We start from the raw sequence: 57671 nt of genomic DNA on the forward strand, positions 1-57671 counted from the left end.
GGGCCAGGGGCGGGGGGGTAAGGCCGGTGAAGGCAGCCTTGAGGACGCGGTGCCCGAGAGCATGTCCATCGCCAGTTCCAGGTCGAAGTCGGCGGCGATCTGGCCCTGTTCCCGGGCGGCGCCCTTGAGGCGGTTCAGGAAGTCGTCGGTCTGCTGCTGGATGAAGCGCTTCTTGTGTCCTGCCGCGACCTCCGGATCGTGCTGGGCCTCGCCGAGGAGGGCGGGCTGGTCTGGGCGTCCTCCGTTGGGTCTTCGCGCGGGGTGATGGTTTTCAGTTGTTCAGGAGGTGTTGGACCGTTAGGGCGAGTCTGGCTCTTGTTAGGCCGGTGGGGTCGGTCAGGTCGGTGCCCAGGGCTTTTCCGATGTGGTCCAGGCAGCGGGCGATGCTGCTGTGGTGCAGGTGGAGGAGGTCGGCGGCGCGGCGTAGGGAGCCGGTGGCGCAGTAGGCGTCCAGAGTGTCCAGGTCTTCGGCGGGCAGGAGGGCGATCGCGGCCACGTCGGCGTTTGCGCGCATGGCGTCCGGAGGGAGCTGGGCGAGCAGCGCCAGCGCGCCCAGGTCGTCGTAGTGGATGACGGGGTGCCGTGGGGTGGTGAAGCGGAGGGCGGTGCGGGCCTGAAGCCAGGACAGGTCGGGGCCTTCGGCGGTGCCGATGCCCGCTTGCACGTCGGGTGGGAAGCGGGTCGGGTCGATGGTGGCGGTCAGGATGACGCCCACGTCGCCGAGAGCGGCCGACTTCACCGGACGGGACGCGCAGGCCACAGCGGCGATCTTATCCAGGGGAAGCGGTGATCGTACTGCGGCGACGCGAACCGGCGACGCGGGGAAGCCCAGGAGGCGCAGTGCGCGGGCTCTGGACGCCTGGTCGCCGTCCGCGCTGATCGCCAGTTCGACGAGGGCGGGGTCGGCCATGGTGGTCCGGGCCGGTCCGTACCTTTCGAGGACGGCCGCGGCGGCGAGGGCGAGCCGGTCCAGCAGCACTTCGTCGAGTGGGACGGGCGGGCTGGGCCGTTCCAGCCATACTGTGCCGATCTCCTCCTCATCCAGGACGATCGGTGCGGTGCTGGACGCGCACGATTCGGCGGCCGGTTCGCCGTCGGGCGCGGCGCGCAGTACCCGTCCCGTCCCGTGGATCCGGATTCCGGCGACGCATTCGGCGAGGCCAGCCGAGGCCCGCGCGAGTGCCGGGAGGTCCACTCGCCGGCGCATCAGCGTGTCGTAGAACGCGACGACGCGGATCGCGCCCTCGGCGTACGAGTCCAGTCCCGACAGGCGTACGGCCAGTGCCTCCATGTCCGAAGGATAAAGCGCCGGTCGTCGCGCGATCGGGGCGGAATGTGCAACGGATGGCGGATGATCCCGGCGCCGCCCTTGATGAGGATGGACGCCATGGATCCCGAACTCGACGCGTTCATCCCGTTCCTCCCGAAGACCGACCTGTCCGATCCGGTCGCCGCGCGCAAGAGGGTCGCCGAGCTGGCCGCCGCGGCGCCGAGCGAGGTCGCGGCGGCGCCGAGCCCGGGCACCGAGGGCATGGAGATCGAAGACCGGACGGTGGCCGCGGGCGTCCCGGTGCGGATCTACCGTCCCCGCCGGGCCCACGGCGCGATCATCTGGCTGCGCGGCGGCGGCTGGATCCTCGGCGACCTGGACACCGAGCATCCGACCGCCGCCCGGATCGCGGGGGCGTCCGGCGCCGTGGTGATCTCGGTGGACTATCGCCGGGCCCCCGAGCACCGCTTCCCGGCCGCGCTGGACGACGTCTACGCCGTGCTGACCTGGGCGGCCGCCCACACCGAAGACCCCGGCCGGATCGCAGTGGGCGGGCACAGCGCCGGCGCCGGGCTCGCGGCCGCCGTGGCGTTGCGGGCGCGGGACGAGCAGGGCCCGCCGATCCGGTTCCAGTTGCTCAACCAGCCCGTGCTGGACGACCGGCAGGAGACGTGGTCGCAGCGCAACTTCACCGACACGCCCTGGCAGGACCGCGACACGATCACCGCGGTGTGGCGGCACTACCTGGGCGGCGCACCCGCCACGCCGTACGCCGCTCCGGCCCGCGCCGCCGACCTGTCCGGCCTGCCCCCGGCCTATGTCTCCGCCGCGGAGTTCGACCCGCTGCGCGACGAGGACATCGGCTACGCGCTGCGCCTCCTACAGGCGGGGGTCTCGGTCGAGCTGCACCAGTGGCCCGGGACGTTCCACGGCTCGCAGGCGATCCTGTCCGCCGACGTGTCGCAGCGGCAGATCGCCGAACTCGGCGCCGTCCTCCGCCGCGCCCTGGCCGCGTGAGGTGGCCGGGCCGTGGGCAAGGGCGCCTAAGCGTGGTGGTCCAGTGCGGCGAGGACGGCCCCGAGCCTTCCGTCGAGTGGGCCGTCGAGTTCCAGGACCGGGACGTCCTCCCAGGCGTCCAGCGGGTCGGCGTGGACGAGTTCCAGCAGGGCGTCGTTCATGTCCGAGCGGAGTGCGGGCATCTCCGCCGGCGGCAGAACCTGTTCCGTTTCCGCCGTGATCGGCGTGATGACCAGCAGGTCCAGGCTCGCGACAGCCGGCCCGAGCGCCACGGAATCGGGCTCGTCCGCCCCGAGGACGGTCATATAGGCGAGGTAGTCCAGCGGCGTCCGGTCGAAGACGACCTGAGGCGGCGACGGCGATGTCAGGCTCCGCACCGAGAACGCCAGCAGCGCCCGGTAGTCCTCCAGCGATGGCGGGGACGCGAACTCGTACCCCTCTTCCTCCAGCAGGTAATACGGCTCGTCCGCCATGACGTGGCCGGACAGGTGCGCGCACAGCGCCTCCGCCAGCGTCGTCTTCCCGGTCCCGTGCGTCCCGGAGATTCCGACTCTCATCCCCACCCCGCTAGTGCGGGCCCATGCCGGTGAAGAGGGCCTGGAGGACGCGGTCGACGTCGGCGTGCGTCAGCGGTTGCTGTGTGATCAGGAGCCTGTAGTACAGCGGGCCGGACAGGATGTCCATCGCCAGGTCCAGGTCGAAGTCGGGCGCGATCTCCCCCCGCTCTCTGGCGGTCTTGAGCCGGGCCAGGGTGTCGGCGGTCTGCGGCTGGATGAAGCGCTGGTCGAGCGCGGCGGCGACCTCGGGGTCGTGCTGGGCCTCGCCGATCAGGTCCTGGTACAGCGGGCCCCAGGGCGGCCGTCCCAGCAGGTCCACGGCCTTGACCATCACCTCGCGCAGGTCGGCCACGATGTCGCCGGTGTCCCGGTGCTCCAGGCCGGCGGTGTTGAGGCTGAGGACGGCGTCGAGGAACAGCAGGCCGCGGGAGGGCCAGCGGCGGTAGATGGTGTGCTTGCCGACCCCGGCCCTGGCCGCGACCGCCTCGATGCTGAGCTTGGCGTAGCCGGTCTCCCGGGCCAGGTCGAGCGTGGCCTGCATGATCGTTTCGGTGCGGTCGGCGGCGCGGGCGGTGCGGGACGACCGGGCGGCGGCGCGGTGCGGTTCGGTCACGCGGCCCACCCTAGCGGAACGGCACGTGCCGTGTTGACACGGGACGGCCGGTACGCCACGCTTGCCACGAACGGCACGGCCCGTGCCGTTCCACCACCGCCAAGAGGAGATCCGATGGACCCGAGTCGAGGACGTCACCAGTGCCCCGCCGGCGGACGTCCGGCGAAAGGGCCGCGCAGGTGAACGAGTCGGCTCCCACGCGAGCCCCGCACGCACGCGGCGACCATCTGGCCGCGCGACGAGAACGTGCCCGCATCGCCCGCGAGCTGCACGACACCGTCGCGCACCACATGTCCCTGACCGTCATCCAGGCCGAGGCGGCACTGCGGAACGTCCCCGACCTCCAGGACGCGGCGAAACAGGCCCTGGAGGCGGTGCGGGACGCGGCGCGCGCGGCGCTCACCGACACCCGCCGCGTCGTCGGACTCCTGCGTGCCGACGACCCGGCCACCGGGCGGCCCGGCCTCGACCGCCTCGGTGAACTGGTCGGCACGGCTCGCGCCGCCGGGCTCCTGGTGTCGAGCACCGTCGTCGGGACGCCGCGTCCCCTGGACTCCGACGTGGACCTGTCGGCGTTCCGGATCGTCCAGGAATCGCTCAGCAACGCCTCCCGGTACGCGCCGGGCGCGCATGCGACCGTCGAGATCCACTACGGGCCCGGCGCACTCACCCTCTCGATCACCGACAGCGGTGCCCGGACCGCGCCCGAGGCCCCGCCCGGCGGCGGCCACGGCCTGGTCGGCATGCGCGAACGCGTCCAGCTCCTCGGCGGGACCGTCCAGGCGGGACCGCGGGCCGGCTCCGGCTGGTCCGTCGTCGCCGAGCTGCCGTATGAGAACCGTCCTCCCGGGCCGCCCGCCGTGCGCGTGGTCCTCGCCGAGGGACTCGTCCTCTTCCGGGACGGCCTGTCCCGCCTGCTGGAGGCGTCCGGCATCGAGGTCGTGGACGCCGTCGGCAACGGCCCCGCACTGCTGCGCGCGCTGACCGCGCACCGTCCCGACGTCGCGGTCGTGGACGTCGGGTTGCCGCCGACGTGCAAGGACGAGGGGCTGAGGGCCGCGCTGGACGCCCGCGAGCAGAATCCCGGCCTGCCCGTCCTGGTGCTGTCGCAGCGGGTGGAGCAGCGCTACGCCCGGGAGCTGCTGTCCGACGGCAGCGGCGGCGTCGGCTACCTGCTCAAGGACCGGGTCTCGGACGCGAGCCAGCTCGTGGACGCGATACGGTGGGTGGCCGCCGGGGGCACCGTCCTCGACCCGGACGTCGTCGCCCGGCTGCTGAGCCGCCACGCCCGCGAGGAGCCGCTGCGGGCGCTGACGCCGCGCGAGCGCGAGGTGCTCGGACTAATGGCCGAGGGCCGCTCCAACGCCGCGATCGCCGCGGCGCTGTTCGTGACCGAGAAGGCCATCGGCAAGCACACCAACAGCATTTTCGGGAAGCTCGGCCTCCCCCAGTCCGAGGACGCCAACCGCCGCGTCCTGGCGGTCCTGGCCTACCTCAATCCGGACCGGCCGGCGCTCCCCGACGGCGCGGCCCCACCGTGCCCGGTGGTGCGGCCGGCGGCACGGACGGCCGGGACCACGGTGACGGCGGACCGGCCCCCGGGCGGCCTGCGCACGGCATGTGACACTCCCGGACGAGCCTGACCAGCGAAACCCTTCACAAAAACGGCCCGCCGGTGTCCGGCGCGGGAAGTGGTGTTCGAGCCGGGCATGCGGCATGACGCCCCGCCACGGTGACGGGCAGTGCCCGCGCATGGTCTTCGAGGGGGTCAGCGGCGTTGTTCCCGGTGGCGGGCGGCGGACGTGGACAGTTGGGGCGCGCTCGACGACAGGAGCCACAGGGTGACCGGGCCGAGCAGTATCCCCAGCCCCAGGCTGGTCACGTCCTGCACCCTGCGCGCCAGGGCACCGATCACCATGTTGATCAGCATCGCGAGGATCACGCAGCGGTAGACCCAGGTGCCGATGGGCAGGGATCGCGCGGCCCGGGAGAAGCAGTGCGCCGGCACTGCCGCCAGGGGCCGCCGCGCCCGCCGCACCCTGCGCCCGGCACGCTGGAGGAGCCGGCTCAGTATCGCTCCGGCGTACCACAGGGCGGTGCCAAATTTGAACAGGTTGCCCGGCCGCGCATTGATCATCGCCTGCCATTCCTCGGCCCGTTCCAGGGCGAGGTCGGTGTCCCGGCCGTACATGGCGTGGGCGGCCCGGCGGACGATCCACCTGGCGGCGCACGCGGACAGCGCGGTGATCTCCGCGACCAGGAGCCCTGCCGCCACCCCGCAGCAGACGCTCAGCACTACGACATCCCTCACCGCGGCTCCAGCCCTCTTAAAACGCCCGGCTCCGGCGCGGGCGAGGTGGTTCCCGGACGTCGTTCGCGCAGCGCCGCGGTCGCGGCCTCGATGCCGGCCGAGGTGAGGCTGTAGAAGCGGCGGCGCGGTTTGCCCGGTACGGGGTTCGCGTGCTCCCATTCGCTGTCGAGCCAGCCCGCCTCGGTGAAGCGGTCCAGCGCCCGGTAGACCGTCGGCCCGTGCCGCCCGGTCGCCTTCATGATCTCCCAACCGTGCAGCTGGACGCGTTGCCGATGCGCTTGGAGCAGCACCTCCAGCACGTCCAGCTGCCCACCGGTCACCCTCTTCATACGTACTAATGTACCTATAGACTTCCCGGCCGTCGCCGTGGCCGGACGTCCCGCCGGTGGCGGTTCACTCGACGCCGGGCAGATCATCGGCCCGCGCGGGGACGGCACGGGCGGTCTCGCTCTCGGTGGCGGACGGTGCGGAGGGCCCAGGGGACGGTCAGCAGGGTCGCCGCCGCCATGCCGAGGACGGCCCGGCGCCACCGGCGGCGGGGGCGCGGACGTTCGGGCGGGGGTTCGGGTGCCCGCCGGTATTCCTCGTCCAGGATCTGGTGGAAGCGGCGCATCCGCCTGTTCTGGGGCGTGGCGAGACGGAGTTCCCGGGCGGCCGCCCAGTAGGCGCGGCCCGGAGATGATCATGTTGAGGTAGAGGAGTTGCCGGCGGCTCCTGCGGTCCTCGCCTTCCGGGACAGGCCCCCATGCCTCGTCCAGGTCCGGATCGTCCATGGCCATTTTCAGCAGTTCGGCGACGGCGGCGCGGCGGGCCTCCTCACGGGCGATCCTCGTGTCATGGTCGAGCATTTCTCCTGGAATGTCGCGGACGCCGTCAAGCATTGCGAATGTCCGGCTTGGCGGCGGAGTGCATGCGGCCGGAGATGACGGCAAGGCGCTCGTCCGACCCGATGGTGGCGCCGGACGGCAGGCGGTCAGCGTAGGCGCCGGTGGCGTCGTGGCCGGTGACGGCGGTGACGGCGTCGCTCAGTTCCCGGGTCTTGGGGCGATCGCCCGTGGTGCGACAGTCCTCCGCCTCGGCGGCCCGCTTGGCCCGCCTGCTCCGAAATCTCACTCCTCCACCTCCCATTGAGGGCGCTGGAGAGCATATTTGCATCGGAATCCGAGGGCGGCCACCGCTATTTCGAACTAGAGGTCACTCACGGACGCGGGAATAGTGGGACATTCTGGCGCGAAAGAGGCGGGCCGTCATCGCGGCGGGCCGTGAAGGTGGGTGTCCTGGGGCGGCGGACAGGTGCCGAGCCGGGCCGGACGCTCGGGCGGCGGGCGCGAGGCGGAGGGAAGCGGCACGAGGCAGTGCCGTCGAGGGACCGTGGACGATCGACCGGTGCGGGACGTCCTGCACGGCGGGTGACGCAGCGGCGGCCGGGACGCCGATGAAGCGGCGTCCCGGCCGAACGGGACGGTCAGCGGGCCGGGCGCTGCTTGACCTGCTCGATCAGGCCGGCGAACTGGGCAACGGACAACGTGAGGTGTCCCCCACCCGGGTCCTTGCTGTCCCGCACCCCGATCCCGGCCCCCGGCGCAAGTCGTCCCAGCTCAACGCACTGCTGATCACTAATGCCACCGCTGTAACTGCTCTTTCGCCAATGAACGATCATGAGTACTGCTCCAAGTACCGCTCGATGAGAGCGCGCGAGGCTTCCTCGGGAAGGGCCTTCGCGCCGATACGTTCGAACTTAGTCGAAAAGTCCCTTGCCTCGATGGGGCTCTCGATCAAGCGGCCCCCGTTCTGGGCACCGGCGTAGGCTACGTCTCGGTCGGGCAGGCAGATGACCTGGAACGGCCCGTCGAAGCCGTGGTGAGCGCCAGCCGCAGTCGGAACGATCCGCATGATGACGTCGGCCCGGCTCGCCATCTTGAGCAGGTGCTCCAGTTGGTCCTTCATGACCTCCGAGCCCCCGATGGGGCACGCCAGCACGCTCTCGTCGACAAGCATCCAGAGCGTAGGAGCGTCCGGCCGTTCCAAGATCAAACGCTGCCTCTCCACGCGCGTGGCGATCTCATCCTCAAGGTCCTTGGCCGTCTCCGTTTCGAGCATCGCGCGGATGTACGCCTCGGTCTGGAACGGACGGGGGATGGCCTTCCCGTGGTAGGTCTTGATCGCGTTGGACGTCTTCTCGTACTCCATGCACTGACGCGCCCAGTCCGGGTCGTGCGCCATTCGGGCAAACCAGAGGATTAGCTGAAAAAGCAGACCCGTCCCGTAGTGCTTGTCGAGCAACCGCATCTGGTCGTCCTGGGGACGCCGTCTGCCCGCCTCCATGTTGGAAACAGTCGAGCGCGCGAGGCCCATGATCTCGCCACACTGGGCGAGCGACAGTCCAGCCTTCTCACGCATGAAACGCATGAAGAAGGCCAGGAACTGCCACATGGAGATGCGAGGGTCCAGGGGTTCGCGCACGGAGGGCATTGCTTCTCCCTAGTTTCCAACTTACGTGGGTACAGGAAAATACTAGGCATCTGCGGTGATCCTTGTCACAGGAATTCGGAATCTCGGGCAAGGACAGGACGATGGCGATGACGGCGACCGCAGAGCCGATCATGCCCCTTATGGGCACACCCTCCGCAGTGGGGCTAGCGCGCACTTTCGCGGACACACAAATCCGCAAATGGGACTATTCCCACATTCTCGACAGTGCGCTTCTCATCGTCTCGGAGCTCGTCACCAACGCGGCCCGCCAGACGCCGGACGAGGAGATCCGTCTCCAGCTCAGCCGGGACGCCTTCGGGATCATCATCGCCGTCTGGGACGCCGACCACGAGCTGCCCAAGGCCAAGCCGCTGACCGAACTCACCCTCGAAGACCTCGACCTGTCCGAGGAGGCGTTCGACGACAACGGCGGCTGGGGCCTGCACATCGTCCAGGCCATGTCCGCCAAGTGCGGCGTCACCGCCGACCCGGCCGGCGGCAAGTGGATCTGGTCGCGCATGCACCCGTAGCGGCTCTTCAGCTCCACACGCAAGCCGCAGTCCAGGCATGACTCTCGACGGGAGGTAGCACGAAGATGGCCACTGACCACCTGACGGCCATGAGCGGACGGCGTCCGTTCCTGACCGCTCTCGATGAGGCCGTCCGCAAGCGCGGCGGGATGTCGTGCGGCATCGTCGCACGCAGCGGCACGCCCGTCCTGTACGTGATCAACGCCGAGTCGCCCAGCCGGTTCACCGAGATCGGCGCCGACTTCATCGGCGGAACCTGGATGTTCACCTGGGCTCCCACCGGCGAAGCGATCGGCGCGGCCACCTCCGCCATGGAGACCGTCGAGACGATCGCCCGCGCGCTCGGGGCTCACGTCGGGATCCGTCCGTGATGGGCAGCGAGTTCGCGGAGATAGCGCGACTGCTCCTGTTCTTCGGGGCGGTGTGCCTCCTGTTCGGAGCCATGGCGGGTCACGTCCTGGGACCGGGCCTGGTGCACCGGACCCGACGACTGCTCCGCAGGCTGCGCCGATGAGCCGGATCACGGCCGCCGATCTGGCCGCCGCCCTGGAGATCACCAGGGCCGCTTACCAAGAAGCCATGACCCGCGCGGGGATGCTCGCGGGCAAGATCGCCGAGGTCCACGCCTACGCCGAGTCGCAACTGGCCGAGCTGGCGGCCCAAGTCGACGGCACCGACCCCGCCCCCTAGACCCCTCCGGACGGACGGCGTTCCGAGCGCGGCACATGTCCGTCCGTCCGGAGGTTCCAGTGCGGTTTACCTGCCGCAACGACACAACCAAGGAGAAGATGATGGGCGACCGCGACAAGGGCAACAGCGACGAGAAGACCACCACCGACGGGGACAAGCCGCAGGGCGGATCCCGTGGGACCGGTGACAGGACCAACGGCAACCCCAACGACGGGAAGCGTTCGTGACCAACTGGCACGAGACCATCGGCTCGGTGCCCCGGCGTTCGTTCACACCCGATGTGGTGTGGGCGGACCTGGGGCCCGGCCCTTGGGCACGGCTCGACCGCAACGCCGACCCGGACAAGTGGGAAGAGGTCGTAGCGCTCGACCAGCCCTTGGTGACCCAGTTCGAGGACGGCCGGACCGAAGGCGAAGGACTGGCCAGTTCGTCGCTGTCCATGCCGACGTTGGTGGTCGAGTTCCTGGAACAACTCGACCCGTTCGACCACAACCGCGTCCTGGAAATCGGTACCGGCTCCGGCTGGACGGCCGCCCTGCTGTCCGCCCACGTAGGCGCCCACAACGTGACCACAGTGGAAGTCGACGCGGATTTGGCAGCCAAGGCCGCCGAACGGCTCCAGTCCGCCGGCTACGAATGCCGCGTCATCGTGGGCGACGGCGCAGACGGATACCCCGAGAGCGCTCCCTACGACCGAATCCACGCAACATGCGCGGTCTCACGCGTGCCGTACGCATGGGTGGAGCAGACTCGGCCGGGCGGACGGATCGTTACCCCGTTCTCAGCCGGATTCGGGTGCGGCGCCATCCTGCGCCTGGACGTCCTCAACGACGGGACGGCCCTAGGTAAGTTCGCCGGATCGGCCGACTACATGGCGCTGCGCGCACAACGCCCCGCCTACGGCCCAGCCCGGTCATGGGCAAAGGCCGCCAAGCGGGACGTCCGAGTAAGCCGCACCCGCCTGGACCCGCGCTCACTCTCCTACGGACCAGTGAGCATCGACCTCACCGTGGCGGCCCTCGTGCCCGGCGTGGTCTCAAGGTTCTACTCCGACGCCACCGGAGCAACCGCGTGGGTCCTGGACCGCGAATCCCATGAAGGCGCGTGGGCCTCGGTCGACTACGAACCCGCCCAGCTCGACTACGAGGTCCAGCAGGCAGGCGACCGCTCCCTATGGGAAGAGACCGAAGCCGCCTACCTGCAATGGCTGAAGTGGGGCCGCCCAGACATAACCCGCTTCGGAATCACCATCACACCCGACGACCAAACAATCTGGCTGGACACCCCAACCAACCTCATCTGACCCGCAACACCCCGCGACCTGCCCCGGTCACCCCAGGCCGGGGCAGGTGCGAGAAGCGGTGCAGACAGAGCACAGACACTCACCCGCGCGGCTGCGAGTGTCGCGTCCGGGAGCTTGTCCTGCCTTCGGTTGATGGACGCTCCTCCACATGCCAGACCTCGATGTAGGCCCGTCAGGCGGGCTGCGCGGCGGGCGCTGGGGCGTCGGCCTGCCGGGCCTTGCGGGCCTTGCCGGTCTCGCGGAGGATCAGCAGGCCCGTGACCGCGATCAGCGCCGCGGTCAGGCCGTGAACACCGAACGCCGTGGCTGTGGAGCCGTGGTGGCCCAGGACGGTGATCATGTCGCCGAGCGGGGCGGCGGCCACCATCAGCAGGACGGCCATGGCCAGGCCCTTCACGACCAGGAAGCCGCCGCCGTCCCCGGCGGGCCAGCTCGGCAGGCCGAAGCCCGACACCTGCGCCTCGGGGGCCAGGACGAAGGACTGCCCGAGATAGAAGGTGAACAGGACGATGGCGGCGGCCATGTCCTCGCCGGGCCAAGACCGTTCGGGTTCAGCGGCAGGCGGCGGGCGCTCAAGGCGATCCCCCGTCGACGTCGCCGACGCTGAGTGCGCGCGTGGCCGGAGACCCGGCGTTGGGCGGTGTCGGCGAGGCGAGCGCACCGAGCTCGATCCTGTGTTCGCCCGTCCCAGGCATGACCGAACCGTGTAGTGACCATTGCGTGGACGAAGCCCCCCAGAAGCCCACTCATTGCAACCAGATTACTACTTTGGATTCTGCCGCTTTGGGTGGTTGGCCTCGGGTCAATGCCCTGCCCGATGAAAAAAGGGGGACATCTTAGTACTCCAGTTGTAGATCGCGATCTTGCTGGTCGGGGCTGGTCCGGGAATGGGTGCGGCCACCGGTGATCATCGGTGTGTGAAGACAGAAGATCAGTCGGTGGCCGCAGGTCACAGCATAGATCCTGGCCGCTGGCAGGAAGTGTTCGAGGTCTTGATGGGTCGCATCGCGGGACGGTTCGGTCGGGTTGAACCCCGGCGCCGGGCCCGGGCGTTGGTGCTCGGGCTGCTGTCGGACCTGCCGCGCAAGAACTGCTGGACGCTCGCCGAGCATGCCGGGGACGCCAACCCGTACGGTCTGCAGCACCTGCTGTCCAGGGCCAGGTGGGATGCAGACGCGGTACGCGATGACCTGCGCGGCTTCGTCGTCGAGCACCTGCACCACCAGGACGCGGTGCTGGTCGTGGACGAGACCGGCGACCTGAAGAAGGGCACGCACACGGTGGGCGTGCAGCGCCAGTACACCGGCACCGCCGGACGCATCGAGAACAGTCAGGTCGCCGTCTACCTCGCCTACTCCACCCCGCTCGGGCACGCGGCGATCGACCGGGAGTTGTATGTCCCGCGTTCCTGGACCCAGGATGCGGGCCGCTGCCGGGCCGCCGGGATCCCCGACACCGTCGCTTTCGCCACCAAACCCGCCCTCGCCGCCCGCATGATCGGCCGCGCACTGGACGCCGGCGTCATCGCATCCTGGGTGACCGGCGACGAGGTCTACGGAGGCAACCCGCACCTGCGAACCGACCTGGAAAGACGCGGGATCGGCTACGTACTCGCCGTCGCCTGCGACCACCGGCTTGCCACCCACGGAGGCAAATTCCGCGCCGACGCCCTGGTCAAGAAGCTGCCGAAGCGGGCCTGGCAGAAACTCTCCGCCGGCGCCGGAGCCAAGGGACAGCGTTTCTACGACTGGGCCCTGGCCGACATCGCCAACCAGGGGCCCGGCCACCACCAACTCCTCGTCCGCCGCAACCGGCGCACCCGTGAACTGGCCTTCTACCGCTGCTACTCAGCCACCCGGGTTCCACTGTCCACTCTGGTGCGGGTCGCCGGACGCAGATGGACGGTCGAGGAGATCTTCCAGTCCGGCAAGGGCCTGGCCGGACTGGACGAACACCAGGTCAGAGGCTGGACGTCCTGGCACCGCTGGGTCACCCTCGCCATGCTCGCCCACGCCTTCCTCACCGTCGTCCGCGCCGACGAACACGCACACCACCCCAGGTCGGACGAGCTGATACCGCTCACCTGCAACGAGATCCAACGCCTGTTCACCGCACTCGTCGTCGGGCCTGGCCACAGCCCGGCCCATCGGCTCGACTGGTCCCAATGGCGACGCCGTCACCAGGCCCGATCCCAGGCCAGCCACTACCGCCGACAAGCCACTCAAGCATGAAGATCGCGAACTACAACTGGAGTACTAAGCGACCCCGTTGACTTGCGGCGTGTTGTGGTTATGGGCGTCCCCATAACCACAACACGCCGCAAGTCAACGGGTCAGAAGAGGCCGTCCTGCTCACTGGCTTTTGGGCGCTTCTTTCCCTTCTTGTCATGCAGGCCGGCGGCCTTCTCAGCGTCATACCGCTCGTGGTTCAACTCAAGCAGCCGATCTATCAACTCCCGCTGGACGGCAGGACCCACGGTGTACCGCGTCTCGCGTCCCGCTGCGTGATGCCCATGGTCAAGCTCCGGGATCAGATCGTCCCACCCATACGCCCGGCACACAGCCTCATCGATCGCCCTATGGATCTCCCGCAGTTCAACGATGTCCGCATCGCTGCATCCGGGATCATGCACCATGTTGTACGTCTTCGTGAGCCCTGCCTGCCGCCCCAGCATGACATCCCGCCGGAAGCCATCCAATCGCTGCCCCACCCTCCGCATCTCGGAGGTCATCTCCGGAAACGGCAATGTTTGAAGAACATCTGTTGGAGAATAGCTCAAGTCGGTCTTCATCGTGCCGCTTCGAAAGACTGTCCACCAGTAGTGAATGCCACTACTGAGCAGCACAAGCAATGCCTTGTCAGACGATGCGAATACGACTACCTTCTGATCGAATACTTGCCTTGACGACACCACGACCGGCATTACAGTGCTGCTGACCTGCGCCATCGCTATCACCGAGTCCAGCGACCCAATGGCCTCCAACATCGCTGGGCGCGTGGCTTCAAACTGCCAGTATTTCTCACGCACCGGCTCAGTCAAGACCCAAGATCCGTCAGGCTTTTTCCTTTGACGAAAAGGCTTAACGTCACGTTCAACGATGTCAAATACTTCTTCATACTCCATCGCTCGCTCTTTATTCCACTCACGGAAATTTATCACATAGCGGCTCGCTGTAAGGTCGGCCCGAGAATTTAGATCCCTGCCGATCAGGTATCGATGAAGAACGTCAGCATTGCGCGAGTTCTTCTCTATCAACAACTCGGCGACATCGGGATCGACCGCGAAGCCATTGCCGATCAACTTTACACCAATAAAAGCGATACCCTGACTATTATCCAACCTGTGAGGGTTTCCGGTAACGCGCGATGCGGGAGTCAGCCCCGGCTCGATTGCCTTGACTACCAAATCATTGAGGACATACTCCGCTTCGCCAGTAGGCACCGTCCACGATGTCCAGATCACGCAGTATTCGAGCATTGCACTCTTAGAGGGCCAGGGTCGACTCTTAATCGCCCTGCGAATTACACTTCCTAGCTCTATAACCTGATCGAGACCAACTTCGCGGGTGTCCCCCTGAGGAAGAGTGTTTGTCGCTATCAAGCCAGTCTGACCGTGATTATTGATCAAGCTATGGGCCCGCAGCACAAAATAGGCCACGAGATCAGCCGTTCCCCGCTTGGAATACCCAACCGCACGAACAAGATGCTCCCGATATGCCGTCCCCATTGACCCAGTTATCTTCGATCCACCAAGGAAGGGGGGGTTACCGATGATGGCGTCAAAACCGTCGTTCTCGAAGACCTCCGGAAACACCAGGGGCCAGTGGATCGGCTGGCGGCTGAAGGCCCCGGCTGGAAGATCAATGCCGAGCCATTCACGAAGTTGATCACGGGCTTGCAGTTCGGCGCGCTCGTCACCGTTCAGGATGCGCATCGCCAGGTCAGCGACCCTGACAGAAGCATTGCGAAGGCCAGCGTCGCCCCGTCCGGCGTTGGCTAGGGCAGCGCCAACGGTCATGTCGCCGATGAAGGAGGCAAGTTTGGTCTGAACCAGAGTCTCCGCGAGAATGGCGCGCTTTGCGTCTAGCCCCTCAATGGTCGAGCCGTCCATCTCCACGAGACGTCGCCGCTCGTCGGCGACGCGGGAGACAAGCTCCCGGACTCCAGCGGTCAGGCGAACGTCCAAACGCTCGTGGATTTGGCGGCCACGCTTGGCGTCCATGTGCATGACTTCGAGCTGGTCGAGGGACGTGATGCCCAGCAGGGAGTCGCCGACGATGAGGCGGTCGTCCAGGAACGTGAAGGGCTTGTGCGGGTCCATGGAGACGAGCCACAGGGACAGCTTGGCCATTTCGACGGCCATCTCGTTGATATCCGCGCCATAGAGACAATGTTCAATGATCTGGCGGCTGGCGTCGATGGTGACCGGGTCCGCTTCGGCGTCGGCGGCCATGGTGGTCGACTTGCCCTTGTAGTCGCGGACGCGCTCATCGCCCTCGCGGACCCACGCCTCCACGAGCTTGTCACCCAGGTAACGGCAGGCGGCCACAAGGAACGCGGCCGAGCCCATGGCGATGTCGGCGACCTTCAGCGACAGGATCTCGTCCGAGGTCTTGAGCTTCCACTCATTCTTATCGGCCGTCTGCAAGGGGCCGGGCGAGTAGACGAGCGGCTCCAAAGCGCCTTCGACGACCTGCTTGGCGAGAAAACTCGGCGTGTAGTGGGTGCCGGTGTTCTTCCGCAGCGACGACTCCGTGACGTACAGGGCGTCCGTCAGAATGACGACGGGCAGGTCGCGAAGGTCCGTGCGGATGAGCTTGTAGAACGGCAGCAGGCGTTCGGTCAGCGGGTAGTCGCCTGCCGTGACCGCCAGGAGCTTGCGCTGGGCGTCCTGCTTCTCGGCGTCCGGGAGGGGCGCGAGATGCTTTTCCAGGGCCTTGGCGGAGCCGATCCGGGAGTCCTTGTATTCGGTGGCCATCTTCGCTGCCAGGGACGGGACGTCCGGGCAGGCGGCGGCGAATTCCTCCAGGGTGCGGAGGGGGACCTCTTCTTCGAATCCGGCCTTGCCGATCAGGCCGACGTAGGTCTCGTCCGCGTGGAAGCCCTCGAAGGAGAGCAGGCCCTCGTAGACGTATCCGATCTGCTCCACGTCCAGGGCGGCGAAGGACAGCCTGCGGCGTTCCCGGCTCTTCCCGGTGCCGATCTCGACGTATTGCACCGCCTGGAGCATGTGCAGGACGGTCCGGTCGTCGATGGTGTGCGGGAGCCACGCATACGTCTCCGGGTTGAAGATGGAGCCGTCGTGGGCGTGCATCTTCATCTCGGGGTGGTCGACGCCGAAATACACCGCGTTGAAGAGGGCGAGGAGGCGGTGCCAGCCGGTGTAGGTGTGTTCGAGGTCCTCTTCGGTGCCGTCCAGGGCACGTTGCTCAAGCTCTGCGCAGAGGAGGCCGGCGGAGTAGGCCGTCCGGTACAGCTCCTTGTCGGCGGGGAGGAGTCCTCTTTCTTCGGCGAAGAGGAGGAACACGACGCGCATCATGACGGCGACGGCGCCCCGGTAGACCTCGTGGGCGGACACGTCGGTGAGGCCGCGTCCGCCCTGGGCGACGTCGGCGGTGTGGGCGCGTCCGATGGCGGCGACCAGCAGTTCGACGGCCTGGCGGACCTGGACGCCGAGGGCCTCGGTGATGTCCTCCTGGTTGTCCTTGCTGACGTCGAGGAGGCGGACGAGGGTCTCGTCGTCCGGGACGGCGAAGAAGCGGGCGCGGCTGAGAATGGACACGAAGGCGCGGACGACGTCGCGTTCGGCGGCCTCGTGCCAGTTGACCGCGTCGAAGACGGCGGTGGTGGTGACGCCGCCGCGCGGGGCCCAGACGAGGGCCCACCAGCGTCCGTCGGTGGCGAGTCCGAGCTGGACGTCGTGGTGGCGGCAGAGCTGGGCGAGGCGGTCGACGGGGGTCGCGGCCCAGTCGGAGTCCTTGATCCGCTGGGTGGGACGGTCGTCGCTGACGAGGCCGAGGAGCCGGACGTTCTTCGCGTCCTCGCCGGGGGCCGTGCCCGGTTCGAGGAGGGCGAACGACGGGGTGACCGCGGTGTCGTGCTCGGGGACGTCCATGGACAGGGCGTCCAGGCCGGTGAAGTGCGCCGCGTCGCCCCAGCCGAGGAGTTCGGTCAGCACGTAGTCGATCCACGGGCGGCCGGGGAGGGCGGCGTGCTCCTGGCGGAGGCGTTCGCGGGCGCCCTTGTCGAGCGCGTCGAGGGTGGGCCAGACGCGGCGGAGGACGGGGACGCTGAGGAACGGCCCGGACACGTCGATCAGGCTCAGCCAGTCGGCGTGGTTGAAGTCGTCCCTGTGGCGGGGCCAGCGCTTATTAACCACGGGGGCCATGTCAGATCGCCTCTCGCTTCGGGACGACGAAAACGACCGCGACGGGGAACGAGTGCGGTTCGGGGCTCGCGTAACGGGACCTGATCTGCTGGAGTTCGAGGTCCTTCTCGTCCGACAGGCGTTGCAGGCGTTCCTCCCAGGAGCGGCGGTCGTTCTGGTACTGGCGGATCTCCTCGCGGCTGCCCGCCTGCGCCTCGGAGAACAGCGCGCCCTCCTCGTCGCCCTTCGCGAGCTGGTCGCGGAGGCTGGCGGAGAACTGCTCGATGTTGGCGGTGATGCGGCGGGACTCGGCGTCGCGGCGCTGGTCGAGGCGGCGGACGAGGGACTCGCGCCGGGTGTCCGCCCGCCACTTGATCGCGGCTTCGAGGCCGGGCCGCAGCGACTCGAACCGCTCGGCGAGGCGGGCCTGGATGCGCGGGGTCGCGGCGGTGCCCTCGGTGAGGGCGCGGTCGAGGAGCGCGCCGAGGCGTCCGAGGTTCTCCCAGCGGCGGAACCGTCCCCCGTCGGGGGCCCAGCCGCCGGCGTGCAGGACCTCCTCGTGGAGGCGGACGCCGTCCGCGCCGACGAGGACGAACCGGGAGAACGCGGCGACCAGCGTCGTCTCCAGCTCCGGGTCGTCGCCGACGACGGCGGTGACGCGGTTCAGGTCGATGCGGTCGTTGGACACGGCGGCGCGCAGCAGCCGCGTCGACATCGCGACGAGCGGATGCCCGAGGTGGGCGAGGACGACGTCGTCCCGGTCCTTCGCCGTCCGCTGGCTGAAGGTGACGGGGAGCTGGCGGGGCGGCTGCCCGTCCGGCGGCAGCTTTTCCAGGAGCCCGGCGGACGCACGCTCCCACGACCCGGTGAGGACGGGCACGTCGTAGACGCCGCCGCCCGGGTCGACGGCCTTCGTCAGCGGCTGCTGGCGGGCCAGCGCGAGCGCCGTGTCGACGACGCGCTTGACGCCGTTCGGGGTGATGCGAAGGGTGCTGACCGTCTCGTCCAGGTTGTCGCGGAGCTTGCGGACCTGGTCGCCGACGTTGGACTCGGACGGGACCCGCTCCTTCTTCGCGGCCCTGGCCGTCTCGGCGTCCACGTCGACGTGCTCGCCGAGGAGGCGGCGCTGTACGGCGTCGGCGAGGACGGGGTTGACCGACCCCAGGTCCTCCTTCTGCTGGACGACCTTGTGGGCGACGCGGGAAAGGAACTCCAGGTCGGCCTCATAGGAGTCGACGGCCTTGTCCCATCCGGTGCCGACGAAATGGCGGATCTCGGGTGTCTGCTTTTGGCCGTAGCGGTCGACGCGCCCGATCCGCTGCTCCAGCTTGTTCGGGTTGAACGGGATGTCGTAATTGACGAGCCGGTGGCAGTGGTTCTGCAGGTCGATGCCCTCGCTGGCGGCGTCGGTGGCGAGCAGGATCCGGACCGGATGCTCGTGCGGCGCCTTCTGGAACGCCAATCTCAGCTTCTCGCGGTCGTCGGTGGTCATGGCGCCGTCGAGTTCGGCGACACGGTCGCCGCCCATTCCCTGGGCGCGCAGGAGTTCGCGGAGCCAGTCCTTGGTGTCGCGGTACTCGGTGAAGACGATGACGCGTTCGTTCGTCCAGTCGCGGTCGGGACGGCAGACGGACCTGAGGTACTCGATCAGCTTGCGGGCCTTCGCGTCCGGCTGGGCCTCGTGCGCGGCCGCCCAGTCGTGCATGCGCTGCAGGAGGGCCAGCTCGTCCGCTCTCTCCTGGATGAGCGGGGTGGTGAGGGCGAGCGCGTCGGACTCGGCCTCGTCCAGGGACTCGTCGTCGAGGGTGGCGGTGTCGTCGAAGAACTCGTCCAGCCACTCGTCCTCGGGCGGGAGGACGTGGCGCGACTTCGACTTGAGCGTCTCCATGTAGGCGGCGACGGTGTGCGCGAACGCGGCCGGGCTGGAGAACAGGCGCTTCTTCAGCAGCAGCGTCACCAGGTCGGCGGCCTTGCGCCCGCGGGTCTGGTTGAGGCGCCTGCGGCGGGCCTGCGCGAACTCCTGGAGCAGCTGGTGGATCTCGCGCTCGTCATCGGGATAGACGACCGGGATCTCGCGGGCGTCCCGCTCCTTGAAACGGGGACTGCCATTCTCGATGATCTGGGACTTCAGGCGGCGGACGACCGTTTCCTTGACCGCTTGCTCCTCGGGTTTCATGCCACGGGCGAAACGCTGGTCGTCCAGGATTTCCAGGAGCGCGGTGAAACTCGCCTGGTAGCCGTTGTGGGGGGTGGCCGACAGGAAAAGGCGGTGCGTGAAATGCTGCGCGAGCCTTCTGATCAGCTTCGTCTGCTGGGAGTCGATCGCGTAGATCTGCTTGGGCGCGGCGGGGGCCACGTGGTGCGCCTCGTCCAGGATGAGGAGATCGAACGTGCGCGGATAGGTGGGGCCGTCCGGCGGAAGGACCTCGTCGAGAAGCCGCTGCGCCTTCGCGCCGCGCAGCCACGGAAGCGACACGATCGCGTGCGGGTAGACCTCGAACGGGTTCGCGGCACTGCCGTGCGTGCGGCGGACCTTGGCGCACTCCTCGGAGTCGATGACGGTGAAGTCGAGACCGAACTTCTCGGCCATCTCGTCCCGCCACTTCACGGTAAGGCCGGCGGGGCAGACGATGAGGATCTTGCGTCCGCGCTGGCGGAGGAGGAGTTCCTGCGCGACGAGCCCCGCCTCGATCGTCTTACCGAGGCCGACGTCGTCCGCGAGGAGAAGGTTGACGCGGGGCGCGTCGAGGGCGCGGGCGACGGGTTCGAGCTGGTAGTCCTCAATGGCGACGCCGGAGCGGAACGGCGCCTGGAGCGTCTTGACGTCGGCGGACGCCACGGCGCCCCAGCGGACGGCGTCCAGGAAGGCGGCCAGTCTCTCCGGGGAGTCGAACTTGCCTTGGGTGACCTCGGGGAGGGAGCCGGACGGGAGGGTGCGGCGGCCGGGCTCGACCTCCCAGATGACGGAGAGCGTGTCGCCGTACCGCCCGTCCTCGACGGACTGGAGCGTAACGAGGGTGCTCCTGTCGTTCCCCTCGTCCACGGTGCTCACAACCCAGCGCTGCCCCCGCACCTGGACGAGCGCCCCGGGCTTGGGCCCCTCATCGGTCACTGTCGCCACCGAGTCTCCTCCTGGGTCGTGAGCTGCTGCTATTTGTTAGCACAGGGGCGTGCGGCGTGTGGCGCATCGTCCCGATCCGGCCGCTGGGAGCTTTGCCACCATACGCGTTGTGAACACATGCGATCAACAGGTAGATATTACGTGTAGTCCGTACACATGGAATGTAATGCGCACGTGACGGCCGATGTCTATCTTTGTTGCCGTGGCGGGGACTTCTGAGCTGGTGGGCGGGCGGTACCGGCTGGTGGAGCTGGTCGGCCAGGGCGGAATGGGCCGGGTGTGGCGCGGCCATGATCTCGTGCTGGATCGTCCGGTAGCGGTCAAGCAGATCCTGCTGCACGGCGGGCTGACGGACCACGAGCTGACCCAGCGGCTGCTGCGAGAGGCGCGTGCCACGGCGCGGCTCAACCATCCGGGGATCGTCACCGTCCATGATGTGGTCGAGCACGAGAGCGCGCCGGCGATCGTGATGGAGTTCCTGGGCGGGCCGTCGCTGGCCGCCGTCCTTGCGAATGAGGAGCGGCTGCCGGCCGCGCGGGTGGCGGAGATCGGGGCGGCGATGCTGGACGCGCTGCGGGAGGCGCACGCGGCGGGCATCGTCCACCGGGACCTCAAACCCGACAACGTGCTGCTGGCCGGGCGACGGACCGTCATCACCGACTTCGGCATCGCCAACGTCGCCGACGCTACTACTTTGACCGCTTCGGGCGCTGTGATGGGCACGCCTGTCTATATGGCGCCGGAGCAGCTTGAGGGGCAGGGCGTCACCGAGTCGTGTGACCTGTGGTCGCTTGGTGTGACCTTGTACAAGGCGGTGGAGGGGGTGCCTCCGTTCAGCGGGCCGACCTTGACGTCTCTTTACGGGGCGATCCTGACGAAAGATCCTCGTCCGGTCTCGCATGCGGGGGCTCTGGGCGAGGTTCTCGCGGGGCTCCTGGTCAAGGACCCGGGTTTGAGGGCCACTGCCGAACAGACCGCTCTTGCCTTGGAGGCGGTCTTCCGTCCCGCGCCGGAAGAGCCGCGCGTCAACGCTGTCGGCCGCTCCGCTATCGCCGGCACGGCCGCGTCCACACATGACAGCGCCCCAGACGTCGCGGGCTTCGCGGTTAACGGCGCGACCCTGCACGCAGCCGGACACTACAGACCGACACCACGGCATGCGCCTGCAACTGATCGCGTCGCCCGGACTCTCAGCGGCCACACCGATACCGTCTGCGAGATCGCGTTCAGTCCGGACGGCACGACCCTGGCCACCGCCGGTCACGACCAGACAGTGCGGCTTTGGGACATCGCCACAGGCCGCGCGATCCGGGAGATCAACGCCAGCGGCGGCTACGTCTGCGCGGTCGCGTTCAGCCCAGACGGCTCGCTCTTCGCCACCGGCCACGGTGACCAGCAGACACGGTTGTGGACCGCATCCGACGGGCGTCTCATCGGTACGTGCGGCGACCACATATCCCGGATTCACTCGGTGGCATTCAGCCCGGACGGCACCACCCTGGCCACCGCCAGCCGCGAGAAGACGCGGTTGTGGGACGTGCGCACCGGCCGGCCCGCCACCATCGCTCTCAAGCGTCGCGCCGGTGGCGCCGCCTCAGTGGCGTTCAGCCCGGACGGCGCACTCCTCGCCACCGATGCGCGGTTGTGGGACCTCACCACAGGCAACGCTTGGAAAAGGCTCCAGAACGGTTTCCTCACGGTCAACTCGGTCGCGTTCAGCCCGGACGGCAGGATCCTGGCCGCGAATGTCGGCCGGATCGTCCGACTGTGGAACATCACCACGGGCGGCACCACCGTCCTGGACGGTCACAGCGACACCGTCAACTCGGTCGCGTTCAGCCCGGACGGCACGACGTTGGCCACCGGGAGCAGCGACCGGACGGTACGCCTGTGGAACATCGGAGGCCGCCCCATCCGAGAGATCTCGGTGCACACCCGCGACGTCCAAGCGGTTGCGTTCAGCCCGGACGGCAGTCTCCTGGCGAGCGCCGGTGATGACAGGACAGTGCGGTTGTCGCCGCTGCCATGAGCCGTCCGCGAGTGTCGCGAGTCGGCCACAGGAGTCTTACCCGGGGTTGAAGCCACCCGGCTGGGCGTCACCATCAACGAAACCCCTGACGGACGGCGGATCGTCCACTACGACGGGCAGTCCTACGAGTTGACGCCGTCGTCCGGTGAGGTGATCTGCCCGGCGAGCGGCGGGACGGCGCTCCACCACAGCCGGACCTGCACACACATGGTCGGATACGAGGACCGGGTCGAAGACCTATCCCGATCCTGACGGGAATCTGTGGCGGCAGTTACTGGAAGCCGGGTCTGTGGACGACGTACGGGGGCGCTAGGCGTTCGCGGAGGACGCCGGGCGGTGCAACGGGGTGGGCCGTCCGGTCTCGAAGGTCGGCCAGACGTGCACGCTCGGCTGCTCCCCGGCGTCGGCGGCATCACCACGCCGGCGAAGCCGCTGTCGAAGGCGCTCGCCGAGGTCGACCGCGCCGCCCGCGCGTGGTGGGCGACGGGGTCGATCGCGTCGGGACCTCGATGTAGGCCCGTCAGGCGGGCTGCGCGGCGGGCGCCGGGGCGGCGGCGTCCCGGGCCTTGCGGGCCTTGCCGGTCTCGCGGAGGATCAGCAGGCCCGTGACCGCGATCAGCGCCGCGGTCAGGCCGTGAATACCGAACGCGGCGGCCACGGAGCCGTGGTGGCCCAGGACGGTGATCATGTCGCCGAGCGGGGCGGCGGCCACCATCAGCAGGACCCAGCCCAGGACGCGGCGCTGGCCCGTCACCAGCAGGACGCCCATGGCCAGGCCCATCGCGTTCTCCCGGTTGCCCTTCACGACCAGGAAGCCGCCGCCGTCCCCGGCGGGCCAACTCGGCAGGCCGAAGCCCGACACCTGCGTCTCAGGGACCAGGACGAAGGACAGCCCGAGGTAGAAGGTGAACAGGACGATGGCGGTGGCCAGGACGGTGTTGATGTTCTTCAGCGACATGGTTCTTCTCATTGCAACGTTGAGCTGGAGGCGGGGCCGTGTCATACGTCGATCCGCTCGAAAATGTGCGGGTACGACACGATGTCGTCGGGGGACTCGGCGGCCATGCGCTGGAACTCCGGGCGGCCGAAAGCCGTGGCGAGAGCCTCCGTCGACTCCCAGACCGCGACGTTCATCAGAAGCCGGCTGTCCGCCGTTCCCTTGTGCATCTGCAGGGAGACGAACCCCGGCTGGGAGGTGCTGGTGACCCGAAGTTCGATCGATCCGATGAGCCGGTTGTGCTCGCGGTTGACCACGGCGAGCGCGAACCGGTGTCGGGGGTTGCTGGTGGCGTCCTGGGTCACCTCAGTGAGGAATGTGGTGGTGTCAGACGGGCTGTTGGGCCCCCAGTCGGTGTAGCGGGTCACCTCGGTGTCGCCGGCGAAGGTGTGAACAGCTGCGTGGTCACTGGCGCGGAACTCGCGTAGCAGCAGCCGTGGTGTGCTCAGTTCCATGATCTTTAGTATTGGCGCTGGTCGGGATCAGCTGGCGTCTTCGGCGGCAAGGCGCAAGCGCCGGCGGCGTAGGACGGGACGGTCCGGCTGTCGCCGATGCCGTGAGCCGCCGTCGTTGCGGAGTGTCCTGAGTTGGCCACAGGAGTCTTACCCGGGGTTGAAGCCACCCGGCCCTGAAGCGCTACGAATTGAGTATGGGTATTGGACTGAGCGTCACCGTCAACGAAAGCCCCGATGGGCGCCGCATCGTCCACTACGACGGGCAGTCCTTCGAGCTGACGTCGTCGTCCGGTGAGGTGATCTGCCCGGCCGGCGACGGGACGGCGCTCCACCACAGCCGAACCTGCACGCACATGGTCGGATACGAGGACGGCTGGAAAATCTACCCCGACCCGGACAGGGAACTGTGGCGGCGGCTTCTGGAGGCCGCTTCGGCGGAAGACGTGCGGGGACGGCAGGCATTCGCGGAAGGCATCGGGCTACGCAACGGCACCGGACGTCCGGTCTCCAAGGTCTGCCAGACGTGCACCCTCGTGCCGCTCCCCAGCGTCAGCGGCATGACCACGGCCGCGAAGCCACTGTCGAAGGCGCTCGCCGAGTTCGACCGCGCCGCCCGCGCGGACCAGATCGCCGAGGCGGACGCGGAGATCGCCCAGGTGGTGCGCGACTTCCCGCTGGACGCCTGGCCGACAATGCCCCTTGAGCGTTACGCCCTCGGGACGGACGTCTACCAGGATTCTTTCTGCCACCGCATGGAGTTCGGAACAGACGCTCTGTGCAGCATGAGGGGCGGAAGCGCCGCCAAGCACATCATCTTTCGGCGCAAAAAGGAAGGCGTATGGAGATACCCCTCCGAGTACGACGATGAGCAGAACGCCTGGGAGAATGTGCGGGCAGGCCTTATTGAAGCATTCGAGACGATCCAGGCTGGGCAGCTCAGCGAAATCGACACCATCGCTTCGATCCGGCCATTGCCAGCGCTGACGGCCAAGGCGATCTCCTGCTACTTTCCTGGCACGCTCATCCCGGTCACAAGCCGTGACCATGTGCGCAAGCTCATCTTCCATCTCTCCGGAGAGAGAACCCACTTGGACGCGTTCGCGGCGCACGAGCGGCTCAAGCAGTGCGAGGTGGCCGCGAAGAATCCCGAGCGGCCTTACCTGCTGCTGATCGATGAGATCAACCGGGGCGACATCCCGAAGATCCTCGGGGAGCTGATCACGCTGCTGGAGCCGGACAAGCGGGGCATGCACGTCACGCTGCCGTCCGGCGGGCGCTTCGCGGTGCCGTCCAATGTGCACATTCTGGGGACGATGAACACGGCGGACCGCAGCATCCGGCTGCTGGACTCCGCGCTGCGGCGCCGGTTCGCGTTCCATGAGCTGCTGCCCGACACCGACGTCCTCGACGGGCAGAAGGTCGGGGACGTCGACCTCGGCCTGCTGCTGCGGGAGCTCAACCGGCGGGTCGTCAAGGAGCTGGGGCGGGAGCGGCAGATCGGGCACTCGTTCTTCATGCCGGGCGGGGAGCTGGTCGACAGTGAGTCCGACCTGGCGGCCATCGTTCGCACCGAGGTGCTGCCGCTGCTCCAGGAGTACGCCTACGACGACTATTCGATGCTGTCCCGGTTCCTCGGGCAGGAGATCGTGGACGTGCAGACGCACACCGTCGCCGGGTTGAGCGACGAACGGCTCGTCGAGGCCCTGTCGTCCGAACTCCAGGCGAATGCGGGCGAGTAGTGGAGACCATCGTCGTCGCCGAATATGGGCGCCGGCGGGTGCCGGGGCTCGAACCGAGCGCCGCGGACCTCGCCGTCGCCGAGTCGGAGGAGCTGGCCGGGCGGATCACGCTGCGCTGGCTGCGGAACGGTGACCTGGAGATCGAGGCCGGGCCGCACGTGGGGGTGGTCGATCTCGACTGCGCGTCCATTCGCGTCCAGCCGAAGCTCGCCGGGTCCGAGCTCGGAGTGCTGGAGATGATCGACTACGCCGCCGGGTTGCGTTCGCTGCGCGAACTGCCGCTGCTTTGGCGACTCGGGACCGGGTTGAACCTGCGTGACCTCGTGTGCCTGCTGCTGACCCGGGAGTGCGACCGGCTGCTCCGGCACGGGTTGCGGCGCGACTACCTGCGGCGGGAGGACGCGCTGCCGGTCGTCCGGGGGCGGCTGCTGGTGGAGCGGCAGGTCACGCGGCGGTTCGGGATGCTGGACCGGCTGGAATGCCGGTATGACGAGCGCAGCGCCGACATCCTCGACAACCGGTTGTGCGGGGCGGCGCTCCAGTTCGCCGCCCGTGTGGCGAAGGATCCGGACGTGCGTGCACGGGCGCGGCGGCTGGCCGCCGACTTCTCCGGTGTGTGCGCGCTCGACGGTTTCGACGTGCGGTCGGCGGTGGAGCGCCTCGTCTACCACCGGGCCAACGAGCATTACCGCAACGCGCATCGGTGGGCCCGGATGCTGCTGGAGGGCTCGTCCTTCAGGGACGCGGGGCTCAACCGGACGACGCACGCCTTCATGGTCGACATGAACAAGCTGTTCGAGGATTTCGTCACGCGGCTGCTGCGGGACGCTTTCAGCGGGTCCGGGGTCTCGGTGCAGGCGCAGGAGAATTTGGCCGGGGCGATCCGGGGCGAGGGAGGCGGGTCGTACACCGAGATCCGTCCGGACGTCCTGCTCGTTCAGGGGCGTGGGACGAACGCCCGGCGTTGCTCCGTCGACGCCAAGTACAAGCTGTACGCGGACAAGAAAGTCGCCACGTCCGACCTGTTCCAGAGCTTTGTGTACGCGCAGGCGGCCGGCGGCTCATCGCCGACGGGGTTCATCGTTTACGCGAGTGAGCGCGACGTCCCGTCCAGGACGGTCAGGCTTCATCGCGGGGACGGCGGCGTGGCCGCACGGGTGACGTATGTGGCGGTCAATGTTCCGCAAGTGCTGGCATCGATCACCGCGCGGGACGGGCTCTTCGCCGAATTGCGCGACCAGATCGCTGCGCGAGGGAACTTCGCTGACCTGGGCCGCGCCCACGGCGCTGCCGGGGGTGCGGTGCATATGTCCCTTGATGTGAACCCATGCGTAATCGGCGGATGTCTATCGTTGTCCTGTGGCGGAGACTGATGAGCTGGTGGGCGGGCGGTACCGGCTGGTGGAGCTGGTCGGCCAGGGCGGGATGGGCCGGGTGTGGCGCGGCCACGATCTCGTGCTGGATCGTCCGGTAGCGGTCAAACAGATCCTGTTGCACGGCGGGCTGACGTTGGAGCAGCGCGAGTTGCTGACCCAGCGGCTGCTGCGGGAGGCGCGTGCGGCGGCGCGGCTCAACCATCCGGGGATCGTCACCATCCACGATGTGGTCGAGCACGAGGGCGCGCCGGCGATCGTGATGGAGTTCCTGGGCGGGCCGTCGCTGGCCGCCGTCCTTGCGAAGGAGGAGCGGCTGCCGGCCGCGCGGGTGGCGGAGATCGGGGCGGCCATGCTGGACGCGCTGCGGGAGGCACACGCGGCGGGCATCGTCCACCGGGACCTGAAACCCGACAACGTGCTGCTGGCAGGACGGCGAATCGTCATTACCGACTTCGGCATCGCCAATGTCGCCGACGCTACTACTTTGACCGCTTCGGGTGCCGTGATGGGCACGCCCGTTTATATGGCGCCGGAGCAACTTGACAAGCAGGACGTTTCCGAATCCTGCGACCTGTGGTCGCTTGGCGTGACCTTGTACAAGGCAGTGGAGGGTGTGGCCCCGTTCAGCGGGCCGACCCTGACGTCCTTGTACGGGGCCATTCTGATGAAGCAGCCTCGTCCGGCCAAGCATGCGGGACCTTTGGGCGCGGTTCTGGCAACGCTCCTGGTGAAAAACCCCACCAAAAGGGCCACTGCCGAGCAAGCCGCCGATGCCCTAGCCGCGATCTCCCGCTCCATGCCGCTCACCGTTAGAACAGGCTCGGCGCCCTCCGCCCCACTCACCGAGCACACCGCCATCAAGGACACGACCGTATCCGCCCTTGACGGTGCGACCCTGGTGACCACCGCCCCGAACCGGCCCTCGCCCTTGCGCGATCCGGCCTTGGTACTCAAAGCCCACACTGACGCCATTCGCGAGGTGGCGTTCAGCCCAAGCGGCGAGATTCTGGCCACCGCGAGTCCCGACCGCACCGTACGGTTTTGGGACCTTTCCACAGGCCGCGTCGTCCTCCTGCTCGACGGCCACGCGAGCGCCGTCGAGGCAGTGGCGTTCGGACCGGACGCCCGAACCGTCGCCACCGGCCACGCCGATGGTACGGCGGTGTTGTGGGACGTAGCGGCAGGCAACACCGTCCACACGTTCAACGTTCCCGGATCCGGCATCCGATCGGTGGCGTTCAGCCCCGACGGCACCACGCTCGCCATCAGCAGCAACTACACGACGGAGTTGCGAAGCGTGAAAACAGCCCGCACCGTCAGCACGCTCAAAGGCAAGTTCAGCGGCGCCGACTCGGTCGCGTTCAGCCCCGACGGCAGCATGCTGGCCACCAACGCATGGCTGTGGGACGTGGCCACAGGCCAAATGATCAACGGATTCGCGCAGTACAACGGCCGCATCAACTCGGTCGCGTTCAGCCCGGACGGCACGATCCTGGCCACCGCCGAGGACCGGACGGCAACGTTGTGGGACCTGGCCACACGTACCGCCACCGTGCTCGAAGGCCACACCGGCGTGGTCAACTCGGTCGCTTTCGGCCGCGACGGGATCTTGGCAACCGGAAGCCGCGACCAGACAGTCCTGCTGTGGGACATCGGCCTGGACATCCCAACCCGACAGATCAACGACCACACAGGCTCTGTCGACACGGTCGCGTTCAGCCCGGACGGCACGATCCTGGCGAGCGCCGGCGCGGACAGAGTGGTCCGGTTGTCGAAGGTGCTCTGAGCCCGGGCGCAGGCGCGAAACTGCTCTGTTGATGGCCTGTGGTGACGCTGCATCTCCCCGATGCGAAGAATCGCGCGGTTCCCATTCGTCCAAGACGTGGGCGGGGGACGGGGTGACGATGGGGCGTAGTGCTTCGTTCGTTAACTCGATTTTGCTTGGAGTTGTCAATGGTTGTTCGCCGTGTCGTGCCCAACGTCCGATCAGAGGCTCTGCAGGAGAGCCGGGAGTTCTATGGGCTGCTGGGGTTCGAGGAGGTCATGAACCTGGGCTGGATCGTGACGGTCGCTTCTCCGTCGGTACCGACTGCACAGGTCAGCGTCATGACCAGCGACAAGACCGCGCCGGTCGTCGCCGATATGAGCGTCGAGGTGGACGATGTGGACGCGGCTTATGCGGCCGTGCGCGATAGCGGCGCTGAGATCGTGCACCCATTGCAGGACGAGGAGTGGGGGGTGCGCCGATTCTTCGTCCGCGACCCCAACGGCCGAGTGGTCAACGTGCTGGGTCATCGCTGAGCGTGGACCGAAGCGCCGTTTGGACTTCGTCGAGCGCTTGCCGGACGGTTTCCCCGAAGTCGTCGGCGTTGGCCGGATCGCTCCAGCGCGCATAGGCGATGTCAGCGGCGAGTGCGCCCATTTCCGCGGCGACGGTTGAGGTCAGGGCGGGAACGCCACGCCGTTTGAGCGCCTCGGCCATTGCTGCGGTGAGCCCCAGGCCCTTCAGTGCTTCGCGCTCTCGCAGTTCCGGATTGGCGGCGATCACCGCACGCCTGCGGGCGCTGAATTCGCGGCGGTCGGGGGTGAAGGCCTCCCGTCCGACCGCGTCCAGGGCATGGGCCACCGTCTCAAGCGGGGTGGCGGCCGGGGGTGCCGCGGCCATCGCCTCGGCGAGCCGTGCGGCCATGGTGTCGCCGCCGAAGAGCACTTCGCGCTTGTCCTGGAAGTGCCGGAAGAAGGTGCTCTTCGTCAGCCCCGCGCGCTGCGCGATGTCGATCACCGTCGTGTTCTCGTAGCCCCGCTCCGCGAACAGTTCGAGCGCGGCCACGGCCAGCCGCTCTGATGCGTTCGGTTGCCAGCGGGCCATGGGGACAGCATACGGCACTTGGTCCCATCACTCGTGTAGGGTGATAGGACCAAGTCCCATCACTTTGGAGGTTCTCATGAGCCGAGCCGTCGTCTACGACACGCACGGAGGTCCCGAGGTACTGGACGTGCGCGAGGTTCCGGAGCCGCACGCCGGCCCGGGCGAAGTCCGCGTCCGCGTGACGGCCGCCGGGCTGAATCCGATGGACTGGGGCATCGCCTCGCAGCCCGAGCTGGCGGCGCAGTTCGGCCTCACCGTGCCGGCCGGGTTCGGATACGACTTCGCCGGCGTCGTCGACGAGGTCGGCGGCGGCGCAACGGATTTCGCAGTGGGCGATCGCGTCTTCGGCGGCGCGCTGGGGAGAGCCGCCGCCGACTTCGTGCTGGTCAGGACGCCGACCGGGGTGTCCGACGCCGTCTTCCGTACGCCGGACGGCATCAGCGACGAGGTGGCGAGCACGCTTCCGGTGGCCGGACTCACCGCCGCCGCGGCTTTGGAGGCGATCGGCCTGCGGTCCGGCGACACCGTCCTGATCGGCGGCGCCGCCGGCGGCGTGGGCGTGTTCGCCGTGCAACTCGCGAAACTCGCCGGCGCCACCGTGATCGGCACGGCCTCGGAGAGCACGTTCGAGTTCCTGCGGCGGCTCGGTGCCGACCCCGTCGCCTACGGCCCCGGACTCGCCGACCGGGTACGCGCGCTGGCGTCCGGCGGAGTGACCGCGGCGACGGACCTGTACGGCACGGAGACGGCCGAGACCGCGCTGGCACTCGGCGTACCGCCCGAGCGGATCTCCACGATCGCCGCCGGGCCCAACCCTCCCGGCGGCTTCCGCGCCACAGGTGGCTTCGACGCAGGGCTGGACGCCATGGAGCGAATCACCGACGGGATTCTCGCCGGCGAGATCACCGTACCTATCGCCGGGACCTTTCCGATCGAGCAGGTCCGCGACGCCGTCGCACTACAGGCCGGACGCCACGTCCACGGCAAAATCGTGGTCACGATGTAATCGCGCCGCTGCGGACCTGACCCGCTAGGCGGAAGCGCTGGTCATCGCGATCGAAACTTCTCGGCCTTGCACTAACGGCCGCTGATGTACGTCCGGGGAAGTTTCGCTTCGATCATGTAGTGGATCTGGACGTTGCGGTAGGTGACGTTCTCTTCGACTTCGTCCGGCAGGTTGGTTCGGGTGCTCCCGGAGGTGGACTCCACGACTTTGCTTGAGGACCCGCCCATGAAGAACACGAAACGCACGGTCATTGCGGTGAGTGCCGCACTCCTCCTGCCCGCGCTGGCCGCCGCCCACTCCGCCCTCGCGTCCTCGACCGTGTCCGCGGCCCCGCCGCCCGGCAAGGTCACCATGGAGGTGGTGACGGTCAACGGCTCGGGCTGCCCGCCCGGCACGACGACGGTCACCCCGTCCCACGACGGCGCCGCCCTCACCGTCACCTACCGCCGGTACGCGGCCTGGGCCGGCGACGCCGCCCCGCCGACGGCGTTCCGGCAGAACTGCCAGCTCAACGTGCGCGTCAACGGCCCCGACGGATACACCTACGCGGTCACCGGGATCGAAACCCGCGGACACGCCCACCTACAGCGCGGAGTCTCCGCTCTGCAGCGAACGACCTACTACTTCCAGGGCGACTCACGATCGCAGTCGGTAAGCCACACCCTCCAGGGCCCGTACGACGACGACTGGCACTTCACCGACACGACCGACCCGTCCACCCGCATCTACAAGCCATGCGACACGGACCGCAACCTGAACATCAACACGGAACTCCGGGTGAGCCCGGGCGACGGCCCCGGGACCAGTTTCATCGCGATGGAGTCCACCTACGCCGACGCGGTCTACCACCTCACCTGGAAACACTGCCCCGCCTGACCCCCACGTGAAGCCGAGGCGGACGCCCCCGCCCGCCTCGGCAGAAGTGGCGGCCGAGAGTTCAGCAGTAGTGAGCCCCCTCCGACCCGCCAACCCACAACGGGGCAATCCCCAGCAGTCCGTGCTTCGGGGGAACCTCGGTCAGCGTCGGAGTCTGGCGGTTTGCATGGCAGTCAGGCGGCGGATGTAGAGGACGGTGATGACCGCCAAGGGGAGGACCAGGAAGTGGCAGGCGATGTGGATCCAGTAGAGCCCGCCGAACTGGTAATCGAGGTCGAGCACGTACTCGATCTTTCCGTCCGGATCCTCGAACTTGTGGGGATGGACCACCTTGTCGATCAAGAACCATGACGGGGTCCAGAACAGCGGCCAGGTCAGAAAGGTGACGAGCCAGGCGACCCACCAGGTGTTCAGCGGTCCGGTAGGGGCGGGTGCTCTGTCCTGTGCACTGGAGGCGTGCCAGACGTCGTCGGCGATCTGCTTGGGAAGGAACAGGTTTCCGATGGGGACGAACCATCCGGCCACGGCCATCCCGGGGCGGTAGCGCAGGCGGCCCGGGGCGAATCTGTCGGCCAGCCGGCGTACGCAGGCGAACCAGAGGATCCAGCACGTCACCAGGCCCACACCGGAAAGGACTTTGGCGGCCAGCAGCCGGCTGTAGATGGTCTGCCAGCGCTCGAATTCGCCGGTGTCCTCCGCGTCCGGGTAGGTCTCGGAGGACGTGCGCCAGTCCCCGGGCAGGGTATGCCAGGTCGTGATCAGCGCGATGAACGTGAGCACGGAGACCAGGGTGAACAACACAAGGGAGCAGTAGACGGCGATCCGGTAGCCGTCGGCTGGGCCTTCCCGGTCGCGTATGCGCCGGCGTTCCTCGGCCAGGAGAGGCTGGGCTCCGCCGAGCGGCCCGGGTTGCCGCGGGGCCGGTGCCATGGACACGGTGGACGTCTGCGTCTCCGGCGTGGCGCGGAGTATGGCCAGGGTGCTGTCGATGGTGGGACGGTCCGCGGGGTTCTTGGCCAGGAGCGCGACGATCAGGGAGGCCAGGACGGGGTCGGCGCGCCGCGGCGGCGTGGGGTCGTGCATGGCGACGGCGGCCATGGTGGCGGTGGGGGTGTCGCGGCGGAACGGGGAGATGCCCTCCACCGCCTCGTACAGGGTCACGCCGAGCGAGAAAAGGTCGCCGGCGGGGTGGTCGCCGGAGCCGTTGAGGCGTTCGGGGGCCATGTACTCGGCCGAGCCGATGACCCCTCCGGTGGCGGTGAGGCGCGTGTCGGTCTCGTGCACGGCGATGCCGAAGTCGGTGAGGAGGACCTGGCCGTCCTCGGCGAGCATGACGTTCGCGGGTTTGAGGTCACGGTGCACGATCCCGGCCGCGTGCGCCGCCTTGAGCGCCGTGAGGAGCGCGGTCGCCAACTCGGCCACCAGCGGCGAGGGCAGCGGGCCGCCCGTACGCAGGCGCTCCCCCAGGGAGGGCCCGTCGACGAGGCGCATCACAATCCAGGGGGTGCCGTCCTCTACGACCACGTCGTGGACCGCGACGATGTGCGGATGGTCGCGCAACCGGGCCGCGTTGCGGGCCTCCCGGGCCGCGCGGACCACCCGTTCGCGGTGCTCGGCCTCCGCGACGGCCTGCTGCGGCAGCCGCACCTCCTTGACCGCGACGTGGACGTCCAGAGCCTCGTCGTGCGCCTTCCACACACGCCCGAACCCGCCCACACCGAGTGGCGCCACGAGCCGGTACCGTCCGCCGACGATCCGCTCCGGCTCCGCCTGAACTCCCACCCGGCCAGCCCTCCTGCCGCCCACCGCCCGCAGTACCCGGCCCAAAGCGTACGAAGCCGCTCTGCGCGTGCGCAACGCGCCGCCGACACTAAAGAACACTAATGTACATATGACATTAGAGGGTTGTTCGATGGGGATTACCCCGTTGTGAGGTACCCCTCGGCGTAACCTTCGGCATACCCCTCGGCGCGGTGGGCCTTGGCGAAATCCGACTTCCACTCGTAGTTCTTGATGGCCATCTTCATCTCCAACAGTCACCCAGCCCGAAATAGCCGTCCCACCAGGGACGACGCTCGGATCAGGGCATCGGATCGGGAACGGCCCGGAGACGGGCCGTGAAAACGACACGGCCCCGCCCACCACACCAGTGCGCGGACGAGGCCGGGGAAGTCGTCAGTCGAGGAGGTCTTCGGCCTTGTCGATGACGAGGGCCCGCTCGGCCCAGCGCTCGATCTGGTCGGTGTCAGTGCAGTTCGTGACGCGCTCACGGACCTCGTTGGGAACGTTGATCCCACGGTTCTCCAGCATCAGCAGGAGGATCTTCGCCTCGCCCTCCGCGCGCCCCTCGGCGCGCCCCTCGGCGCGGTGGGTCTTGGCGAAGTCCGACTTCCACTCGTAGTTCTTGATGGCCGTCTTCTCCTCCAACAGTCGCCCAGCCCGAAATAGCCGTCCCACCAGGGACGACGCTCGGATCAGGGCATCGGATCGGGAGCGGCCCGGAGACGGGCCGTGAAAGCGACACGGCCCCGCCCACCACACCAGTGCGCGGACGAGGCCAGGGAAGTCGTCAGTCGAGGAGGTCTTCGGCCTTGTCGATGACGGCGGCCCGCTGGACCCAGCGCTCGAGCCGGTCGGTGTCAGTGCAGTCCGTGACGCACTCGCGGACCTCGTTGGGGACGTTGATCCCGCGGGCCTCCAGGACCAGCAGGACCGACTTGGCGCGGCCCTCGGCGCGGTGGGCCTTGGCAAAGTCCGACTTCCACTCGTAGCCGGCAGTCTTCACGATCTCCTCCAGGAGCTTGCGGGCAGCTTCAGAGAGCTGGTCCGTCAGGTAGTCATAGTACAGGGGGCCGACTTCCGGCCTCTCGTACTTCAGGGCGTCGAATGCGACGACCACGCTGGTCAGGACGGCTTCGGCGTCCGGGCCGTCGGCATGGACGGTCGCGCTGAGCAACGCCAACTGGGGGCATTCGCGGGCCTTGACGGGGTCGGTGACGGCGGGAAGCATCCCCGGGTGGAAGGTCAGAGGCTTGAGCACCCAGTCGGGGTGGCCCAGGTCGATGGGTTTGGCGCAGGCGCGCGCGACGGTCTGGTCGGGGCAGATGACCAGCAGGGTCACCGGGCACTTGTGCCGCTCCCGCAGGAGAGCGAGATACGCGGGCCAGCTGTAGGTCTTGTCCTTGTCGTAGCGCCGCTGGCACTCCACGATGATGCCGTGGCTGGGCTTCTTGGGGTCGTCCAGGAGGACGGTGGCGTCGCAGCGCAACTCGGCCGGGTTCAGGCCCGCGAAGGACTCCGAGGTCACCGTGGCCTTGTCGTCGTCGCCGGGCATGTCCAGCTCGAAGACGGTCCGCAATATCGTCGGGACGAGCTGCGGCTTCTCGCGGATCATCGCCAGCGGCAGCTCGTGATCGGTTGACGGCATGACAGGCAAACTATCGGTAACCGATCCCTCTCAAAGCGTTAAAGCAGCGTGTCTACGGGTCAATTGACGAGTTGGTCAGGATGGGCTGTTTCGCCTGGTCGGAAGGGGTAGGGCAGGGTGCCGGGATTGCCGGTTAGCTGCGGATTGTGGGACCAGACGGTGGCGGGCTAGATGTCGAGGGCGCCTCGGGGGTGGCCGTGGGTTCGGCCGCAGGGCGTCAGGGCCAGGACGGCGTGGCCTTGGACGTCGGTCTTCGGGCCCAGGGCGGACGGGTCTACCGAGGCGCGGGCGGCGAAGGTCGTGGCGTGGCATTCGCGGGCCTGGAAAGCGGCACTGTCCCCGATGTCGATGCCGTCGAAGGCGTCGTCGGGGAAAGGATCGATGTGCGGGAGGACGTAGCCCTCTTCGGCCGGGTGCGGTGGGCCGATCTGGTCGTCTTCTTCGTAGATGTCGTAGTAGCGGACGACTTCCCCGTGTTCGGCTACGCACCAGGCCGTCCAGTCGTCGCCGCAGCTCGCGCCGTACCAGTGCGCTGCGCCGAAACGGGTGCTCAGGGCTCGGCAGTGGTCCGTGAGCTGCTCGGAGTCCAAGTCCTCGCCGGAATGGAAGGGGTTGCCGAAGACGAGGGTCCAGCCGTCCAGTCGCGGTGACACGTAGGTGCGGGAGCAGGCGAGGTGGTCGGCGCCCCAGCCGTGGTGGTCGCTGTTCCAGGCGGACGCGCCGAGCCGCATCGTGACGGGTTCGGGGTCGGAGAGGTCGAACGCGTCCAGGACGGCCTGCTGGTCGCCGGTCGGGAGTGCGAACCAGGTGCCGCACAGGTGCATCGGCTCGGGTGTCTCGGCCGCCTGCTTGACGCGGATCAGGCGGCGGACGGCGGCCAGGTCGCGGTCGTCCAGCCCGGCCGGGCCGGCCACCTCGGCGAGCGCCTCCAGCGCGGGCCGGCGGAGGCGGCCGGACCTGGAGCGGCGGACGTCCCGGAGGAGGGGTACCACGGCGGAACCCAGTTCCTTGATGGCCCAGATGACGCGCTGCCTGACGTCGGGGTCGGGGTCGTCCAGGAGGGCGATCAGGTCGGAAGCGTGCGGGAGGGCCGCTTCGCCCTTCAGTTGGAGCGTGTAAGCGGTGTTGGCGCGGACCTCCGGGCTCGGGTGGCGCAGTCCTGGGACGAAGGCCGAGAGGTCGTCGATCTTGAGGCCGCTGTGGGCCCAGCCGCAGCGGCGGGCAACCTCGGTCGTGGGGGCCTTCGCCATGGCCTCGATCAGCGGGTCCAGGGCGGGACGTCCGATGCGGCGCAGCACGGTGGCGCTGGTGCTCCAGTCGACCGCGGAGTCCTCGTCGCAGAGGACGTCCAGGACCGGACCGACGGCCGGGGCGCCGATCTCCACGAGGGCGTCGCTCGCGGCTTTCTGGTCGGGTCCGGCCAATTGCTCTATGAGGGCCTGTATCTCCACGGACAGGATAATTGCATCAGCCGGTGACCTTCAGGATGCCGTGGGCGCCGGACTCGCCGTGGCGCATGTCGTGGTCGACGAAGGGGTAGTGGCCGGGTTCGGGCATGACGGTTTCGACGAAGCCGCCTTGGCCGGGGGCCAGGTCGAGGATCTGCGAACCGCCCGGGTCGCCCTTGCGCAGGAGATACGCGCCTTCCTTGTAGACGGTGTCGAACTGGGCGCCCACGATGTGGAACGCCGTGCTGGAGGACGGGCCCGCGTCCACCACCCAGACGCGGACGCGGTCACCCGCGCGGGCGGTCAGGGGTGCGTGGTCGTAGCCGGCGGCGGTGCCGTTGAACATCCAGGCGTCCGGGCGGCCCTCACGCATCTTGGCCACCTGAGCGGCCGAGCCCGGTTGCCCCAGGTACAGCTCGCCCTGCACCAGGACGTATTCGCGGTCGACCGAGGGCAGGTCGGGTGGGTCGATGATGACCGCGCCGTACATGCCGTTGGCGATGTGCTGCAGCATCGGCATGGTCGAGCAGTGATACAACCACGCACCGGCATGTTCGGCCTTGAAACGGTAGGTCAGGCGTTCACCGGGCTGGATCGTGCGCATCGGCACGTCCGGGGCGAGCGACCCAGCGTGGAAGTCGATGCCGTGGCCCATGGTCGTGTCGTTGACCAAGGTGATGACGAAGGTATCGCCGATCTTGCCGCGCAACACTGGGGCGGGGACCGTGCCGCCGAACGTCCACATCGTCTGCTGAACACCGGGCGCGACTTCTAGCTGGCGGTCGGTGGCGTGCAGTTCGACGCGGTGTTCCTTGGCACCCGGCGCGGGCTTGAGGGCTGCGTCGTAGGGCTTCCAACCGGGGGACGGTTGCGCCGCCAAGTCGAGTTGGCCGCTCCCCATCGCCTGATGGCCCATCGCGTCGTGATCCATCGCCGACGAGGACGGGGAAGAAGCCCCCGTCTTGATCTGCATGGTCATGCCCGCTGCGCGGTGGCCGGGGACCGTGCACCAGCCATCGATCGTGCCCTTCACCGACGGCACCGTCAGCGTCGCCGACTCCCCCGGGTCCAGCATCGGGGTCGCCTGGCCTGACTCCAGGCGCAGGTCGTGCTGCATCGCGTCCTTGTTCGTCACCTTCAACACGAGACGCGTGCCGGGGGCGGCCTCGATCGTCCCCGGGCGAATGCGCATGTTGACCAGGCTCACGTCCACCACGCGGGTCCCGGACGCGGCCACCGTTTGCGGGGACGAGTCGCCGCCGCCCGCCGTCACCCCCACGGCCAGAGCCGTGAGCAGAACGCCGGCGGTAACGCCGGCGACGACCGGGGACGGACGGTGGGAGCGAAAGATCGTCGCGACCGCCAGCAGGATGAATGCGGCGAGTGCGGCAAGGACGACGATCCACGCGGCGCGCGAAGTCCACTCCGGCACCGGCAGGACGAGCAGCGGAACCGCGACGTTGATCGCCGCGACCCGCACCACCCAGACGCGTTCGATCAGGGCCGAGTTGGCCTTCAGTGCGGCCGGTCCCCCGCCCAGGACGACGGGCAGCAAGAACGTCAGGGCGCCGAGGAGCGTCTGCCCCACGAAGCCGACCAGCATCAGCGGAAGCAGCCCCGAAAGACTCTGCCGGGACGCGTCCACAAGCAGAGCGACCGCGAACCAAGAAGTCCCCGCCGCGAGCATCCAGGACGCCGGCGTGTGCGGGCGACGCTGGCGCAACGTCCGCACGAAGGGAACGAGGGCCAGCGCGGCGGCCCCCGCGTACACCAGCAGACCGGCGACGACGACCCAGCGCAGGTCGGCGAGCAGTCCGCCGACCGCGACCGCTAGCCCTGGCACGGCGAAGCGCAGGGACCAGCGGGCGATCCGGCCCACGCCGTCCACCATCCGGGTGCGCAGCACCGTCGGCCACAGCGTGAACAGTGTGCCGAGCACGGCGAGCCCGACCCAGCCCAGGAGGTTGACCTGCGCGTGCGCCGCGTGCAGCCGCTCGTGCCAGCCGGACGGGACGTGCCCGGACGCCATCAGCCCGCCCAGCGTCCCGCCCGTGATCAGCGCCGCCCCGGCCCACAGGTACCAGGCGACGACGTGCGCGAACCGTCCGCCCAGGGCGCTTCGCCCCCGCAGGCCCAGCACGGCGATGTGCGCCGCGACGACGCCCACGACACCGGCCGCTCCGCCGACGGCAACCCAAGGAAAGCCTTCGGAAACGCCGCACAGCACCGCGACAATGCCCGCGTTCAGCACCACCAGCCGTGTGATCGGCCACCAGTCGGGCGGGGCCGGGACGCGCAGCAGCGCGGACGCGAAGTGCTCGGTCCAGGTCACGATGGCGTTGGTCACCGCGCCCAGCAGGAACAGGTGGATCAGCAGCCACTGCGGCACAGGCAGCTCATGCCGGACGAAAGCAGCCACAACGGTCAGTGCCAGCCAGACCAGCACGACCCCGTTGGCGACGGCGTGCCACACGGACCGCGAGCGGCGCGGCGCCGGGGGCGGGCCCACCTTCGGGCGCACACCGATGGACGTCATGTCCGTCCCCTTCCGACCAGACGGGATGCTGCGAAGGCGCAGGCGCCGAAGAGCAGGAGCGCCACCTCGCCGAGTACGCCACCGACCGTCCGCGCGAGCGAGACGCCGGCCAGGTCGCCCACGACGCGCACCAGGAGCGACGCGTGCAGCAGCGCGAGCGGCGCGTACAGGATGGGGTGATACGGCAGCCGGACCCGCAGGACGGCGGGCAGGATCACCGGTGCGTGCCCGAAGACCATCGAGATCACGAAGCCGAGGAAGACCGCGTGCAGGGCGGCGTCGTAGAAGCCGGTCGACGCGGGACGTCCGGCGGCGAGCCAGATCGCGCCGGCGACGGCGAGCCAGGCGTATCCGGCGAGCAGGCAGGCGGCGGCGAAGCGGGGCAGCCCGGTGCCCCGGACGGTGCGGCGCGCGACGTCGTGGAGGGCGAGCCAGGCGGCCAGCGCGACCATGCCGAGGCCGGTCAGGCGCCATCCCGGTCCGGCCCACCAGACGGAGACGGCCGCGCCGGCGAAGAGCAGCGCCGCCGCGGCGACGAGCCCGTCGGCCGCGCGCTTGCCGAGGAAGGCGACCCGGGCGAGTTCGAGGCGTTCGCCCGCGATGGTGAGGATGAGGAACGCGGCGAGCCACGGGACGATGTCGCCGATCGTCCGGCCGCCGATCCACAGCAGGCCGCCGATGTACCAGGCCACGGCGCCGGCCAGCTGGACGGTGAGGTCGCGTCCCGTCCGGCGGCCGAGGACCGTGATGTAGATCGCGATGAGCCAGCCGCCGGCGGCGGTGAGCAGCATCCGCCCGGGGGTCAGGAGCCCGGCGGCGGTGATGAGCCCGCCGGCCGCGGCGAGGGCGGGCGACACGTAGGCCCAGGGGCGCCCGAGGGCGACGGCGCGTTCGAGGGAGATCAGCGTGCCGAGGAAGCCGAGGGCCATCAGCGGCCCGTGCTGCCGCGCGAACGACGTGCGCGGGAGCGCGACGTCCAGGTTCAGCAGGGCGAGGGCGCCCCAGAGCGCGACGAGGAGGGACAGCAGCGCGCCGGCCAGCAACGGGAGCCGGCGCGCCGCCAGGCGGGGTGCGGCCTGGGGGTGGTGGTCGCGCGCCCCGGTGACCTGATTCTCCATACCCGCTATTATAAATACAAGTAGTGTTGTGAAAAACAGTCCGGCACCCTAGGAGTGCTCATGACCACATCGACCGCGGACCCGCAGCAGGAGACGGTGCGGGCCATCCTCGACCATCACGAGCGGCTCGGCCGGACCATGGCCGACCACACGCTCACCATCGCCCGTGCCGTCGACCAGCTCAGCGCCCCCTACGCGCGGCGCGACAAGCTCGTCGCGTTCCTGACGGAGGAGATCGTCCCGCACGCCGAGGCCGAGGAGCGGACCCTCTACAAGGCGGCCGAGGACCTGCCGGAGGCGCGCCTGCTGCTGCGCGCGATGCTGCGTGAGCACGTCGTCCTGCACGAGAAGGTCGCCGAACTCGCGGCCGCCCGCACGCCCGCGGAGACGGTCGCCGCCGCGGCCGCGGTCAACGCCCTCTTCCAGTCGCACATGGACAAGGAGAACGACCTGATCCTGCCCGCCCTCGTGGACGCGGGCGTGAACCTCGGGGCGCTGCTGGACGGCATGCACGAGATCCTCGGCGAGGGCACGGCGTCCCACGACGACGGGCACCAGTGCACCTGCGGCGGCCACGACGCCTACCCCGGCGTCCCGGGCGCGACCGCCGAGGTGGCGGGCGGCGAACTGGACGTGCGCGTCCTCGCCCACGGCCAGCGGCACCAGCAGATCTTCGCCACCTTCGAGGCCCTCGCGGCCGGAACGGCGTTCGTCCTGGTCAACGACCACGACCCGAAGCCGCTCTACTACCAGTTCGCCTCCCAGTACCCCGGCGAGTTCACCTGGGACTACGAGGAGGCGGGCCCGGAGGTCTGGAAGGTCCGCATCACCCGCGCCTGACCCGCCCGTCCGGTGTGGGGCGCGCCCGCGTTCGCCTCACACCGGACGAGCCGCCGGCGCGGGACGTTCCGATTCACGCCTGGTGAGCACGAGGGGGCCGTCCTCGGTGATGGCCACCGTGTGCTCGGAGTGGGCCGTGCGCGAGCCGTCGGCCGACCGGATCGTCCAGCCGTCGGCGCCGTAGACGATCCGGTCGGTCGTGCGCGCGAACCAGGGTTCCAGCGCGAGGGTCAGGCCCGGCCGGAGCTTGAGGCCGCGCCCCGCCCGGCCCTTGTTCGACACGTGCGGCCCCTCGTGCATGGTGCGGCCGAGGCCGTGGCCGCCGAACTCGTCGTTGACCGGGTAGCCGTAGTCGCCGGCCACCGCCGAGATCGCCGCCGAGATGTCGCCCACGCGGTTGCCCGGGCGCGCCACCTCGATCGCGGCCTCCAGCGCCTCCTCGGTGGCGCGGACGATCCGCAGGTCCTCCTCGGCGGCCGTCCCGACGATGACCGTGCGCGCCGAGTCCGCCACCCAGCCGTCGATGCCGACCGCGATGTCCGCGCTCAGCACGTCCCCGTCCCGCAGCACGTAGTCGTGCGGCAGCACGTAGTCGTGCGGCAGGCCGTGCAGGACGGCGTCGTTGACCGACAGGCAGATGACGTTGCGGAACGGGCCGTTGCCGAAGGACGGCGCGTAGTCCCAGTAGCACGACTCCGCGCCGCGCCGCTTGATCATGGCGCGCGCGTGGTGCTCCAGGTCGAGGAGGTTGACGCCCACGTCGGCGAGCCGGCCGACCTCGGTGAGCACCTCGGCGACGAATCGCCCGGCCACGTGCATGCGCTCGATCTCCGCGGGCGTCTTCAGTTCGATCACGGCGAGCAGCTCACTTCTGCGGGTCGTAGGCGAGGTTCGGGGCCAGCCAGCGCTCGACCTCCGGCACCGGGAGGCCGCAGCGGGCCGCGTACTCCTCGATCTGGTCCTTGCCGATCCGGCCCACCGTGAAGTAGCGGGACGACGGGTGGGCGAAGATCAGGCCGCTGACGCTGGCGGCGGGCGCCATCGCGTAGGACTCGGTCAGCTTCATGCCGAGGCGTCCGGCGTCCAGCAGGTCGAAGAGGGTCTGCTTGAGGCTGTGGTCGGGGCTGGCCGGGTAGCCGAGCGCCGGGCGGATGCCGCGGAAGCGTTCGGCGTGCAGGTCCGCCAGGTCGGGCTCGGCGCCGGGCTCGAACCAGGCGCGGCGGGCCTCCAGGTGGATGTACTCGGCGAACGCCTCGGCGAGGCGGTCGGCGAGGGCCTTGACCATGATGGCCTTGTAGTCGTCCTTCTCCTCCTCGAACTTCGCGGCCAGGTCCTCGGCGCCGAGGATCGTCACGGCGAAGCCGCCGAGGTGGTCGCCGGACGGGGCGATGTAGTCGGCGAGGCAGCGGTTCGGGCGTCCCTCGGGCTTGGACGTCTGCTGGCGCAGCATCGGGAACCGGACGTCCGGCAGGATGATGTCGTCGCCCTCGGCGTGCGCCGGCCAGAAACCGTAGGCGCCGGACGCCTCGAAGGCGCCGTCCGCGATGATCTGGTCGAGCAGCTCGTTGCCCTCGTCGAACAGCTCGCGGGCGACGGGCTGGTCGAGGATCGCCGGGTACTTGCCCTTCAGCTCCCAGGCCAGGAAGAAGAACTGCCAGTCGATCATCTCGCGGAGCGCGGCGATGGACGGCTGGACGATCCGGACGCCGGTGAACGCGGGCGTCGGAAGGTCGCCGAAGTCGACCTCCTCGCGGTTCGCCCGGGCCTTGCCGTAGGTGAGGAGAGGGCGGCGCTGCTTCGTCTCGTGGAGTTCGCGGAGGCGGGCCTGCTCCTCGCGGTTGGCGACGTCGAGCGCGGCGGCGCGGTCCTCGTCGAGGAGGTCGGAGACGACGCCGACGACGCGGGACGCGTCCAGGACGTGCACGGTCGTCGCGTCGTAGGCGGGCGCGATCTTCACGGCGGTGTGCTGCCGGGACGTCGTGGCACCGCCGATGAGCAGCGGCAGCTTCATCCCGCGGCGCTCCATCTCGGCGGCGACGGAGACCATCTCGTCCAGGGACGGGGTGATCAGGCCGGACAGCCCGACGGCGTCGGCGTTCTCCTCGATCGCCGTGTCGAGGATCTTCGCGGCCGGGACCATCACGCCGAGGTCCACGACGTCGTAGTTGTTGCAGCCGAGGACGACGCCGACGATGTTCTTGCCGATGTCGTGCACGTCGCCCTTCACCGTGGCGAGGACGATCTTGCCCTGGCCGCGCTCCTGCTGGATGCGTCCGGCGCGGAGGGCCTGCTCCTTCTCGTCCTCCATGAAGGGCTCCAGGTAGGCGACGGAGCGCTTCATCGCGCGGGCGCTCTTCACCACCTGCGGCAGGAACATCTTGCCGGACCCGAACAGGTCGCCGACGATCTTCATGCCGTCCATCAGCGGGCCCTCGATGACGTCCAGCGGGCGAGCCGCCTGCTGCCGGGCCTCCTCGGTGTCGTCCTCGATGAAGTCGACGATGCCGTGGACGAGGGCGTGCGAGAGGCGCTGCTCGACCGGCGCGTCCCGCCAGGAGAGGTCGACCTCGCGGACGGTGCCCTTGCCCTTGACGTTCTCGGCGAACGACACGAGCCGGTCGGTGGCGTCCTCGCGCCGGTTGAACAGGACGTCCTCGACGAGTTCGAGCAGGTCGGCGGGGATGTCCTCGTAGACGGCGAGCTGCCCGGCGTTCACGATGCCCATGTCGAGCCCGGCGCGGACGGCGTGCAGCAGGAACGCCGAGTGCATCGCCTCGCGGACGACCTCGTTGCCCCGGAACGAGAACGACAGGTTGGAGATGCCGCCGCTGGTGCGGGCGCCGGGGCAGCGCTCCTTGATGCGCGGCAGCGCGTCGATGAACGCCTTCGCGTACCCGTTGTGCTCCTCGATGCCGGTCGCGACGGCGAGGACGTTCGAGTCGAAGATGATGTCCTCGGCGGGGAACCCCAGCCGCTGCGTCAGCAGGTCGTAGGCGCGGCCGCAGATCTCGACCTTGCGGTCGGCCGTGTCGGCCTGGCCGGTCTCGTCGAACGCCATGACGACGACGCCGGCGCCGAAGTCGCGGATGCGGCGGGCCTGTTCGAGGAACGGCTCCTCGCCCTCCTTGAGGGAGATCGAGTTGACGACGCCCTTGCCCTGGACGGTCTTGAGCCCGGCCTCCAGCACGCTCCACCGCGAGCTGTCCACCATGATCGGGATGCGGGCCACCTCGGGCTCGGTCGCGATCAGGTTCAGGAACGTGGTCATCTCCCGCTCGCTGTCGAGCAGGTCGGCGTCCATGTTGACGTCGAGGAGGTTCGCGCCGCCGCGCACCTGCTCCAGCGCGACGTCCACCGCGGCCTGGTGGTCGCCCGCCTCGATGAGCTTGCGGAACCGCTTGGAGCCGGTGACGTTCGTCCGCTCGCCGATCATGATGAAGCCGGTGTCGGCGCCGATCTCGAACGGCTCCAGCCCGCTGAACCGGCTGTTTTGCCGGCGCCCCGCCTTGGCGGGCTTCGCGACCTCGCGCGGCGCCATCCCCCGCACGGTCTCGGCGATCTTCGCGATGTGCGCGGGGCCCGTTCCGCAGCAGCCGCCGACGAGGTTGACCATGCCGGACGCGGCGAAGTCGCGCAGCAGGGCGCTGGTCTCCTCGGGCGTCTCGTCGTAGCCGCCGAACGCGTTCGGCAGGCCCGCGTTCGGGTGGCTGGCGACGTAGGTGCCGGCGATCCGGGCCAGGTCCTCCACGTGCGGGCGCATCTCGACGGCGCCGAGGGAGCAGTTCACCCCGACGACCAGCGGCTCGGCGTGCTCGATCGACCGCCAGAACGCCTCGACGGTCTGCCCGGACAGCGTCCGCCCGGACAGGTCGACGATCGTCACCGAGATCCACAGCGGCAGCTCGGGGGCGACCTCGCGGGCGGCGGCGATCGCGGCCTTCGCATTCAGCGTGTCGAAGATCGTCTCGATCAGCAGCAGGTCGACGCCGCCCTCGGCGAGGCCGGCGATCTGCTCCGCGTAGGCGGCCTTGACCTGGTCGAACGTGACGGCGCGGTAGGCCGGGTCCTCGACCCGGGGGGACAGCGACAGGGTCACGTTGAGCGGGCCGACGGAGCCGGCGACGAACCGTCCCTCGTACTCGTCGGCCGCCTGCCGGGCGAGCCGGGCGCCCTGCACGTTCATCTCGTGGACGAGGCACTCAAGGCCGTAGTCGGCCTGGCCGATGCTGGTCGCGGTGAACGTGTTGGTCGTGGTGATGTCGGCGCCGGCGTCCAGGTACTGCCGGTGGACGTCCAGGATCACGTCCGGCCTGGTCAGGTTCAGCAGGTCGGGGTCGCCGGTGACGTCCTTCTCATGGTCGGCGCCGACGCGGTCGCCGCGGTAGTCCTCGGGCGCCAGGCCCGCGCCCTGCAGCATCGTGCCCCAGGCGCCGTCGAGCACCGCGATCCGCTGCTCCAGCAGCTCGCGCAGATCGGTGTGGGTCATTGTTACCGAGCACCTCCCAGTTCAACGTGGGAGGCGCCCTTGCGGAAGTCGGTGTCGCGGGACCGAGCGTGGCGGGCTCTCGCCCGTTGCAGCGCCTCTCGGGCCCGTATCGAGGTTACCTTCCCGGCTTCCGGTGTGTCAGTCGCGTCCCAGGATGCGGGCAGGATGAAGTGATGCGCGTACGACCGATCTCGCCATCGCTCGTGGTCACGGAGCTTTCCGAGCGGATCGCGCAATTCGGGCGCGATTCGTGGTCGCGGATCGCAATCGACGGCGCGCCACCGTCCGCCCCCTGGGATCTCGCCGACGCGCTCGTCTCACCGCTGCGCGCACTAGGACGGGACGTGGTTCGGGTGTCGGCACGCGATTTCCTGCGTCCGGCGTCGCTGCGCTACGAATTCGGACGCAACGACCCCGACCTCTACTACGACGAATGGCTGGACGTGAACGGCCTCGTCCGGGAGGTGCTGGCGCCGTTGGAGCCGTCCGGGACGGGAAAGGTGCTGCCGAGCCTGTGGGACGCCGAACTCGACCGCGCGACAAGGGCGCGCTACGTGTCGCTCCAGCGCGGCGGTGTCTGCCTACTGGACGGATCGCTGCTCCTCGGCCGCGGCCTGCCGTTCGAACGGACCGTCCATCTGACGATGTCGACCCAGGCTCTGGCCCGCCGGACACCAGATGACCAGTCCTGGACACTGCCCGCCTATGCGCGCTACACGGCCGAAGCGTCCCCGCTGCACAACGTCGACGTCGTCCTGAAAATGGACGCCCCCGACCATCCGGCGCTGATCACCGACGTTTAGGGGCGCCATTCCTCCTGGTAGGCGGGGTGGGTCGCATAGGGGAGGGCGAGGAGGCGCAGCACCGATTCGCGGACGGCCTGGGCGGCCTCCAGTTCGGGAGTGCGGTGCCCCTGGCCGAGGATCCAGGCGCTCTTCTCGTAGTCGTCCACGATCTGCCGGCGGGCGGCCACCTCGGCGAGCGTGCGGGCCGGGTGGTGGCGGGCGATGTGCTCGGCGTAGGCGTCGTTCTCCGCCTTCGCGACGAAGGCGGGCTCTTCGGAGTCGATGTTGATCGTCCCGGCGGGCGTGGCCTTCCAGGGGGCGGACGAGCTGTCCCGGGCGATCTGCTCGTCGCGGGCCAGCCGGGCGCGGAGGAACTCCACCAAGTCCATGGGGCCATCCTGCCCTCTGCGAGAGCGGGATGGCCCCATGACGGCCGACCGGAATCAGGCGGCGCAGTTGCCGGTGACGGGCTTGCCGGCGAAGCGGTCGGTCAGGAAGGCCATCGCGTCCGGCTCGCTCCAGAGCATGCCGGTGGCGTGCTCGGCGAACGTGTAGGTCTTCCAGGTCAGGTTCGCGCCCTTGGCGCACCACGCCTTGTGCAGCGTGTCGGCCTGGCCGAACGGGATGATCTGGTCATAGACGGCCTGGGCCTGCAACACCGGCACGGACGGGGCGGTGGAGCCGAGCTTGTTGGCGTTCAGCCGCCGCTGCCACTGCGGCGTGTCCAGCGGGTTGCTGGCGGTGTAGTCGCTGATCTTCTTGAACAGCGTCCCGGCGAGGGTGCCGATGCCGTCGACGCTGACCAGGCAGAGGTGCTCGGCCTTCCGCAGCAGCTCGCGGCCGTTGTCGTTGAGGTACTTCTCCAGGTCCAGCTCGGGGTAGGCGGCGTCGTAGCCGACCGCGGCCATGAACATCAGGCCGACGAACGGGGAGCCGTCCAGGCCCTTGGCGACCGCCAGCAGGTCGGCCGGGACGCCGCCCGCGAAGGCGCCCTTGATGTCGAGCTCAGGGGCGTAGGACGCCGCCAGTTCGGCGGCCCAGCCTGAGGACGTCCCGCCCTGCGAGTAGCCCCACAGGCCGATCGGCGAGGTGCCGAGGCCGGCTTCGGGGAGGCGCTGCGCGGCCCGCGCCATGTTCAGCACGGCCTTGCCCTGGGAGCGTCCGACCTCGTAGGTGTGCTGGCCGGGCGTGCCGAGGCCCTCCATGTCGGTGACGGCGACGGCCCAGCCGCGGCTGAGCGCGTCGGCGACGAAGAACATCTCGTAGTCGATGCCCTGCGTGAGCGTGTAGGACGGCGCGCAGTCGTCGCCGAGGCCGCGCGTTCCCACGGCGTAGGAGACGATCGGGCGCTTGCCCTGGCCCGTCCACGCCTTGCTCGGGACGAGCACCATGCCGGACACGGCGGTCGGCTTGCCGTCGGCCGTCTCCGAGCGGTACAGGACCTGCCACGATTTGACGCCCTCGTAGGGCGACCGGCCGAACGGGTCCATGGTGAACACGGCCGGACGCGACCGGATGACGTCGCCGGGCTTGCCCGCCGGGAGCGGCGAGGGCGGTGTGTAGAACGGATCCTGGCCCGGCGGTACGGGGGCCGGCGGTGCGGCGGCCGCGGTGCCCTGCAGTGCGGTCGCCGCCATGGCGAGCCCGATGCAGGACGCCGCCACGGTGCGCAGCACCCGACGGACGGTGATGGACATGGCGGGTAACCCTTCGTCTCGCCCCTGCCGTCGGCGCGACGGCTACCCGAAAGTAACGTAATTGGACACTTACTCCAATGAAGCTGGGGACACATCGGAGCGGCCGGTTTTGTCGAGCAGCGACAAACCGGGCATCACCACCGCACGGGCAGCCGGGTCGGGCCCCTGACCAGGCTCGCCGCGCGCCACGGGACGTCCCCCGCCGGGACCGCGAGCGCGAGACCGGGGAACCCGGCGAGCAGGACGGTCAGCGCCGCCTCGACCTCCATGCGGGCGAGCCGCGCGCCGAGGCAGAAGTGCGCGCCCTGCCCGAACGCGATGTGCGCGGGACCGTCCCGGGTGGCGTCGAAGCGGTCGGGCTCGGCGAAGACGGCGGGGTCGCGGTTCGCCTCGGCGAGCAGCGGCAGCACCAGCTCCCCCTCGGCGACGCGGCCGGACGGCAGGTCGACGTCCTCCGCCGCCACCCGCGGCAGCGCGTACAGCGCCGGGGTGTCGTGCCGCAGCAGCTCCTCGACCAGCCCAGTAGTAGTCGTACATTCGCGCGACATTGGGTATCGCGGCCTGCCCCTTGGTCCGGTGTCAGCTTCTCGGCTCTGAAGGGACCGAGCTTGCAGCTCTTGGCCGCCACTGGGTGTGGTGGGTCAGGCCGCGTCGTCGGCAGCGTGACTCACTGCCCAGCCCGCGGCGCCGCGTGCGGCGATGTTGCGGGCTGCGTTGATGTCGGCGTGCTCAGCGAAGCCGCACGACATGCACTTGAAGGTGGCCTGGTCGGGCCGGTTCTCGCGGTGGATGTGGCCGCACGCCGAGCACTGCTGCGAGGTGTAACGGGGATCCACGAACACCACCGGGACACCCGCGCGTTGAGCCTTGTAAGCGATGAAGGCGCCGAGCTGGGCGAAACTTCAAGTGTGCAGCGTGACCCGCTGGGGCTTGCGTAGCCGGACCCGCGCACGGATACCGCCCAAATCTTCCAGGGCGATCCCGTGCGTGGTGCGTTGAGCCTCGGTCACGATGCTCTTGGAGATGCGGTGGTTGGTGTCGGCCGCGAACCGCGCCTCGCGGCCGGACAGATGGCGCAGCAGCCGCTTGGCGGACTTGGTGCCCTTGCCCTGCAGGCGTGCGCGCAGGCGGCGGTTGCGGTGCCGGACCTGGTTGATGTGCCTGCCGGAGTGGACGGTGCCATCAGATGTGGTGGCGATGTTGACGATGCCCAGGTCCACCCCGCAGAACCCGTCCGGCACATACTCGGGGGCCTGCGGGACCTCGCAGGTGGCGTACAGGTAGAAGCACCCGCCGCGCCACACCAAGTCCGACTCGCCGCGCCGGTGCGCGGCCAGCATCTTCGCTTGCTCGGCCGAACACGTGAACGGGACGCTCCTGAGGCGGCCGTGCACGGTCCAGATGCTGACGGTGCGGGCGTCGAACTGCCAGGACAGCGACCGGTCGTCGAACGGCTGGGCGGCGTCCTTGCGGAACCGGACCGGCGCGCCCTGCACGGCGGCGCGGCGCCGCGACCCGGGCGGCCCGTAGTTGCCGGTCTTGAGGTTCTCGGCCAGGGTGGCGTAGGCGCCCGCGGCTTTGCGGATGCAGTGGATCGCGGGCTGGGCCGACAGGCCCATCGCCTTCAACTCGCCGTACACCAGCCGCTGCAGCGCGGTCTTGCCCTTCACCCCGGTCGTGAAGGCGCGGCGGGAGGCGTGGCAGGCGGCCTGGTTGCACAGCTTCAGCGTCTCCCGCAGCGCCGTCTCGGTGGCGGCGTCGGGGAGCAGTTTGACCTGCACCACCAGCTTCACCCCCGCACCATAACATCATGTGTCCGTCTCGTTACGGTGAGTTTGTGGGCGGTGCGTCAGATGGCAGCACAGTGTCGCGTTCAAGCTGTATGCCCACCTGTCCTGGTGACCCAAGGATCGTCGGGTTCATCGGCCGGCGAGACCGCTCTGACCGGCGTCCGGGCTCTGGGCGGGGAAGCGATTCCTCCCGGCCGTGAACGACCGGAATTCCACGCTAGAGCGCGTTAAAATTATGCCGCGCGACCGGTGGCGATGAAGGGTCAATGGGTGGCCACAGTGCGCCCTTTCCAGGCGCCGCCTCTTCCGGCGCGGTGGCGGCGCGCGGAATCGACCGTCATGGCGGCGTACACGAGCGCGACGGCGGGCAGGCCGAGGGCACGCAGGGGCGACAGGCCGTAGAAGCGGAGCATGGGCACGTAGGTGAGCGTCATGATCGCCCAGCCGGCGGCGCCCGCGGCGAGGGCGACCGGGTGGCCGGCGCCCGCGATCGTGGCGGCGGGCGGCACCGCGTAGAGCAGGAGCAGGCCGAGGACGGTGCCCGCCAGCAGGACCGGCGAGTAGCGCAGCTGGTGGTAGGCACTGCGGGCGATCATCATCCACAGGTCGGCGAGGCGGGGGTAGGGGCGGCGGCTGACCACGTCCCGGCTCAGGTCGAGGCGGCAGCGCCCGCCGGCGCGCTTGATGAGGCGGCCCATCGCGACGTCGTCGATGAGCGCGTCGTGGATCGCGGCGATGCCCCCCGCCTTTTCGAGGACGGTGCGGCGGACGAGCATGCAGCCGCCGGCCGCGGCGGCGGTGCGCGCCCCGTCCCTGGTGACGCGGCGGAACGGGTAGAGCTGCGCGAAGAAGTACACGAAGGCGGGGACGATCACCTTCTCCCAGCGTGTGCGGACGCGGAGCGTCGCCATCTGGGAGACGAGGTCGCGCCGCGCATTGACGGCCTCGCGGACGAGCCGCTTCACCGTGCCGGGCTCATAGGCGATGTCGGCGTCGGTGAAGAGGTAGAAGTCGGGGTCGCCGGCCGCCCGGACGCCTTCCGACATGGCCCACACCTTGCCCGCCCATCCCTCGGGACGATCTTTCGCGGAGATGACGTGTTCGGTGAGGCGGGCGGCCGTTTCGGCGGTGCCGTCGGTGCTTCCGTCGTCGACCAGGAGCACGCGGAACACGCCCGGATACTCCTGGGCAGTCAGCGTCGGCAGGGTTTCAGGAAGGATGTCCGCCTCATCGCGAGCCGGGATGATCGCCGTCACTTCCGGCCATTCGGGTGGATCGTCCTGTTCCGGCAGGCCGGGCCCGGTTCGCCAGAAACCGCCGTGGCCGAACGCCAGGTACAGCCATCCGATGAGTGCCGCCAGCGCGAGGACGTCCACGATCACCACGCTTCGCAGCGTCGCATCACGCTGTGGCGTCCGTCCACCAGGCGCGTCGCTGGGCTAGAGTCTCGCGGCGATGGAGGACGTTCTCTGGAAGGCCGCCGACAAGCTGCGGGGCGCGGTCGACGCGGCGCAGTACAAGGACTTCGTCCTCGGGCTCGTGTTCCTCAAGTACGTGTCCGACTCGTCCGGCGAAGGGGACTTCGTCGTCCCGGACGGGGCGCACTGGGCGGATCTCACCGGCTCCTCCGGAGACCTGGGCGCGCGGATCGACGCGGCGATGGACGCGGTCATGCGGGCCAACCCGTCGCTCGGCGGCGCGCTCCCGAAGATCTTCACTGGGGTCGACCAGCGGCGGCTCGGTGAACTGGTCGACCTGCTCGGGGAGGTCCGTTTCGGCGGGAAGGCCGCGCGGGACGTGCTGGGCGAGGTCTACGAGTACTTCCTGGAGAAGTTCGCCCGGGCGGAGGGCAAACGCGGCGGCGAATTCTATACGCCGCCCAGTGTGGTGCGGCTGCTCGTCGAAATTCTGGAGCCTTTCAAAGGACGCGTGTACGACCCGTGCTGCGGTTCCGGCGGCATGTTCGTCCAGGCGGAGAAGTTCGTCCTGAGCCATCGGGGACGGCTGGACGACATCGCGGTCTACGGCCAGGAGGCGAACGAGCGGACGTGGCGGCTGGCCAAGATGAACCTCGCCGTCCACGGGATCTCCGGCGACCTAGGCCGTTCGGACACATTCCACGCAGACGCCCATCCCAACCTTCAGGCCGACTACGTGCTGGCCAATCCCCCGTTCAACACGTCGGACTGGTATCGGGACGCCGCCGACCCGCGCTGGCGATACGGCGTCCCGCCCGCCGGGAACGCCAATTTCGCGTGGATCCAGCACATCATTTCCAAACTCGGACCGGCCGGCCACGCGGGCGTCGTCATGGCGAACGGCTCCCTGTCGTCCCGGCAGTCGGGCGAGGGCGTGATCCGCGCCGCACTGGTGGAGGCGGGCCTGGTGTCATGCATCGTCGCCCTGCCGGACCGCCTTTTCCGCAGCACCCCGATTCCCGCATGCCTCTGGTTCTTCAATCGCCCGACGGACGGCCGGGTCCTCTTCATCGATGCCCGCGACATGGGGACGATGGTCGACCGCACCGAGCGAATCCTCACCGATGAGGACATCACCCGGATCGCGGACACCTACCGTTCCTCGCGCGACACCGACGTCCCTGGCTTCTGCCATTCGGCCGACCTGGAAGAGATAAGGTCCCACGACCACGTCCTGACCCCGGGCCGGTACGTAGGCGCAGCTCAGGCACATGCCGGCGACGAGCCGGCGGCCACCAGGGTCGAGCGCCTCACCGAGGAACTCTTCGCGCACTTCGAGGAGTCGGCGCGGCTGGACCAGGTCGTCCGGACGGAGCTGGGACGCCTGAATGGCTGAGGTGACGCTCGGCGAGATCGTCACCTTCGCGAACGGAAGGTCGCACCCCGCCGAGGGCTCCGCCTACCGCACATACGGAGCCAACGGCGTCATAGGAACCTCCGGCGATTTCAACGCAGGCCCGCACAGCACCATTGTCGGACGCGTGGGTTCCTACTGCGGAACCGTCCATTACTGCCCAGACCCGTGCTGGGTAACCGACAACGCCATCATCGCGACCCCAAAGAACGGGACGAACCCCCGCTACATCTACTACCTGCTGAAACGCCTAGACCTGAACCGGTATCGCATCGGCTCAGGGCAACCTCTCCTCACCCACGGAATCCTGAACCGCCTGACCACCCCCCGCCTCACCCGAGCGCAACAGGATTCAGCAGCGTCCGTCCTCGGCTCCCTCGACGACAAGATCGCGGTGAACGACCGCATAGCCACCTGCACCGACGCTCTGATCCGCGCCCGCTACGAAGCCTGTGCGCCCCGCACGTCAATAGGCATCGGCGAACTCGGAGACCTGGTCCGCTCGAACGTCCCAGTCGCCCAAATCGCCCGGGACGAGAACTACATCGCTCTGGAACACATGCCGAAACGCCACATGTGGCTCTCAACCTGGGCCGACGCGTCCGCCATCACCAGCGCGAAGAGACGCTTCAATGCCGGCGACATCCTCTTCGGCAAGCTCCGCCCCTACTTCCACAAGGCAGGACTGGCCTTCATAAACGGCGTCGCCTCAACAGACATCCTGGTCATCCGCCCGAAGGACCCGGCCCACCGCGGCTGGCTACTGGCGGCCCTCTCAAGCGACGCCGTGATCGCCCACGCATCCGCCGTCGGCGACGGCACCCGCATGCCACGCGCCAAATGGCCCGACCTCGCCACCTACCAGATCCCCTGGCCAGGCGACCCGCAGGCCCGCGCATTCAACGACTTCACAACCACCTTGGCAACCCGCGTACAGGCAGCCACCGCCGAAACCACAACCCTGACCACCCTCCGCGACACCCTCCTCCCCCAGTTGATCCCGTGACGTCCCGCCCGGAACGGCGTCATCATCGGGGGGTGGAGTATTTGCTCAGCAACCGGCAGGTTGAGGCCGGAACGCGGTTCGAGGCCATTTCGGAGTTGTTCGACGCGTGGACGTTCCGGCACATGGACGACATCGGGGTCGGGCCCGGGTGGCGGTGCTGGGAGGTCGGTGCCGGCGCACCTTCCATCCCCGCCTGGCTGGCCGGACGTGTTGGAGAGAGCGGTCACGTACTGGCGACCGACATCGACGTGTCGTGGCTCAAGGACGCACCGGTTGACGTCCGGCAACACGACATCGTGCGGGATGAGCCGCCCGAGGGACCGTTCGACCTCGTCCACGCGCGGCTGGTCCTGGTGCACCTCGCCGACCGGGACGCGGCGCTGCGGACGATGGTCGAGAGCCTGCGTCCCGGCGGGGTCCTCTTCATCGAGGACGCCGACCCCGAGCTGCAACCGCTGGCCTGCCCCGACGAGCGCGGGGACGACGAGCGCCTGGCCAACAGCGTCCGGCGAGGCTTCCGCAAGCTGCTCGCCGAGCGCGGCGCGGACCTCGCCTACGGCCGCACCCTCCCCCGGCTGCTGCGCGAAGCCGGGCTGACCGGCGTCCGCGCGGACGCGTTCTCCCCGATCGCGTCGCCCGCGTGCGGGGTGCTGGAGACCGCGACCATCCTCCAGGTCCGCGACCGGCTCATCGCCGGCGGCCACGCCACCAGCGGCGAGATCCACCACCTCCTCACCACGATCGCCGAGGGCACCCTCGACCTCACCCTGGCCCCGCTCATCTCCGCCTGGGGCCGCACCCCGTCCCAGTAGAGCGTGACGGATCACATGCGCTCGGTGATGGGGTGCTGGGTGCGGCAAGGGGCTTGCGTGCGCGCAAGAGGCGGTGACTGGGGGGTGTGGGCTGCGTCAGAGTGTGCGTTGTTTCACTCCACGTCCGACTTCGACTTGGCCTGAGAACACATGTTCGCTTACAGCCCGACACGGAGACGTGAAACCAACGCCGCCATGAATGCATCAGACGCGTGGTCCGGGGGGCACGTGCTGGTTCCCGCACCCTCGCTCGAACTCGGCATCCCGTCCGCCTGGAACAACGGCAAGTCGTCCGGCCGGCTCATCGGGGAGATCGACCTCGCCGCGACGCCGCCGGCCGTGCGGCTCGCCCGGTCCTACGTCCGCGAGCTCGTCGGGCAGCACTTCGGCGCCGACCGGTCCGAGCTCGGCGACCTGGAGCTGCTGACCAGCGAGGCCGTGACCAACTCGGTGCTGCACGCGCGGCCGCGCCGGGACGGGACGATCATGCTGGCCGTCCTGCACCTCGACCGGTACGTCCGGGTCGAGGTCACCGACGGCGGTCCCGCGCCGGGGCAGCCGCGGCCGGCGGACGAGCACCTGCCCGTGCACGGGCAGGGACTGGCGCTGCTGAAGGCGCTCGCCACCGACTTCGGCACCCACCGCGGCCGGAACGGGACGTCCACGTTCTGGTTCGGGATGGGCGTCAAGGACGAGTGGCGGCTGCCGTGACGCGGGACGTCCAGGTGCGCGGGGGCTGCCTGGACCTCACCGCCGCCCGGGGGTGACCGGGCGCCATGCTCCCCGCCGTGCTCGCCGGTGAGGTGCTCGCCGGTGACGGGACGGACACATCCACCGATCGTCCGTCCCGGGCAGCCGGCGCTTCGCTAGGATCGAAGCGTCGACAATTGCCACCTCGAGGGCGAGTGATGACAGCGGACGGTGCGCCGAAGTCTCTCTCCGACATCACCCGGGACATGGGCCTGAACATGTCCGACGTCGCGGCCTTCTCCGGGCTCGACGAGAGCACGATCTTCCGGCTGTGGGACAACGCCGAATGGCTCGACCGGGTCAGCGGGCGGTCGCTGCAGAGCCTCATGTCGTCCGTTCCGGGAATCGCCGAGTACTCGATGGCGCACGCCGTCCGGAAAAGGCGCGACGGGCTCGTCGACGACCTGCACGGCGAAGGGCTCGCCGTCGACCTGGACGCCCTGGAGAACTCGACCGTCGCGCAGCAGCATCTGCTGAACGCGCTGGAGGCGGCGCTGCACATCGTGCGGGGGCAGGCGACGCAGAAAACGTCCTCGTTCATCGCCCGATTCTGGGGACGCGAGCAGGACCGCGCGCTCGAGTCGATCTATTCCACCGACCCCGGCGAGGGCCTGCTGAAGGACCCGCAGAAACTGTTCGACGCCTCCCTCGACCTGGCGCCCCGGCTGAACCGCAAGACGTACTCGTTCCACTCGATCCTGGCGCTCAACATCCTGACGCACCAGGTCAGCAAGGTGACCGGGAAGCTGGAGACCGACCTCAGCTTCGAGGTCCCCGGACGGCAGAGCGCGTTCATGATGCGCGGCGTCGTGATGGGGTCGCTGATCAGCTCGGACGACTTCGAACTCGCCGAGCGCTACCGCAGGGAACTGGACGCCACCCCCGTGTACGCGGCCCTTGAGGAATGGGCGTTCCCCACCTACACCAGAGACGGCCGGATCAGCAGCGACTTCACCTTGCCGAGCTCCCTGTCGCTGCGCAACACGGCCACCGAGGTGCTGCGCGAGATAGCCGTCTACAACGACGCCTACCTGTACTACCTGGTGTCGACGTACATTCCGGTGGCGCTGAGACGCGACCCCGCGTTCGGCGGCAAGCTCGTCGAGCTGATCCAGGCGCTGGAACTGCGCGGGGCCGACTGCCGGGACAGCACGACCAGACAGACCTGCAACATGCTGGTGCGGCAACTCAAGGGCGCTGCCTGAACGGCGTGACCGACGGCCGCACGGAGAAATGGGGAGCCGGTGGAGGACACGGCGGAAGCCATCGCGAATCTGACGCGTGAAAGGTGGGAGGCCAACGCGGAGTACTGGGTCCGGGTCATCCGGGAGGGCCGCGACCGGTACCGGACCGACCTGACCGACGCCGCCGTCCTCGACGCCGTCGGCGCCTGCGCCGGCCTGCGCGTCCTCGACGCCGGCTGCGGCGAGGGCTACCTGGCCCGCCGGCTCGCCGCCATGGGCGCGGACGTGACCGGCGTGGACGCCGCACAGGGCCTCATCGATGCCGCCTCGTCCCACCCGGCGGCCGGCGCGACGTTCATCCGCGCCAGCGTCGACGACCTCCCCATGGAGGACGACCGGTTCGACCTCGTCCTCTGCAACCACCTGTTCAGTCACCTGCAGGACCCGGCCCCCGCCATCGGCGAGTTCGGGCGCGTGCTGAAGAGCGGCGGGCGGCTGATCCTGCTGACGCTGCACCCGTGCTTCTACGTCGTGAACTCCGAGCAGGGCGCGATGAACAGCGTCCCGGCGGCGCAGTACTTCGCCTCGCGCGGCATCGACCAGAGGTTCCTGGTGGACGGCCTGGAATCCCCCTCGATGATCACGAGCTGGCTCCGGCCGCTGGAGTACTACGCTGGAACGCTCCGAGACGCCGGTTTCGTCATCGCGGACCTGCGCGAACCGCACCCGACGGAGGAGCAACTACGGGACGACCCGTGGTGGCGCAAGGGCTTCCCCACGGCAATGTTCATGCTCCTGATCGCGGAGCGCCGCTAAACAGAGGCCCCGGCGCCGCGTCGCGGCACGGCGCTCGGGGCGTGGCGTGGTGTGGCGTTAGGGTCGCGGTGTGGATCCTGAGCTGGTCGAGCACCCTGACAGGCTCCGGTGGAACGGGAAGTACGGGGACGCTCCGGAGTTGTCGCCCGTCCATCCGCTGGTGGAGCGGGCGCTGGCGCTGCCGATGCCGGACGCCGACGTGCTCGATCTGGCGTCCGGGCCGTCCGGCAGTGCGCTGCGTGCCGCCGAGGCCGGACGACGTGTGACGGCCGTCGACATATCCGAGATCGCCCTCGACCGGCTCGGCGCGGAGGCCCGGCGGCGCGGCGTCGAGTCGCTGATCACGCTCGTCCAGGCGGACCTGGGGAGCTGGCGGCCGGACAGGCCCGGTTACGCGCTCATCCTGTGCACCGGCTTCTGGGACCGCGCCGTGTTCTCGCACGCGGCCGGCGCCGTTCTGCCCGGCGGCCTCCTGGCCTGGGAGGCGTTCACCGAGGCCGCCCGCCGAGCCCGCCCCCACATGCCCGCCGACTGGTGCCTGGCCCC

50 protein-coding genes and 5 pseudogenes (1 of these 55 running past the window's edge) are annotated in these 57671 nt (G+C 69.1%); 25 read left to right on the forward strand and 30 right to left on the reverse strand.

The genetic code is table 11. The features are described 5' to 3' along the window. A pseudogene (locus HUX53_RS03775) lies at positions 1–213 on the reverse strand (TetR-like C-terminal domain-containing protein); the annotation flags it as partial. Between the two features lie 58 nt (positions 214–271). Beyond that, on the reverse strand, positions 272–1291 hold the full coding sequence (locus HUX53_RS03780; RefSeq protein ID WP_176401774.1) for a helix-turn-helix domain-containing protein: 1020 nt from the start codon (positions 1289–1291) through the stop codon (positions 272–274). A gap of 96 nt (positions 1292–1387) precedes the next feature. Between HUX53_RS03780 and HUX53_RS03785 the strand changes: the two genes are divergently transcribed. Continuing rightward, the gene (locus tag HUX53_RS03785) at positions 1388–2287 is read left to right on the forward strand and encodes an alpha/beta hydrolase (protein ID WP_176401775.1); all 900 of its coding nucleotides are present in this window, start codon (positions 1388–1390) and stop codon (positions 2285–2287) included. Between the two features lie 26 nt (positions 2288–2313). On the opposite strand, the gene HUX53_RS03790 is transcribed toward HUX53_RS03785, so the two are convergent. Both HUX53_RS03790 and HUX53_RS03795 read right to left on the reverse strand, forming a co-directional pair. Beyond that, on the reverse strand, positions 2314–2844 hold the full coding sequence (locus HUX53_RS03790) for an AAA family ATPase (RefSeq protein WP_176401776.1): 531 nt from the start codon (positions 2842–2844) through the stop codon (positions 2314–2316). 10 nt (positions 2845–2854) lie between these two features. Beyond that, positions 2855–3457 carry a TetR/AcrR family transcriptional regulator gene (locus tag HUX53_RS03795; protein WP_309237034.1) on the reverse strand — a complete coding sequence of 201 codons (603 nt, stop codon included), beginning with the start codon at positions 3455–3457 and terminating at the stop codon, positions 2855–2857. Between the two features lie 179 nt (positions 3458–3636). Here HUX53_RS03795 and HUX53_RS42930 point away from each other — a divergent pair. Together HUX53_RS42930 and HUX53_RS03805 are read left to right on the forward strand one after the other, a co-directional pair. Further along, positions 3637–4281: pseudogene (locus HUX53_RS42930) on the forward strand (sensor histidine kinase); the annotation flags it as partial. A 36-nt stretch (positions 4282–4317) separates the two neighbouring features. Then, positions 4318–4956: pseudogene (locus HUX53_RS03805) on the forward strand (response regulator); the annotation flags it as partial. 269 nt (positions 4957–5225) lie between these two features. Here the strand turns inward: HUX53_RS03805 and HUX53_RS03810 are convergent. The 6 genes and pseudogenes from HUX53_RS03810 to HUX53_RS03835 all read right to left on the reverse strand — a co-directional run bounded on the left by HUX53_RS03810 (position 5226) and on the right by HUX53_RS03835 (position 8231). After that, positions 5226–5768, reverse strand: coding sequence for a hypothetical protein (locus HUX53_RS03810; protein ID WP_176401777.1), 543 nt, complete (start codon positions 5766–5768; stop codon positions 5226–5228). Continuing rightward, positions 5765–6097, reverse strand: a complete 333-nt coding sequence (locus HUX53_RS03815; protein ID WP_176401778.1) for a PadR family transcriptional regulator — start codon at positions 6095–6097, stop codon at positions 5765–5767. The genes HUX53_RS03810 and HUX53_RS03815 overlap by 4 nt, the downstream gene beginning before the upstream one ends. Positions 6098–6180: 83 nt before the next feature. After that, a pseudogene (locus HUX53_RS40680) lies at positions 6181–6649 on the reverse strand (DUF6082 family protein). Beyond that, positions 6642–6881, reverse strand: coding sequence for a hypothetical protein (locus HUX53_RS03825; protein ID WP_176401780.1), 240 nt, complete (start codon positions 6879–6881; stop codon positions 6642–6644). Before HUX53_RS03825 ends, HUX53_RS40680 begins: the two are co-directional and overlap by 8 nt. A 352-nt stretch (positions 6882–7233) precedes the next feature. Continuing rightward, the gene (locus HUX53_RS03830; protein WP_176401781.1) at positions 7234–7428 is read right to left on the reverse strand and encodes a DUF397 domain-containing protein; all 195 of its coding nucleotides are present in this window, start codon (positions 7426–7428) and stop codon (positions 7234–7236) included. Then, positions 7425–8231, reverse strand: coding sequence for a helix-turn-helix transcriptional regulator (locus HUX53_RS03835; protein WP_176401782.1), 807 nt, complete (start codon positions 8229–8231; stop codon positions 7425–7427). Before HUX53_RS03835 ends, HUX53_RS03830 begins: the two co-directional genes overlap by 4 nt. 167 nt (positions 8232–8398) lie before the next feature. Here HUX53_RS03835 and HUX53_RS03840 point away from each other — a divergent pair, with 167 nt between their 5' ends. The 5 genes from HUX53_RS03840 to HUX53_RS03860 all read left to right on the forward strand — a co-directional run bounded on the left by HUX53_RS03840 (position 8399) and on the right by HUX53_RS03860 (position 10763). Beyond that, positions 8399–8770 (forward strand): ATP-binding protein, encoded by a 372-nt coding sequence (locus HUX53_RS03840; RefSeq protein ID WP_176401783.1) that lies wholly within the window; start codon positions 8399–8401, stop codon positions 8768–8770. Positions 8771–8835: 65 nt separating this feature from the next. Next, a complete protein-coding gene (locus HUX53_RS03845) occupies positions 8836–9141 on the forward strand; it encodes a hypothetical protein (protein ID WP_176401784.1) in 306 nt (101 codons plus the stop codon). Positions 9142–9280: 139 nt separating this feature from the next. Then, positions 9281–9460 carry a hypothetical protein gene (locus tag HUX53_RS03850; RefSeq protein ID WP_176401785.1) on the forward strand — a complete coding sequence of 60 codons (180 nt, stop codon included), beginning with the start codon at positions 9281–9283 and terminating at the stop codon, positions 9458–9460. A 59-nt stretch (positions 9461–9519) separates the two neighbouring features. Further along, positions 9520–9687, forward strand: coding sequence for a hypothetical protein (locus tag HUX53_RS03855; protein WP_176401786.1), 168 nt, complete (start codon positions 9520–9522; stop codon positions 9685–9687). Beyond that, on the forward strand, positions 9684–10763 hold the full coding sequence (locus HUX53_RS03860; protein ID WP_176401787.1) for a methyltransferase domain-containing protein: 1080 nt from the start codon (positions 9684–9686) through the stop codon (positions 10761–10763). Before HUX53_RS03855 ends, HUX53_RS03860 begins: the two co-directional genes overlap by 4 nt. Before the next feature lie 172 nt (positions 10764–10935). Here HUX53_RS03860 and HUX53_RS03865 read toward each other — a convergent pair whose 3' ends face one another. After that, positions 10936–11286, reverse strand: a complete 351-nt coding sequence (locus tag HUX53_RS03865) for a DUF4267 domain-containing protein (protein ID WP_176401788.1) — start codon at positions 11284–11286, stop codon at positions 10936–10938. A 472-nt stretch (positions 11287–11758) separates the two neighbouring features. Here HUX53_RS03865 and HUX53_RS03870 point away from each other — a divergent pair, with 472 nt between their 5' ends. Further along, positions 11759–12994: an IS701 family transposase gene (locus HUX53_RS03870; RefSeq protein WP_176401789.1), complete on the forward strand. Its 1236-nt coding sequence runs from the start codon at positions 11759–11761 to the stop codon at positions 12992–12994. Positions 12995–13095: 101 nt separating this feature from the next. Here the strand turns inward: HUX53_RS03870 and HUX53_RS03875 are convergent, their stop codons facing one another. Next, positions 13096–17142, reverse strand: coding sequence for a DNA methyltransferase (locus tag HUX53_RS03875; protein ID WP_309237035.1), 4047 nt, complete (start codon positions 17140–17142; stop codon positions 13096–13098). A gap of 10 nt (positions 17143–17152) precedes the next feature. Then, positions 17153–20251: a DISARM system SNF2-like helicase DrmD gene (gene drmD, locus HUX53_RS03880; protein WP_176401791.1), complete on the reverse strand. Its 3099-nt coding sequence runs from the start codon at positions 20249–20251 to the stop codon at positions 17153–17155. A 202-nt stretch (positions 20252–20453) separates the two neighbouring features. On the opposite strand from drmD, the gene HUX53_RS03885 reads away from it, so the two are divergent. Further along, positions 20454–22280, forward strand: coding sequence for a WD40 repeat domain-containing serine/threonine protein kinase (locus tag HUX53_RS03885; protein ID WP_176401792.1), 1827 nt, complete (start codon positions 20454–20456; stop codon positions 22278–22280). A 520-nt stretch (positions 22281–22800) separates the two neighbouring features. Here HUX53_RS03885 and HUX53_RS03890 read toward each other — a convergent pair. Continuing rightward, positions 22801–23238 carry a DUF4267 domain-containing protein gene (locus HUX53_RS03890; RefSeq protein WP_176401793.1) on the reverse strand — a complete coding sequence of 146 codons (438 nt, stop codon included), beginning with the start codon at positions 23236–23238 and terminating at the stop codon, positions 22801–22803. 41 nt (positions 23239–23279) lie between these two features. After that, positions 23280–23732, reverse strand: coding sequence for a GNAT family N-acetyltransferase (locus tag HUX53_RS03895; RefSeq protein ID WP_217919052.1), 453 nt, complete (start codon positions 23730–23732; stop codon positions 23280–23282). Positions 23733–23926: 194 nt separating this feature from the next. On the opposite strand from HUX53_RS03895, the gene HUX53_RS03905 reads away from it, so the two are divergent. From HUX53_RS03905 to HUX53_RS03920, 4 genes are all read left to right on the forward strand, one after another. Continuing rightward, positions 23927–25471, forward strand: coding sequence for an McrB family protein (locus HUX53_RS03905; protein WP_176401794.1), 1545 nt, complete (start codon positions 23927–23929; stop codon positions 25469–25471). Continuing rightward, entirely contained in the window at positions 25471–26844 is a 1374-nt protein-coding gene (locus HUX53_RS03910) for an McrC family protein (protein ID WP_176401795.1), read from the forward strand. Before HUX53_RS03905 ends, HUX53_RS03910 begins: the two co-directional genes overlap by 1 nt. After that, positions 26831–28633, forward strand: a complete 1803-nt coding sequence (locus HUX53_RS03915) for a WD40 repeat domain-containing serine/threonine protein kinase (RefSeq protein ID WP_176401796.1) — start codon at positions 26831–26833, stop codon at positions 28631–28633. Before HUX53_RS03910 ends, HUX53_RS03915 begins: the two co-directional genes overlap by 14 nt. 167 nt (positions 28634–28800) lie before the next feature. Further along, the gene (locus tag HUX53_RS03920) at positions 28801–29148 is read left to right on the forward strand and encodes a VOC family protein (RefSeq protein WP_176401797.1); all 348 of its coding nucleotides are present in this window, start codon (positions 28801–28803) and stop codon (positions 29146–29148) included. Here HUX53_RS03920 and HUX53_RS03925 read toward each other — a convergent pair. After that, positions 29126–29716, reverse strand: a complete 591-nt coding sequence (locus HUX53_RS03925; RefSeq protein WP_176401798.1) for a TetR/AcrR family transcriptional regulator — start codon at positions 29714–29716, stop codon at positions 29126–29128. The genes HUX53_RS03920 and HUX53_RS03925 overlap by 23 nt on opposite strands. 76 nt (positions 29717–29792) lie before the next feature. Here HUX53_RS03925 and HUX53_RS03930 point away from each other — a divergent pair, with 76 nt between their 5' ends. After that, entirely contained in the window at positions 29793–30722 is a 930-nt protein-coding gene (locus HUX53_RS03930; RefSeq protein ID WP_176401799.1) for an NADP-dependent oxidoreductase, read from the forward strand. 71 nt (positions 30723–30793) lie between these two features. On the opposite strand, the gene HUX53_RS03935 is transcribed toward HUX53_RS03930, so the two are convergent. Continuing rightward, entirely contained in the window at positions 30794–30973 is a 180-nt protein-coding gene (locus HUX53_RS03935) for a hypothetical protein (protein WP_176401773.1), read from the reverse strand. Positions 30974–30977: 4 nt separating this feature from the next. Here HUX53_RS03935 and HUX53_RS03940 point away from each other — a divergent pair, with 4 nt between their 5' ends. Next, positions 30978–31598: a DUF4360 domain-containing protein gene (locus HUX53_RS03940; protein ID WP_217919053.1), complete on the forward strand. Its 621-nt coding sequence runs from the start codon at positions 30978–30980 to the stop codon at positions 31596–31598. 141 nt (positions 31599–31739) lie between these two features. Here HUX53_RS03940 and HUX53_RS03945 read toward each other — a convergent pair whose 3' ends face one another. The 6 genes from HUX53_RS03945 to HUX53_RS03970 form a co-directional block, all read right to left on the reverse strand. Continuing rightward, positions 31740–33380, reverse strand: coding sequence for a protein kinase (locus tag HUX53_RS03945; RefSeq protein ID WP_176401801.1), 1641 nt, complete (start codon positions 33378–33380; stop codon positions 31740–31742). Between the two features lie 393 nt (positions 33381–33773). Then, positions 33774–34025 (reverse strand): hypothetical protein, encoded by a 252-nt coding sequence (locus HUX53_RS03950; protein ID WP_176401802.1) that lies wholly within the window; start codon positions 34023–34025, stop codon positions 33774–33776. 142 nt (positions 34026–34167) lie between these two features. Further along, positions 34168–35025, reverse strand: coding sequence for a hypothetical protein (locus tag HUX53_RS03955; RefSeq protein ID WP_176401803.1), 858 nt, complete (start codon positions 35023–35025; stop codon positions 34168–34170). 167 nt (positions 35026–35192) lie between these two features. Then, positions 35193–36476, reverse strand: coding sequence for a HEAT repeat domain-containing protein (locus tag HUX53_RS03960; protein WP_176401804.1), 1284 nt, complete (start codon positions 36474–36476; stop codon positions 35193–35195). Positions 36477–36492: 16 nt separating this feature from the next. Further along, positions 36493–39009 carry a multicopper oxidase domain-containing protein gene (locus HUX53_RS03965; protein ID WP_176401805.1) on the reverse strand — a complete coding sequence of 839 codons (2517 nt, stop codon included), beginning with the start codon at positions 39007–39009 and terminating at the stop codon, positions 36493–36495. Then, entirely contained in the window at positions 39006–40127 is a 1122-nt protein-coding gene (locus tag HUX53_RS03970; protein WP_217919054.1) for a hypothetical protein, read from the reverse strand. The genes HUX53_RS03965 and HUX53_RS03970 overlap by 4 nt, the downstream gene beginning before the upstream one ends. Before the next feature lie 60 nt (positions 40128–40187). Here HUX53_RS03970 and HUX53_RS03975 point away from each other — a divergent pair, with 60 nt between their 5' ends. Continuing rightward, positions 40188–40967, forward strand: a complete 780-nt coding sequence (locus HUX53_RS03975) for a DUF2249 domain-containing protein (protein WP_176401806.1) — start codon at positions 40188–40190, stop codon at positions 40965–40967. A gap of 36 nt (positions 40968–41003) precedes the next feature. Here HUX53_RS03975 and map read toward each other — a convergent pair whose 3' ends face one another. Beyond that, the gene (gene map, locus HUX53_RS03980) at positions 41004–41822 is read right to left on the reverse strand and encodes a type I methionyl aminopeptidase (RefSeq protein ID WP_176401807.1); all 819 of its coding nucleotides are present in this window, start codon (positions 41820–41822) and stop codon (positions 41004–41006) included. Between the two features lie 10 nt (positions 41823–41832). Next, positions 41833–45453 (reverse strand): methionine synthase, encoded by a 3621-nt coding sequence (gene metH / locus HUX53_RS03985; RefSeq protein ID WP_176401808.1) that lies wholly within the window; start codon positions 45451–45453, stop codon positions 41833–41835. A 173-nt stretch (positions 45454–45626) separates the two neighbouring features. On the opposite strand from metH, the gene HUX53_RS03990 reads away from it, so the two are divergent. Continuing rightward, entirely contained in the window at positions 45627–46256 is a 630-nt protein-coding gene (locus HUX53_RS03990; RefSeq protein ID WP_176401809.1) for a uridine kinase, read from the forward strand. Here the strand turns inward: HUX53_RS03990 and HUX53_RS03995 are convergent. The 5 genes and pseudogenes from HUX53_RS03995 to HUX53_RS04015 form a co-directional block, all read right to left on the reverse strand. Further along, complete coding sequence (locus tag HUX53_RS03995; RefSeq protein WP_176401810.1) at positions 46253–46627, reverse strand: DUF6221 family protein; 375 nt, start codon at positions 46625–46627, stop codon at positions 46253–46255. The two genes, HUX53_RS03990 and HUX53_RS03995, sit on opposite strands and share 4 nt — an antisense overlap. 54 nt (positions 46628–46681) lie before the next feature. Beyond that, positions 46682–47935 (reverse strand): lipase family protein, encoded by a 1254-nt coding sequence (locus tag HUX53_RS04000; protein ID WP_176401811.1) that lies wholly within the window; start codon positions 47933–47935, stop codon positions 46682–46684. A gap of 134 nt (positions 47936–48069) precedes the next feature. Further along, positions 48070–48549, reverse strand: a complete 480-nt coding sequence (locus HUX53_RS04005; protein ID WP_255204896.1) for a cytochrome P450 — start codon at positions 48547–48549, stop codon at positions 48070–48072. A 27-nt stretch (positions 48550–48576) separates the two neighbouring features. After that, positions 48577–49728: pseudogene (locus HUX53_RS04010) on the reverse strand (RNA-guided endonuclease InsQ/TnpB family protein). 260 nt (positions 49729–49988) lie between these two features. Continuing rightward, complete coding sequence (locus HUX53_RS04015; RefSeq protein ID WP_217919055.1) at positions 49989–51110, reverse strand: glycosyltransferase; 1122 nt, start codon at positions 51108–51110, stop codon at positions 49989–49991. A 70-nt stretch (positions 51111–51180) separates the two neighbouring features. On the opposite strand from HUX53_RS04015, the gene HUX53_RS04020 reads away from it, so the two are divergent. From HUX53_RS04020 to HUX53_RS04045, 7 genes are all read left to right on the forward strand, one after another. Further along, the gene (locus HUX53_RS04020; RefSeq protein ID WP_176401813.1) at positions 51181–52539 is read left to right on the forward strand and encodes a class I SAM-dependent DNA methyltransferase; all 1359 of its coding nucleotides are present in this window, start codon (positions 51181–51183) and stop codon (positions 52537–52539) included. After that, a complete protein-coding gene (locus tag HUX53_RS39880; RefSeq protein ID WP_217919056.1) occupies positions 52532–53563 on the forward strand; it encodes a restriction endonuclease subunit S in 1032 nt (343 codons plus the stop codon). Before HUX53_RS04020 ends, HUX53_RS39880 begins: the two co-directional genes overlap by 8 nt. 32 nt (positions 53564–53595) lie before the next feature. Continuing rightward, positions 53596–54375 (forward strand): methyltransferase domain-containing protein, encoded by a 780-nt coding sequence (locus HUX53_RS04025; protein WP_217919057.1) that lies wholly within the window; start codon positions 53596–53598, stop codon positions 54373–54375. A gap of 228 nt (positions 54376–54603) precedes the next feature. Then, the gene (locus HUX53_RS04030) at positions 54604–55086 is read left to right on the forward strand and encodes an ATP-binding protein (RefSeq protein ID WP_176401815.1); all 483 of its coding nucleotides are present in this window, start codon (positions 54604–54606) and stop codon (positions 55084–55086) included. A gap of 197 nt (positions 55087–55283) precedes the next feature. Further along, a complete protein-coding gene (locus HUX53_RS04035) occupies positions 55284–56330 on the forward strand; it encodes a hypothetical protein (protein ID WP_176401816.1) in 1047 nt (348 codons plus the stop codon). A gap of 39 nt (positions 56331–56369) precedes the next feature. Next, positions 56370–57125 carry a bifunctional 2-polyprenyl-6-hydroxyphenol methylase/3-demethylubiquinol 3-O-methyltransferase UbiG gene (locus tag HUX53_RS04040; RefSeq protein WP_176401817.1) on the forward strand — a complete coding sequence of 252 codons (756 nt, stop codon included), beginning with the start codon at positions 56370–56372 and terminating at the stop codon, positions 57123–57125. Between the two features lie 70 nt (positions 57126–57195). After that, positions 57196–57671, forward strand: partial view of a class I SAM-dependent methyltransferase gene (locus tag HUX53_RS04045; protein WP_176401818.1) — the 5' portion only. Its footprint extends 97 nt past the window's final position; the window shows 476 of its 573 coding nt (coding positions 1–476); the start codon lies at positions 57196–57198; its stop codon lies off the right edge, out of view.

It is taken from the genome of Actinomadura sp. BRA 177 (assembly GCF_013372625.1).
GTDB lineage: Bacteria > Actinomycetota > Actinomycetes > Streptosporangiales > Streptosporangiaceae > Spirillospora.

What these genes read in the sequence shown, in the direction of transcription:
- HUX53_RS03935 (WP_176401773.1), bottom strand. Translation starts at nt 30,973, where the DNA reads ATGACCGTGCGTTTCGTGTTCTTCATGGGCGGGTCCTCAAGCAAAGTC.
- HUX53_RS03930 (WP_176401799.1), top strand. Translation starts at nt 29,793, where the DNA reads ATGAGCCGAGCCGTCGTCTACGACACGCACGGAGGTCCCGAGGTACTG.
- HUX53_RS03890 (WP_176401793.1), bottom strand. Translation starts at nt 23,238, where the DNA reads ATGTCGCTGAAGAACATCAACACCGTCCTGGCCACCGCCATCGTCCTG.
- HUX53_RS39880 (WP_217919056.1), top strand. Translation starts at nt 52,532, where the DNA reads ATGGCTGAGGTGACGCTCGGCGAGATCGTCACCTTCGCGAACGGAAGG.
- HUX53_RS03990 (WP_176401809.1), top strand. Translation starts at nt 45,627, where the DNA reads ATGCGCGTACGACCGATCTCGCCATCGCTCGTGGTCACGGAGCTTTCC.
- HUX53_RS03790 (WP_176401776.1), bottom strand. Translation starts at nt 2,844, where the DNA reads ATGAGAGTCGGAATCTCCGGGACGCACGGGACCGGGAAGACGACGCTG.
- metH (WP_176401808.1), bottom strand. Translation starts at nt 45,453, where the DNA reads ATGACCCACACCGATCTGCGCGAGCTGCTGGAGCAGCGGATCGCGGTG.
- HUX53_RS03965 (WP_176401805.1), bottom strand. Translation starts at nt 39,009, where the DNA reads ATGACGTCCATCGGTGTGCGCCCGAAGGTGGGCCCGCCCCCGGCGCCG.
- HUX53_RS04000 (WP_176401811.1), bottom strand. Translation starts at nt 47,935, where the DNA reads ATGTCCATCACCGTCCGTCGGGTGCTGCGCACCGTGGCGGCGTCCTGC.
- HUX53_RS03920 (WP_176401797.1), top strand. Translation starts at nt 28,801, where the DNA reads ATGGTTGTTCGCCGTGTCGTGCCCAACGTCCGATCAGAGGCTCTGCAG.
- HUX53_RS03830 (WP_176401781.1), bottom strand. Translation starts at nt 7,428, where the DNA reads ATGATCGTTCATTGGCGAAAGAGCAGTTACAGCGGTGGCATTAGTGAT.
- HUX53_RS03845 (WP_176401784.1), top strand. Translation starts at nt 8,836, where the DNA reads ATGGCCACTGACCACCTGACGGCCATGAGCGGACGGCGTCCGTTCCTG.
- HUX53_RS03870 (WP_176401789.1), top strand. Translation starts at nt 11,759, where the DNA reads ATGGGTCGCATCGCGGGACGGTTCGGTCGGGTTGAACCCCGGCGCCGG.
- HUX53_RS03785 (WP_176401775.1), top strand. Translation starts at nt 1,388, where the DNA reads ATGGATCCCGAACTCGACGCGTTCATCCCGTTCCTCCCGAAGACCGAC.
- HUX53_RS03975 (WP_176401806.1), top strand. Translation starts at nt 40,188, where the DNA reads ATGACCACATCGACCGCGGACCCGCAGCAGGAGACGGTGCGGGCCATC.
- HUX53_RS03780 (WP_176401774.1), bottom strand. Translation starts at nt 1,291, where the DNA reads ATGGAGGCACTGGCCGTACGCCTGTCGGGACTGGACTCGTACGCCGAG.
- HUX53_RS03995 (WP_176401810.1), bottom strand. Translation starts at nt 46,627, where the DNA reads ATGGACTTGGTGGAGTTCCTCCGCGCCCGGCTGGCCCGCGACGAGCAG.
- HUX53_RS03970 (WP_217919054.1), bottom strand. Translation starts at nt 40,127, where the DNA reads ATGGAGAATCAGGTCACCGGGGCGCGCGACCACCACCCCCAGGCCGCA.
- HUX53_RS03925 (WP_176401798.1), bottom strand. Translation starts at nt 29,716, where the DNA reads ATGGCCCGCTGGCAACCGAACGCATCAGAGCGGCTGGCCGTGGCCGCG.
- HUX53_RS03955 (WP_176401803.1), bottom strand. Translation starts at nt 35,025, where the DNA reads ATGCCGTCAACCGATCACGAGCTGCCGCTGGCGATGATCCGCGAGAAG.
- HUX53_RS03865 (WP_176401788.1), bottom strand. Translation starts at nt 11,286, where the DNA reads ATGGCCGCCGCCATCGTCCTGTTCACCTTCTATCTCGGGCAGTCCTTC.
- HUX53_RS04020 (WP_176401813.1), top strand. Translation starts at nt 51,181, where the DNA reads ATGGAGGACGTTCTCTGGAAGGCCGCCGACAAGCTGCGGGGCGCGGTC.
- HUX53_RS04035 (WP_176401816.1), top strand. Translation starts at nt 55,284, where the DNA reads ATGACAGCGGACGGTGCGCCGAAGTCTCTCTCCGACATCACCCGGGAC.
- HUX53_RS03905 (WP_176401794.1), top strand. Translation starts at nt 23,927, where the DNA reads ATGGGTATTGGACTGAGCGTCACCGTCAACGAAAGCCCCGATGGGCGC.
- HUX53_RS03895 (WP_217919052.1), bottom strand. Translation starts at nt 23,732, where the DNA reads ATGGAACTGAGCACACCACGGCTGCTGCTACGCGAGTTCCGCGCCAGT.
- HUX53_RS03850 (WP_176401785.1), top strand. Translation starts at nt 9,281, where the DNA reads ATGAGCCGGATCACGGCCGCCGATCTGGCCGCCGCCCTGGAGATCACC.
- HUX53_RS03815 (WP_176401778.1), bottom strand. Translation starts at nt 6,097, where the DNA reads ATGAAGAGGGTGACCGGTGGGCAGCTGGACGTGCTGGAGGTGCTGCTC.